This is a genomic window from Escherichia sp. MOD1-EC6021, assembly GCF_002965245.1.
Classification (GTDB): Bacteria; Pseudomonadota; Gammaproteobacteria; order Enterobacterales; family Enterobacteriaceae; genus Escherichia; species Escherichia coli_F.
Map to the genome: position 1 here is coordinate 229958 of NZ_PTRU01000002.1, position 56930 is coordinate 286887.

At 50.1% G+C, this 56930-nt stretch carries 60 protein-coding genes (2 of these 60 running past the window's edge); 26 read left to right on the forward strand and 34 right to left on the reverse strand.

What is annotated here, in order from left to right; translation table 11 throughout:
- The 3 genes in view from yeaY to BEB54_RS03365 are tightly spaced (at most 57 nt apart) and all read right to left on the reverse strand, a layout consistent with a single transcriptional unit that may run on beyond the window.
- On the reverse strand, window positions 1-158 hold the 5' portion of the coding sequence (gene yeaY / locus BEB54_RS03355) for a Slp family lipoprotein YeaY (protein WP_032303203.1). Its footprint begins 424 nt before the window's first position; 158 of the gene's 582 nt are visible here — the first part of the coding sequence; it begins with the start codon at window positions 156-158; its stop codon lies off the left edge, out of view.
- Window positions 159-197: 39 nt separating this feature from the next.
- Window positions 198-893, reverse strand: coding sequence for a tRNA (adenosine(37)-N6)-threonylcarbamoyltransferase complex dimerization subunit type 1 TsaB (tsaB, locus tag BEB54_RS03360; protein WP_001220973.1), 696 nt, complete (start codon window positions 891-893; stop codon window positions 198-200).
- Between the two features lie 57 nt (window positions 894-950).
- Window positions 951-2861, reverse strand: coding sequence for an ATP-dependent DNA helicase (locus BEB54_RS03365; RefSeq protein WP_105282131.1), 1911 nt, complete (start codon window positions 2859-2861; stop codon window positions 951-953).
- Between the two features lie 131 nt (window positions 2862-2992).
- Between BEB54_RS03365 and BEB54_RS03370 the strand changes: the two genes are divergently transcribed.
- Window positions 2993-3337: a RidA family protein gene (locus tag BEB54_RS03370; protein WP_001354727.1), complete on the forward strand. Its 345-nt coding sequence runs from the start codon at window positions 2993-2995 to the stop codon at window positions 3335-3337.
- A gap of 420 nt (window positions 3338-3757) precedes the next feature.
- Entirely contained in the window at window positions 3758-4057 is a 300-nt protein-coding gene (locus BEB54_RS03375) for a DUF1889 family protein (RefSeq protein ID WP_001111990.1), read from the forward strand.
- 119 nt (window positions 4058-4176) lie between these two features.
- On the opposite strand, the gene BEB54_RS03380 is transcribed toward BEB54_RS03375, so the two are convergent.
- Window positions 4177-4356, reverse strand: a complete 180-nt coding sequence (locus tag BEB54_RS03380; protein WP_000457334.1) for a YoaH family protein — start codon at window positions 4354-4356, stop codon at window positions 4177-4179.
- Window positions 4357-4429: 73 nt separating this feature from the next.
- Between BEB54_RS03380 and pabB the strand changes: the two genes are divergently transcribed.
- The 4 genes from pabB (at window position 4430) to BEB54_RS03400 (ending at window position 9650) form a co-directional block, all read left to right on the forward strand.
- The gene (gene pabB, locus BEB54_RS03385; RefSeq protein WP_105276938.1) at window positions 4430-5791 is read left to right on the forward strand and encodes an aminodeoxychorismate synthase component 1; all 1362 of its coding nucleotides are present in this window, start codon (window positions 4430-4432) and stop codon (window positions 5789-5791) included.
- Window positions 5792-5794: 3 nt separating this feature from the next.
- Window positions 5795-6373: a CoA pyrophosphatase gene (locus BEB54_RS03390; protein WP_000456733.1), complete on the forward strand. Its 579-nt coding sequence runs from the start codon at window positions 5795-5797 to the stop codon at window positions 6371-6373.
- 183 nt (window positions 6374-6556) lie between these two features.
- Window positions 6557-7921, forward strand: coding sequence for an L-serine ammonia-lyase (gene sdaA, locus BEB54_RS03395; RefSeq protein ID WP_000624298.1), 1365 nt, complete (start codon window positions 6557-6559; stop codon window positions 7919-7921).
- A 130-nt stretch (window positions 7922-8051) separates the two neighbouring features.
- Complete coding sequence (locus BEB54_RS03400) at window positions 8052-9650, forward strand: EAL domain-containing protein (protein WP_001353154.1); 1599 nt, start codon at window positions 8052-8054, stop codon at window positions 9648-9650.
- A 3-nt stretch (window positions 9651-9653) separates the two neighbouring features.
- On the opposite strand, the gene yoaE is transcribed toward BEB54_RS03400, so the two are convergent.
- Window positions 9654-11210, reverse strand: a complete 1557-nt coding sequence (gene yoaE, locus BEB54_RS03405; RefSeq protein WP_000394976.1) for a CNNM family cation transport protein YoaE — start codon at window positions 11208-11210, stop codon at window positions 9654-9656.
- Complete coding sequence (locus BEB54_RS29675) at window positions 11198-11356, reverse strand: protein YoaL (RefSeq protein ID WP_269218577.1); 159 nt, start codon at window positions 11354-11356, stop codon at window positions 11198-11200. Before BEB54_RS29675 ends, yoaE begins: the two co-directional genes overlap by 13 nt.
- A gap of 316 nt (window positions 11357-11672) precedes the next feature.
- Between BEB54_RS29675 and manX the strand changes: the two genes are divergently transcribed.
- The 5 genes from manX (at window position 11673) to mntP (ending at window position 15879) form a co-directional block, all read left to right on the forward strand.
- Window positions 11673-12644: a PTS mannose transporter subunit IIAB gene (gene manX / locus BEB54_RS03420; protein ID WP_000150550.1), complete on the forward strand. Its 972-nt coding sequence runs from the start codon at window positions 11673-11675 to the stop codon at window positions 12642-12644.
- A 62-nt stretch (window positions 12645-12706) separates the two neighbouring features.
- Window positions 12707-13507 carry a PTS mannose transporter subunit IIC gene (gene manY, locus BEB54_RS03425; RefSeq protein ID WP_000406926.1) on the forward strand — a complete coding sequence of 267 codons (801 nt, stop codon included), beginning with the start codon at window positions 12707-12709 and terminating at the stop codon, window positions 13505-13507.
- A 12-nt stretch (window positions 13508-13519) separates the two neighbouring features.
- A complete protein-coding gene (gene manZ / locus BEB54_RS03430) occupies window positions 13520-14371 on the forward strand; it encodes a PTS mannose transporter subunit IID (protein ID WP_000228655.1) in 852 nt (283 codons plus the stop codon).
- 54 nt (window positions 14372-14425) lie between these two features.
- On the forward strand, window positions 14426-14884 hold the full coding sequence (locus tag BEB54_RS03435) for a DUF986 family protein (protein WP_000156290.1): 459 nt from the start codon (window positions 14426-14428) through the stop codon (window positions 14882-14884).
- Window positions 14885-15312: 428 nt separating this feature from the next.
- Complete coding sequence (gene mntP, locus BEB54_RS03445) at window positions 15313-15879, forward strand: manganese efflux pump MntP (protein ID WP_001296134.1); 567 nt, start codon at window positions 15313-15315, stop codon at window positions 15877-15879.
- On the opposite strand, the gene rlmA is transcribed toward mntP, so the two are convergent.
- The 5 genes from rlmA to mgrB form a co-directional block, all read right to left on the reverse strand.
- On the reverse strand, window positions 15876-16685 hold the full coding sequence (gene rlmA, locus BEB54_RS03450) for a 23S rRNA (guanine(745)-N(1))-methyltransferase (RefSeq protein WP_105276937.1): 810 nt from the start codon (window positions 16683-16685) through the stop codon (window positions 15876-15878). The two genes, mntP and rlmA, sit on opposite strands and share 4 nt — an antisense overlap.
- A gap of 165 nt (window positions 16686-16850) precedes the next feature.
- A complete protein-coding gene (gene cspE / locus BEB54_RS03455) occupies window positions 16851-17060 on the reverse strand; it encodes a transcription antiterminator/RNA stability regulator CspE (protein ID WP_001062678.1) in 210 nt (69 codons plus the stop codon).
- 12 nt (window positions 17061-17072) lie between these two features.
- Window positions 17073-17216 carry a DUF2627 domain-containing protein gene (locus BEB54_RS03460; RefSeq protein ID WP_001295496.1) on the reverse strand — a complete coding sequence of 48 codons (144 nt, stop codon included), beginning with the start codon at window positions 17214-17216 and terminating at the stop codon, window positions 17073-17075.
- Window positions 17217-17885: 669 nt separating this feature from the next.
- Window positions 17886-18173, reverse strand: a complete 288-nt coding sequence (locus BEB54_RS03470) for a YebO family protein (RefSeq protein WP_001006867.1) — start codon at window positions 18171-18173, stop codon at window positions 17886-17888.
- 74 nt (window positions 18174-18247) lie between these two features.
- Window positions 18248-18391 (reverse strand): PhoP/PhoQ regulator MgrB, encoded by a 144-nt coding sequence (mgrB, locus tag BEB54_RS03475; protein WP_000714550.1) that lies wholly within the window; start codon window positions 18389-18391, stop codon window positions 18248-18250.
- A 158-nt stretch (window positions 18392-18549) separates the two neighbouring features.
- Between mgrB and BEB54_RS03480 the strand changes: the two genes are divergently transcribed.
- Window positions 18550-18789 carry a YobH family protein gene (locus tag BEB54_RS03480; RefSeq protein WP_001211011.1) on the forward strand — a complete coding sequence of 80 codons (240 nt, stop codon included), beginning with the start codon at window positions 18550-18552 and terminating at the stop codon, window positions 18787-18789.
- A 143-nt stretch (window positions 18790-18932) separates the two neighbouring features.
- On the opposite strand, the gene kdgR is transcribed toward BEB54_RS03480, so the two are convergent.
- Complete coding sequence (gene kdgR, locus BEB54_RS03485; protein ID WP_001262182.1) at window positions 18933-19724, reverse strand: DNA-binding transcriptional regulator KdgR; 792 nt, start codon at window positions 19722-19724, stop codon at window positions 18933-18935.
- A gap of 176 nt (window positions 19725-19900) precedes the next feature.
- Between kdgR and BEB54_RS03490 the strand changes: the two genes are divergently transcribed.
- Entirely contained in the window at window positions 19901-21274 is a 1374-nt protein-coding gene (locus BEB54_RS03490; RefSeq protein ID WP_001354729.1) for an MFS transporter, read from the forward strand.
- Window positions 21275-21319: 45 nt separating this feature from the next.
- On the opposite strand, the gene htpX is transcribed toward BEB54_RS03490, so the two are convergent.
- The 4 genes from htpX to msrC form a co-directional block, all read right to left on the reverse strand.
- Complete coding sequence (gene htpX, locus BEB54_RS03495; RefSeq protein ID WP_000984517.1) at window positions 21320-22201, reverse strand: protease HtpX; 882 nt, start codon at window positions 22199-22201, stop codon at window positions 21320-21322.
- Window positions 22202-22392: 191 nt separating this feature from the next.
- Window positions 22393-24441, reverse strand: a complete 2049-nt coding sequence (gene prc / locus BEB54_RS03500) for a carboxy terminal-processing peptidase (protein WP_105282132.1) — start codon at window positions 24439-24441, stop codon at window positions 22393-22395.
- 19 nt (window positions 24442-24460) lie between these two features.
- Entirely contained in the window at window positions 24461-25159 is a 699-nt protein-coding gene (gene proQ, locus BEB54_RS03505) for an RNA chaperone ProQ (protein WP_000431368.1), read from the reverse strand.
- Window positions 25160-25255: 96 nt separating this feature from the next.
- Entirely contained in the window at window positions 25256-25753 is a 498-nt protein-coding gene (gene msrC / locus BEB54_RS03510; RefSeq protein ID WP_001043890.1) for an L-methionine (R)-S-oxide reductase, read from the reverse strand.
- 129 nt (window positions 25754-25882) lie between these two features.
- Between msrC and yebS the strand changes: the two genes are divergently transcribed.
- From yebS to BEB54_RS03535, 5 genes are all read left to right on the forward strand, one after another.
- On the forward strand, window positions 25883-27166 hold the full coding sequence (gene yebS, locus BEB54_RS03515) for a membrane integrity lipid transport subunit YebS (RefSeq protein ID WP_105276936.1): 1284 nt from the start codon (window positions 25883-25885) through the stop codon (window positions 27164-27166).
- Window positions 27135-29768, forward strand: coding sequence for a lipid-binding membrane homeostasis protein YebT (yebT, locus tag BEB54_RS03520; protein WP_105276935.1), 2634 nt, complete (start codon window positions 27135-27137; stop codon window positions 29766-29768). Before yebS ends, yebT begins: the two co-directional genes overlap by 32 nt.
- Window positions 29769-29847: 79 nt before the next feature.
- On the forward strand, window positions 29848-31287 hold the full coding sequence (gene rsmF / locus BEB54_RS03525; RefSeq protein WP_105277026.1) for a 16S rRNA (cytosine(1407)-C(5))-methyltransferase RsmF: 1440 nt from the start codon (window positions 29848-29850) through the stop codon (window positions 31285-31287).
- Between the two features lie 117 nt (window positions 31288-31404).
- Window positions 31405-31641 carry a YebV family protein gene (locus BEB54_RS03530; protein ID WP_001295499.1) on the forward strand — a complete coding sequence of 79 codons (237 nt, stop codon included), beginning with the start codon at window positions 31405-31407 and terminating at the stop codon, window positions 31639-31641.
- Window positions 31642-31745: 104 nt separating this feature from the next.
- A complete protein-coding gene (locus BEB54_RS03535; protein ID WP_001296140.1) occupies window positions 31746-31937 on the forward strand; it encodes a YebW family protein in 192 nt (63 codons plus the stop codon).
- Here the strand turns inward: BEB54_RS03535 and pphA are convergent, their stop codons facing one another.
- From pphA to yobA, 4 genes are all read right to left on the reverse strand, one after another.
- Window positions 31938-32594 (reverse strand): protein-serine/threonine phosphatase, encoded by a 657-nt coding sequence (gene pphA, locus BEB54_RS03540; protein ID WP_105276934.1) that lies wholly within the window; start codon window positions 32592-32594, stop codon window positions 31938-31940.
- 394 nt (window positions 32595-32988) lie between these two features.
- The gene (locus tag BEB54_RS03545) at window positions 32989-33330 is read right to left on the reverse strand and encodes a YebY family protein (RefSeq protein ID WP_000976467.1); all 342 of its coding nucleotides are present in this window, start codon (window positions 33328-33330) and stop codon (window positions 32989-32991) included.
- Between the two features lie 12 nt (window positions 33331-33342).
- Entirely contained in the window at window positions 33343-34215 is an 873-nt protein-coding gene (gene copD / locus BEB54_RS03550; RefSeq protein WP_000879324.1) for a copper homeostasis membrane protein CopD, read from the reverse strand.
- A gap of 3 nt (window positions 34216-34218) precedes the next feature.
- Window positions 34219-34593 carry a CopC domain-containing protein YobA gene (yobA, locus tag BEB54_RS03555; RefSeq protein WP_000204701.1) on the reverse strand — a complete coding sequence of 125 codons (375 nt, stop codon included), beginning with the start codon at window positions 34591-34593 and terminating at the stop codon, window positions 34219-34221.
- 138 nt (window positions 34594-34731) lie between these two features.
- Between yobA and holE the strand changes: the two genes are divergently transcribed.
- The 3 genes from holE to exoX all read left to right on the forward strand — a co-directional run bounded on the left by holE (window position 34732) and on the right by exoX (window position 36406).
- Window positions 34732-34962: a DNA polymerase III subunit theta gene (gene holE, locus BEB54_RS03560; RefSeq protein ID WP_000916763.1), complete on the forward strand. Its 231-nt coding sequence runs from the start codon at window positions 34732-34734 to the stop codon at window positions 34960-34962.
- 101 nt (window positions 34963-35063) lie between these two features.
- Window positions 35064-35720, forward strand: coding sequence for a carbon-nitrogen hydrolase family protein YobB (gene yobB / locus BEB54_RS03565; RefSeq protein ID WP_000011660.1), 657 nt, complete (start codon window positions 35064-35066; stop codon window positions 35718-35720).
- Window positions 35721-35743: 23 nt separating this feature from the next.
- Window positions 35744-36406: an exodeoxyribonuclease X gene (gene exoX / locus BEB54_RS03570; RefSeq protein WP_000944256.1), complete on the forward strand. Its 663-nt coding sequence runs from the start codon at window positions 35744-35746 to the stop codon at window positions 36404-36406.
- On the opposite strand, the gene ptrB is transcribed toward exoX, so the two are convergent.
- From ptrB to yebG, 4 genes are all read right to left on the reverse strand, one after another.
- Window positions 36403-38463 carry an oligopeptidase B gene (gene ptrB / locus BEB54_RS03575; RefSeq protein ID WP_105276933.1) on the reverse strand — a complete coding sequence of 687 codons (2061 nt, stop codon included), beginning with the start codon at window positions 38461-38463 and terminating at the stop codon, window positions 36403-36405. The genes exoX and ptrB overlap by 4 nt on opposite strands.
- A 206-nt stretch (window positions 38464-38669) precedes the next feature.
- Window positions 38670-39329 (reverse strand): tellurite resistance TerB family protein, encoded by a 660-nt coding sequence (locus tag BEB54_RS03580; protein ID WP_105276932.1) that lies wholly within the window; start codon window positions 39327-39329, stop codon window positions 38670-38672.
- 326 nt (window positions 39330-39655) lie between these two features.
- Entirely contained in the window at window positions 39656-40012 is a 357-nt protein-coding gene (gene yebF, locus BEB54_RS03585; protein WP_001295500.1) for a protein YebF, read from the reverse strand.
- Between the two features lie 66 nt (window positions 40013-40078).
- Window positions 40079-40369, reverse strand: coding sequence for a DNA damage-inducible protein YebG (yebG, locus tag BEB54_RS03590; RefSeq protein WP_000257738.1), 291 nt, complete (start codon window positions 40367-40369; stop codon window positions 40079-40081).
- 133 nt (window positions 40370-40502) lie between these two features.
- Here yebG and purT point away from each other — a divergent pair, with 133 nt between their 5' ends.
- A complete protein-coding gene (gene purT, locus BEB54_RS03595) occupies window positions 40503-41681 on the forward strand; it encodes a formate-dependent phosphoribosylglycinamide formyltransferase (RefSeq protein WP_105276931.1) in 1179 nt (392 codons plus the stop codon).
- A 54-nt stretch (window positions 41682-41735) separates the two neighbouring features.
- Here the strand turns inward: purT and kdgA are convergent, their stop codons facing one another.
- The 3 genes from kdgA to zwf all read right to left on the reverse strand — a co-directional run bounded on the left by kdgA (window position 41736) and on the right by zwf (window position 45935).
- On the reverse strand, window positions 41736-42377 hold the full coding sequence (gene kdgA, locus BEB54_RS03600) for a bifunctional 4-hydroxy-2-oxoglutarate aldolase/2-dehydro-3-deoxy-phosphogluconate aldolase (RefSeq protein ID WP_000800512.1): 642 nt from the start codon (window positions 42375-42377) through the stop codon (window positions 41736-41738).
- A gap of 36 nt (window positions 42378-42413) precedes the next feature.
- Window positions 42414-44225 carry a phosphogluconate dehydratase gene (gene edd / locus BEB54_RS03605; RefSeq protein WP_001069461.1) on the reverse strand — a complete coding sequence of 604 codons (1812 nt, stop codon included), beginning with the start codon at window positions 44223-44225 and terminating at the stop codon, window positions 42414-42416.
- 234 nt (window positions 44226-44459) lie between these two features.
- Window positions 44460-45935 carry a glucose-6-phosphate dehydrogenase gene (zwf, locus tag BEB54_RS03610; RefSeq protein ID WP_000301730.1) on the reverse strand — a complete coding sequence of 492 codons (1476 nt, stop codon included), beginning with the start codon at window positions 45933-45935 and terminating at the stop codon, window positions 44460-44462.
- Between the two features lie 337 nt (window positions 45936-46272).
- On the opposite strand from zwf, the gene hexR reads away from it, so the two are divergent.
- On the forward strand, window positions 46273-47142 hold the full coding sequence (gene hexR, locus BEB54_RS03615; protein WP_001056701.1) for a DNA-binding transcriptional regulator HexR: 870 nt from the start codon (window positions 46273-46275) through the stop codon (window positions 47140-47142).
- Between the two features lie 127 nt (window positions 47143-47269).
- Window positions 47270-48712, forward strand: a complete 1443-nt coding sequence (gene pyk, locus BEB54_RS03620) for a pyruvate kinase (protein ID WP_000091148.1) — start codon at window positions 47270-47272, stop codon at window positions 48710-48712.
- 131 nt (window positions 48713-48843) lie between these two features.
- On the opposite strand, the gene lpxM is transcribed toward pyk, so the two are convergent.
- The 3 genes from lpxM to znuA all read right to left on the reverse strand — a co-directional run bounded on the left by lpxM (window position 48844) and on the right by znuA (window position 52204).
- Window positions 48844-49815, reverse strand: a complete 972-nt coding sequence (lpxM, locus tag BEB54_RS03625; RefSeq protein ID WP_105282133.1) for a lauroyl-Kdo(2)-lipid IV(A) myristoyltransferase — start codon at window positions 49813-49815, stop codon at window positions 48844-48846.
- 118 nt (window positions 49816-49933) lie between these two features.
- Window positions 49934-51256 (reverse strand): murein DD-endopeptidase MepM, encoded by a 1323-nt coding sequence (mepM, locus tag BEB54_RS03630; protein WP_032184424.1) that lies wholly within the window; start codon window positions 51254-51256, stop codon window positions 49934-49936.
- A gap of 15 nt (window positions 51257-51271) precedes the next feature.
- Window positions 51272-52204 carry a zinc ABC transporter substrate-binding protein ZnuA gene (gene znuA / locus BEB54_RS03635; RefSeq protein ID WP_105277025.1) on the reverse strand — a complete coding sequence of 311 codons (933 nt, stop codon included), beginning with the start codon at window positions 52202-52204 and terminating at the stop codon, window positions 51272-51274.
- Between the two features lie 78 nt (window positions 52205-52282).
- On the opposite strand from znuA, the gene znuC reads away from it, so the two are divergent.
- The gene (znuC, locus tag BEB54_RS03640; protein WP_000202996.1) at window positions 52283-53038 is read left to right on the forward strand and encodes a zinc ABC transporter ATP-binding protein ZnuC; all 756 of its coding nucleotides are present in this window, start codon (window positions 52283-52285) and stop codon (window positions 53036-53038) included.
- Window positions 53035-53820, forward strand: coding sequence for a zinc ABC transporter permease subunit ZnuB (gene znuB, locus BEB54_RS03645; protein ID WP_000571478.1), 786 nt, complete (start codon window positions 53035-53037; stop codon window positions 53818-53820). The genes znuC and znuB overlap by 4 nt, the downstream gene beginning before the upstream one ends.
- Before the next feature lie 146 nt (window positions 53821-53966).
- On the opposite strand, the gene ruvB is transcribed toward znuB, so the two are convergent.
- The 4 genes from ruvB to BEB54_RS03670 all read right to left on the reverse strand — a co-directional run.
- Window positions 53967-54977: a Holliday junction branch migration DNA helicase RuvB gene (gene ruvB, locus BEB54_RS03650; RefSeq protein WP_000568522.1), complete on the reverse strand. Its 1011-nt coding sequence runs from the start codon at window positions 54975-54977 to the stop codon at window positions 53967-53969.
- A gap of 8 nt (window positions 54978-54985) precedes the next feature.
- The gene (gene ruvA, locus BEB54_RS03655; protein WP_000580323.1) at window positions 54986-55597 is read right to left on the reverse strand and encodes a Holliday junction branch migration protein RuvA; all 612 of its coding nucleotides are present in this window, start codon (window positions 55595-55597) and stop codon (window positions 54986-54988) included.
- 167 nt (window positions 55598-55764) lie between these two features.
- Window positions 55765-56349, reverse strand: coding sequence for a hypothetical protein (locus tag BEB54_RS03660; RefSeq protein WP_105276930.1), 585 nt, complete (start codon window positions 56347-56349; stop codon window positions 55765-55767).
- Between the two features lie 37 nt (window positions 56350-56386).
- Window positions 56387-56930 carry the 3' portion of a hypothetical protein gene (locus BEB54_RS03670; protein WP_001235962.1) on the reverse strand. Its footprint extends 281 nt past the window's final position, so 544 of the gene's 825 nt are visible here — the last part of the coding sequence; its start codon lies off the right edge, out of view; the stop codon is at window positions 56387-56389.

Genomic DNA, 56930 nt, shown 5'->3' on the forward strand with positions numbered 1-56930 from the left:
CCAACGTACAGCTGCGGCGCACTCATTACCCGAACTAAATCTTGTTGCGGCGTGGGACTGTTGCCTTTAATGGCGTCCGGCACAGTGACACAACCGCTGAGCATTAGCGCAAACGTACCTGCCAGTATGCCTTTGATAACATTCTTTTGAACCGCCATGATGCGACTCCTTTTTTTCTCAGGGCATACTCTTAAGATTCATTCTTTGCCCGGAAGTTTCTTCCATGCGACGTTGTTACGTAAATAAACCGGTTCGGCATGTTCCACCGCCACCGTTTTACCCTCGGCAAACATCTGACAAGCAATCGGCAGCATATCTTCTGCAGCGGGCAGTAACACTTCGCCATCGCGCAGGGCCAAACCGCTCTCTTTACCGAGATCCGGCCAGGCTTGCCAGCCCGTCCCTACCGTCACCCATTCGCCGGAAAGCTGTTGCATCCGTTCATGAACGAGTTCAGGTTTGAGTACGGCTTCGGTTTCTTCACCGTGCCAGATACCATTTTCATCACGCTGATATTCGGCCCAGTAAACTTCGCCCATTCGCGCGTCAATGGCTGCCAGCACGCGGGTTGCGCCGTTTTTGCGCCACGCCCCTTGCGCCATCGTCATTAGCGTGGAGACGCCAATCATCGGTAATTCCGCGCCAAGCGCCAGCCCTTGCGCAATGCCAATACCAATGCGCACGCCGGTAAAGCTACCGGGGCCGCGCCCGTAAGCCAGAGCATTTATGTCCGTCAGGGAAGTTCCGCTGGTGGTCAGGATATCCTGCACCATCGGTAAGATTCGTTGAGTATGTTCACGAGGGCAAAGCTCAAAATGAGCGTTGACAGTGCCGTCGTTCCACAGGGCGACAGAGCAGGCCTCTGTCGCGGTATCGATAGCCAGAATTCGCATGGGTCTTCGTGCTTAGATCAATAAAAAGGCGCGCATCATACCATACTCCATCACAAATTACCTGGAGGATGGTATCGCAAGGAAACGAACCGCACGGGCAATGTCACGGGTGCGCGGCGCTGGCGGCAGACTGGCGAGAAACGTCGCGCCGTAAGGGCGCATCACCAGCCGATTGTCGCAAATCACCAAAACCCCTCGATCGTCGGCGTCGCGAATCAGTCGCCCTACTCCCTGCTTGAGAGTAATGACCGCATCCGGCAGTTGTACTTCATCGAACGGGTCACCACCGCGCAAACGGCAATCTTCCATGCGCGCTTTTAACAACGGGTCATCCGGGGAGGTAAACGGCAACTTGTCGATAATCACCAGTGACAATGTATCGCCACGCACGTCCACCCCCTCCCAGAAACTGCTGGTCGCCACAAGCAGCGCGTTACCGGCGCTGACAAACTGCTGTAGCAGTTGGCCTTTGCTGGTTTCCCCCTGCAACAACACGGGAAGCGTCATGGTAGCGCGGAACTGCTCGGCCAGATCGCGCATCATGGCGTGCGAGGTACAAAGCATAAAACAACGACCGTTGTTAGCTTCGATGATCGGTCGCAACATTGCCGCCAGTTGCCGTGCGGAGCCCGGTTGATTGGTTTGCGGCAGGTTGCGCGGCACACAGAGTAACGCCTGGTGGCTGTAATCAAACGGGCTGGGTAACAGCAACGACTCTGCCTGTTCAATGCCAAGCCGCGAGGTAAAATGATGCAGATCGTCATTCACCGACAGCGTTGCTGAGGTAAAGATCCAGCTACCTGGTTTTTGCGCCATTAATTCTTTGAATTTATCCGCCACGCTAAGCGGCGTGAGTGCCAGAGTAAAATGGCGCGAAGTGCATTCGTACCAGTAGCTGTAGCCCGGCTGATTGATCTCTTTTAGCCGTTTCAGCCGCGTACGATACAACGTGGCGCGCTCAAATGCCGCATCCAGCAAGACGGAACGCCCCAGCGACAGTTTCGCCACGTCATAACAAAGTTCCAGGGTGTCATCGAGCAGTAAAAATGCTCGCTGAATTTGCGGATTAGCTAACAGTTCGCGCAGGTTGCCACGATAACCTGGCTCACCTAATTGCAGGCGAAAATCCTGCGCGCTCTGGGCAAGGCGGTCGGCGCACTTTTGTAACTGCTGGGTGTCTTTTAATTCGGTGCGGTAGGCGATGGTGATGTCTTTTGCCAGGTCGAGCAGTTGTCGACTGGAGAGTGACTGACCAAAATACTGGCTGGCAATGTCAGGCAGTTGGTGGGCTTCGTCGAAGATCATCACGTCAGCTTCCGGGATCAGTTCGCCAAATCCACTCTCTTTCACCACCATATCCGCCAGAAAGAGATGATGGTTTACCACCACCACATCGGCGTCCATCGCTTTTTTGCGTGCTTTGACCACAAAGCAATCTTTATACATCGGGCAGTCGCTGCCAAGGCAGTTGTCGTTGGTGCTGGTGACCAGCGGCCACGCCTGTGAATCTTCCGCCACGCTGACGCAGGTGCTGATATCACCATCGACTGTTTGATTAGACCAGGAGCGCAGCAGGATCACATCGCTTAAAATTTGTACCGGTAGATCGCCACCCGCCAGCGCCTGCTGTTCGAGACGTTCGAGGCAGAGGTAGTTAGAGCGCCCTTTCAGCAACGCCACGTTGCCCGTATATTTCAACGCCTTTGAAACCGTTGGCAAATCGCGGCTGTAGAGCTGATCCTGCAACGCTTTTGAACCGGTCGAGATAATGACTTTCTTTTTCGCCCGCAGCGCAGGGGCCAGGTAAGCGTAGGTTTTGCCCGTACCGGTTCCGGCCTCCACCACCAGCGGCTGGCTTTTATCTATCGCCCCGGCGACGGCTACCGCCATCTGACGCTGTGGTTCTCGCGGCTTAAAGCCTGGTATCGCTTTCGCCAGCTGACCGTCTGGTGCAAAATCGTCCGTCACACTACCCCCTGTTGATTTGAACAGGGATTATGTCAGGATGAGGGCGCTTTCGCCAGTTGAAGTGGTGACGGCGACCTCACATTGTGGCAGTCTTTGCAGCACGAAAATGGAAGGATAATGAGGACAAAATGATGACTATCGTTCGTATCGATGCTGAAGCCCGCTGGTCTGATGTAGTAATCCACAACAACACGCTCTACTACACTGGTGTACCGGAAAACCTCGACGCCAATGCCTTTGAGCAAACCGCCAACACGCTGGCGCAGATTGACGCCGTGCTGGAAAAACAGGGCAGCAATAAATCGAGCATTCTGGATGCCACCATTTTCCTGGCTGATAAAAACGACTTCGCGGCGATGAATAAAGCGTGGGATGCCTGGGTTGTCGCGGGTCATGCGCCGGTGCGCTGCACGGTACAAGCGGGTTTGATGAACCCGAAGTATAAAGTTGAAATTAAGATTGTGGCTGCGGTGTAAGCTTTATCGAAGCAAAATAAGTCAGACGATAATTTATCGATAATACTGGTCGGTTTTACATAAATCGACCAGAGATTAAGATATTACTGTTGATGCTCCTGCTAATTCATTATTTATTTTTATAATTTCAATTTTAGCTATAAAACTAACTATATAAATAAACATAACAATGCCGTTGTGTTCGCCCTTCGATTAGCATCTCTGGTTTTCTTTCTTAGCTGAACATCTGGTTATAGCGTGAGAACTGACCGTTAATTTTCTCCCTCTTACTGGATAACACACCATGAGCTGCTACCTTTGAAACACCTGAATGTCAACAGGTTAACTCGTGCCATATCGTTATAATCCCTTTGATATTAGATGCAAATTAAGGTCATATATAGCCTTATCGATAACATGGTTAATTTTAAGGATAAGAATATGCCTGCTGTAATAGATAAAGCCCTGGATTTCATTGGTGCCATGGATGTATCAGCGCCAACACCAAGTTCGATGAATGAAAGCACGGCGAAGGGAATCTTTAAATATTTGAAAGAACTGGGAGTACCCGCGAGTGCCGCTGATATTACGGCGCGAGCTGACCAGGAAGGCTGGAACCCTGGGTTCACGGAAAAAATGGTTGGATGGGCAAAAAAAATGGAGTCTGGTGAACGCTCTGTGATTAAAAATCCTGAATACTTTTCAACATATATGCAGGAAGAACTAAAAGCACTGGTCTGAGTTAAATTTACATCAGCATAAATGGGGCAGGACGCTTTTAACCACATATAAAAAGCGTCCTTTTTCTCACAATCAAATAATCATCGGCTTCTATAACGAAATCAATACGGATTAGAGTCTTACTCGTCTTCATCCTCAAAACGCGCCACAATTCGTTCGCCAGAGTGGTTGGCACGCAGCTCTTCGGCCACCAACGCGATTGCCTGGCCGCTGCTCATCCCTTGTGCCATCAGTTCCTGGATCCGCTCGACGGCTTTTTGCTGCTGTTCATGGGTGAGTGAAGGTAAACCTGCAAACATTGTTAACTCCTGCTAAATTGTTGGCGCTAATTATTTCATGCTACCCGGCACTTAGCCAGTAGAGTCAGGACTGATGAAGACGTTATCTCCCGCTGTGATTACTTTACCCTGGCGTCAGGACGCCGCTGAATTTTATTTCTCCCGCTTAAGCCACCTGCCGTGGGCGATGCTTTTACACTCCGGCTATGCCGATCATCCATATAGCCGCTTTGATATTGTGGTCGCCGAGCCGATTTGTACTTTGACTACTTTCGCTAAAGAAACCGTTGTTAGTGAAAGCGAAAAACGCACAACGACCACTGATGACCCGCTACAGGTGCTCCAGCAGGTGCTGGATCGCGCAGACATTCGCCCAGCGCATAACGAAGATTTGCCATTTCAGGGCGGCGCGCTGGGGTTGTTTGGCTACGATCTGGGCCGCCGTTTTGAGTCACTGCCAGAAATTGCGCAGCAAGATATCGTTCTGCCGGATATGGCTGTGGGTATCTACGACTGGGCGCTCATTGTCGACCACCAGCGTCAAACAGTTTCTTTGCTGAGTCATAATGATGTCAATGCCCGTCGGGCCTGGCTGGAAAGCCAGCAATTCTCGCCGCAGGAAGATTTCACGCTCACTTCCGACTGGCAATCCAATATGACCCGCGAGCTGTACGGCGAAAAATTTCGCCAGGTACAGGAATATCTGCACAGCGGTGATTGCTATCAGGTGAATCTCGCCCAGCGTTTCCATGCGACCTATTCTGGCGATGAATGGCAGGCATTCCTTCAGCTTAATCAGGCCAACCGCGCGCCATTTAGCGCTTTTTTACGTCTTGAACAGGGCGCGATTTTAAGCCTTTCGCCAGAGCGGTTTATTCTTTGTGATAATAGTGAAATCCAGACCCGCCCGATTAAAGGCACGCTACCACGCCTGCCCGATCCTCAGGAAGATAGCAAACAAGCAGAAAAACTGGCGAACTCAGCGAAAGATCGTGCCGAAAATCTGATGATTGTCGATTTAATGCGTAATGATATCGGTCGTGTTGCCGTAGCAGGTTCGGTAAAAGTACCAGAGCTGTTCGTGGTGGAACCCTTCCCTGCCGTGCATCATCTGGTCAGCACCATAACGGCGCAACTACCAGAACAGTTACACACCAGCGATCTGCTGCGCGCAGCTTTTCCTGGTGGCTCAATAACTGGAGCACCGAAAGTACGGGCTATGGAAATTATCGACGAACTGGAACCGCAGCGACGCAATGCCTGGTGCGGCAGCATTGGCTATTTGAGCTTTTGCGGCAACATGGATACCAGCATTACTATCCGCACGCTGACTGCCATTAACGGACAAATATACTGCTCTGCGGGCGGTGGAATTGTCGCCGATAGCCAGGAAGAAGCGGAATATCAGGAAACTTTTGATAAAGTTAATAAGATATTACGCCAACTGGAGAAGTAAGACGTGGAATACCGTAGCCTGACGCTTGATGATTTTTTATCGCGTTTTCAACTTTTGCGCCCGCAAATTAACCGGGAAACCCTAAATCATCGTCAGGCTGCCGTGTTAATCCCCATCGTCCGCCGACCGCAACCGGGGTTGTTGCTGACTCAGCGTTCGATTCATCTGCGTAAACACGCCGGACAAGTGGCATTCCCTGGAGGTGCAGTCGATGACACGGACACATCAGTTATCGCCGCCGCGCTGCGCGAAGCTGAAGAAGAGGTCGCTATACCGCCTTCCGCCGTTGAAGTTATCGGCGTGCTGCCGCCCGTCGATAGCGTAACTGGCTACCAGGTAACCCCGGTGGTCGGCATTATCCCGCCCGATCTACCGTATCGCGCCAGTGAAGATGAAGTCTCCGCTGTGTTTGAAATGCCCCTCGCCCAGGCGCTGCATTTAGGCCGTTATCACCCGTTAGATATCTACCGCCGTGGCGATTCACATCGGGTATGGCTGTCCTGGTATGAACAGTATTTTGTATGGGGAATGACCGCAGGCATAATTCGTGAGCTGGCGCTGCAAATTGGTGTGAAACCCTGACTATACTTATCTTTACATCTACAAAACACTACTTGAGACAATCATCGCAATATTAGTTAAATCGCGGTTTTTGATTAGTTTAATTCATGTGAATAGTTAAGCCAGTCGCCGCGTTCCCTCTTACACTATGCGCTGTTATTCGTTCGTTACTGGAAGTCCAGTCACCTTGTCAGGAGTATTATCGTGATTAGTCTATTCGACATGTTTAAGGTGGGGATTGGTCCCTCATCTTCCCATACCGTAGGGCCTATGAAGGCGGGTAAACAGTTCGTCGATGATCTGGTCGAAAAAGGCTTACTGGATAGCGTTACTCGCGTTGCCGTGGACGTTTATGGTTCACTGTCGCTGACGGGTAAAGGCCACCACACCGATATCGCCATTATTATGGGTCTTGCAGGTAACGAACCTGCCACCGTGGATATCGACAGTATTCCCGGTTTTATTCGCGACGTAGAAGAGCGCGAACGTCTGCTGCTGGCACAGGGACGGCATGAAGTGGATTTCCCGCGCGACAACGGGATGCGTTTTCATAACGGCAACCTGCCGCTGCATGAAAACGGTATGCAAATCCACGCCTATAACGGCGATGAAGTCGTCTACAGCAAAACTTATTATTCCATCGGCGGCGGTTTTATCGTCGATGAAGAACACTTTGGTCAGGATGCCGCCAACGAAGTGAGCGTGCCGTATCCGTTCAAATCTGCCACCGAACTGCTCGCGTACTGTAATGAAACCGGCTATTCGCTGTCTGGTCTCGCTATGCAGAACGAACTGGCGCTGCACAGCAAGAAAGAGATCGACGAGTATTTCGCGCATGTCTGGCAAACCATGCAGGCATGTATCGATCGCGGGATGAACACCGAAGGCGTACTGCCAGGCCCGCTGCGCGTGCCGCGTCGTGCGTCGGCCTTGCGCCGGATGCTGGTTTCCAGCGATAAACTGTCTAACGATCCGATGAATGTCATTGACTGGGTAAACATGTTTGCGCTGGCAGTTAACGAAGAAAACGCCGCCGGTGGTCGTGTGGTAACTGCGCCAACCAACGGTGCTTGTGGCATTGTTCCGGCAGTGCTGGCTTATTATGACCACTTTATTGAATCGGTTAGCCCGGACATCTATACCCGTTACTTTATGGCTGCGGGCGCGATTGGTGCACTGTATAAAATGAACGCCTCTATTTCCGGTGCGGAAGTCGGTTGCCAGGGCGAAGTGGGTGTTGCCTGTTCAATGGCTGCTGCGGGCCTTGCCGAGCTGTTGGGCGGTAGCCCGGAACAGGTTTGTGTGGCAGCGGAAATTGGCATGGAGCACAACCTCGGTCTGACCTGTGACCCTGTTGCAGGGCAAGTTCAGGTGCCGTGCATTGAACGTAACGCCATTGCGTCAGTCAAGGCGATTAACGCCGCGCGGATGGCCCTGCGTCGCACCAGTGCGCCGCGCGTCTCGCTGGATAAAGTCATCGAAACGATGTACGAAACCGGTAAAGACATGAACGCCAAGTACCGCGAAACGTCTCGTGGTGGTCTGGCAATTAAAGTCCAGTGTGACTAATACTTTATCCTCGCCCATCTGCAACGGATGGGCGAATTTATCCCTGCTTTCTCGTCTGCTGTAATTTTCCCCACTACACTTCCACTGTTGCGTCAGGCGTTTGTCGCCATACGCTTACAGGGTGGCCCGCATGCAAAAAGCACAACGGATCATTAAAACCTATCGCCGTAATCGAATGATTGTTTGTACGATTTGCGCACTCGTTACGCTCGCTTCGACCCTGAGCGTGCGATTTATTTCACAGCGTAACTTAAATCAACAACGGGTAGTACAATTCGCCAATCACGCTGTAGAGGAATTAGATAAAGTACTGCTTCCCCTACAGGCAGGTAGCGAAGTCTTACTTCCGCTAATTGGTCTGCCCTGCTCTGTCGCCCATTTGCCATTACGTAAACAGGCGGCAAAACTCCAAACTGTGCGATCCATTGGCCTGGTGCAAGACGGCACACTTTATTGCTCCAGCATTTTTGGTTATCGCAATGTGCCCGTCGTGGACATTCTGGCTGAACTTCCTGCACCGCAACCACTTTTACGACTGACGACCGACCATGCCCTGATTAAAGGCAGTCCGGTTTTGATTCAATGGACGCCTGCAGCGGGCAGTAGCAATGCTGGGGTCATGGAGATGATCAACATCGACTTACTGGCGGCAATGCTGCTTGAGCCACAACTGCCGCAAATCAGTAGCGCCAGCCTGACGGTGGACGATCGGCATTTGCTCTATGGTAATGGGCTGGTAGATTCCCTTCCGCAACCTGAAGACAATGAAAACTATCATGTTTCTTCGCAACGCTTTCCTTTTACCATTAACGTTAATGGTCCGGGGGCTACGGCGCTGGCATGGCACTATCTTCCAACACAATTACCGCTGGCGGTGCTGCTAAGTTTACTTGTGGGCTATATCGCCTGGCTGGCGACCGCTTACCGGATGAGTTTTTCCCGTGAAATCAATCTGGGCCTGGCGCAACATGAGTTCGAATTGTTCTGCCAGCCTTTGCTTAATGCGCGCAGCCAGCAATGTATTGGTGTAGAGATTTTGCTGCGCTGGAACAATCCACGTCAGGGCTGGATTTCACCGGATGTGTTTATTCCTATCGCGGAAGAACATCATTTAATTGTGCCACTGACCCGCTATGTGATGGCAGAAACCATCCGTCAGCGGCATGTTTTCCCAATGAGTAGTCAGTTTCATGTTGGCATTAACGTCGCACCCAGCCATTTTCGCCGTGGTGTGCTGATAAAAGATCTCAATCAGTACTGGTTTAGCGCTCACCCGATTCAGCAACTGATCCTCGAAATCACCGAACGCGATGCCTTACTGGATGTTGATTATCGGATTGCCCGCGAGCTGCATCGTAAAAACGTCAAACTGGCGATTGATGACTTCGGCACCGGCAACAGTTCATTTTCCTGGCTTGAAACATTACGTCCTGACGTGCTGAAAATTGATAAGTCATTTACCGCAGCTATAGGTTCTGACGCGGTTAACTCGACGGTGACCGATATCATCATCGCACTGGGGCAAAGACTGAATATTGAACTGGTGGCGGAGGGTGTGGAAACACAAGAACAGGCGAAGTATTTGCGCCGTCATGGCGTGCATATTTTGCAAGGGTATTTGTACGCACAGCCGATGCCGCTACGTGATTTTCCCAAATGGCTGGCGGGCAGCCAACCGCCGCCCGCCCGGCATAATGGACATATCACGCCCGTTATGCCGTTACGTTAACGCTTACTCATCTTCATCGTGCGCCGGTTGCTCTTTAACAATGCGAACCAGATCAACACGATAATCATTGGCTTCAATGATGGTAATATGCAGTGGCCCTACATCAATCACATCGCCCACACGGGGAATGTGACCATTTGCCGAGATCACGAGGCCTGCGACCGTCGCGATATCATCGTCATCGGCAAGGTGCTCAACATCAAGCGCCTGCTGCAAGGCATGCAAATCTGTACCGCCTTTTACCAGCCAGCCGTCACCATCGGTAATGATTTCCGGCGTTTCGTCAGCGTCCGGGAATTCACCCGCAATGGCTTCCAGCACATCCAGCGGCGTGACCAGGCCTTGTACCACACCAAACTCGTTGGTCACGATAACAAAGCTCCCGCGAGCACGACGCAGCACGCCCAGTAGGTTGATCGGGTCAAGGGTTTCAGGGACGATAATCGCCGGAGACGCCGAAGCAATCGCCGCCACATCAACACCTTCTTCGAGCGCCACCAGCAGTTCTTTAGCACGTACGATACCGATGATTTCATCCAGTTCACCGCGACATACCGGGAACAGACTGTGCGGTGAGGAGAGCAGCTGCTCACGGATTTCATCCACCCCGAGATTAGCGTCAACCCAGCTTATTTCACCGCGCGGCGTCATGATCCCGCGCAGAGAACGCGACGCCAGCGTCAATACACCGTTAATCATGTAACGTTCTTCTTCGGCAAACGCACCTTCCGGTACCGGGATAGGCATCGGGTTATCGGCATCGTGCTGAACATTGGCCTGACGTTTCCCCCCCATCAAACGCAGGATGGCATCGGCAGTACGCGCACGCAGCGGCAAAGTCGACTGGTGACGAATAAAGTTGCGACGCGCAATCTGGTTAAACACTTCGATGATGATCGAGAAGCCAATCGCGGCATACAGGTAACCTTTCGGAATGTGGAAACCGAAACCTTCTGCCACCAGACTCAGACCAATCATTAACAGGAAGCTCAGACAGAGCACCACTACCGTTGGATGCTGATTAACAAATCGCGTCAGCGGTTTCGATGCCAGCAGCATAACCGCCATCGCAATCACCACCGCAGCCATCATCACCGGTAGATGGTTAACCATCCCTACAGCAGTAATCACCGCATCCAACGAGAAGACGGCGTCAAGGATGACGATCTGTGTGACGACCACCCAGAAACTGGCGTAGCCTTTACCGTGGCCGGAATCATGATCGCGGTTTTCCAGCCGTTCATGCAGTTCGGTTGTTGCTTTGAACAGCAAGAATATCCCCCCGAACAACATAATCAGGTCGCGTCCGGAGAAGGAGAAATCCATGACGGTAAAGAGCGGTTTGGTCAGCGTGACCATCCATGAAATCAGCGACAGCAGCCCCAGACGCATAATCAGCGCCAGTGATAATCCCAGCAAACGCGCTTTATCGCGTTGTTTTGGCGGCAGTTTGTCAGCAAGAATGGCGATGAAGACCAGGTTATCGATACCCAGCACAATTTCGAGAACAACAAGCGTGAGTAGCCCCGCCCAAATTGAGGGGTCCATTAAGAATTCCATGACAAGCTCCTGCTTAAGGAATAGCTATTCGGCGCCAGAAATAATGCAGGCGTAACGACAAAAGGCAAACGAAAGGTGCGGCATAAAGTGCCAGAAAAGCAGGCGTTAAAAGGCCTGATGCTGAAATGACGTCGGTGACGATCCATACTGCGGGCTACTGCCCTATACTCCATGGTTGTTAAACGGGAGTTAAACATATCAGAGACACATCTGATTTGGCAAAGATTTACCTTCCTTTGCAAACGAATGTGACAAGGATATTTTACCTTTCGAAATTTCTGCTAATCGAAAGTTAAATTACGGATCTTCATCACATAAAATAATTTTTTCGATATCTAAAATAAATCGCGAAACGCAGGGGTTTTTGGTTGTAGCCCTTATCTGAATCGATTCGATTGTGGACGACGATTCAAAAATACATCTGGCACGTTGAGGTGTTAACGATAATAAAGGAGGTAGCAAGTGACCATTGCTATTGTTATAGGCACACATGGTTGGGCTGCAGAGCAGTTGCTTAAAACGGCAGAAATGCTGTTAGGCGAGCAGGAAAACGTCGGCTGGATCGATTTCGTTCCAGGTGAAAATGCCGAAACGCTGATTGAAAAGTACAACGCTCAGTTGGCAAAACTCGACACCACTAAAGGCGTGCTGTTTCTCGTTGATACATGGGGAGGCAGCCCGTTCAATGCTGCCAGCCGCATTGTCGTCGACAAAGAGCATTATGAAGTCATTGCAGGCGTTAACATTCCAATGCTCGTGGAAACGTTAATGGCCCGTGATGATGACCCAAGCTTTGATGAACTGGTGGCTCTGGCAGTAGAAACAGGCCGTGAAGGCGTGAAAGCACTGAAAGCCAAACCGGTTGAAAAAGCCGCGCCAGCACCCGTTGCCGCAGCACCAAAAGCGGCTCCAACTCCGGCAAAACCAATGGGACCAAACGACTACATGGTTATTGGCCTTGCGCGTATCGACGACCGTCTGATTCACGGTCAGGTCGCCACCCGTTGGACCAAAGAAACCAATGTCTCCCGTATTATTGTTGTTAGTGATGAAGTGGCTGCGGATACCGTTCGTAAGACACTGCTCACCCAGGTTGCACCTCCGGGCGTAACAGCACACGTAGTTGATGTTGCCAAAATGATTCGCGTCTACAACAACCCGAAATATGCTGGCGAACGCGTAATGCTGTTATTTACCAACCCAACAGATGTTGAGCGTCTCGTTGAAGGCGGCGTGAAAATCACCTCTGTTAACGTCGGTGGTATGGCATTCCGTCAGGGTAAAACCCAGGTGAATAACGCGGTTTCGGTTGATGAAAAAGATATCGAGGCGTTCAAGAAACTGAATGCGCGCGGTATTGAGCTGGAAGTCCGTAAGGTTTCCACCGATCCGAAACTGAAAATGATGGATCTGATCAGCAAAATCGATAAGTAACGTATTGTGTTGATTATCACTCAGTTTTCACACTTAAGTCTTACGTAAACAGGAGAAGTACAATGGAGATTACCACTCTTCAAATTGTGCTGGTATTTATCGTAGCCTGTATCGCAGGTATGGGATCAATCCTCGATGAATTTCAGTTTCACCGTCCGCTAATCGCGTGTACCCTGGTGGGTATCGTTCTTGGCGATATGAAAACCGGTATTATTATCGGTGGTACGCTGGAAATGATCGCGCTGGGCTGGATGAACATCGGTGCTGCCGTTGCGCCTGACGCCGCTCTGGCTTCTATCATTTCTACCATTCTGGTTATCGCAGGTCATCAGAGCATTGGTGCGGGTATCGCACTGGCAATCCCTCTGGCTGCTGCAGGTCAGGTACTGACCATCATCGTTCGTACTATTACCGTTGCTTTCCAGCACGCTGCGGATAAGGCTGCTGATAACGGCAACCTGACAGCGATTTCCTGGATCCACGTTTCTTCTCTGTTCCTGCAAGCAATGCGTGTGGCTATTCCGGCCGTCATCGTTGCGCTGTCTGTTGGTACCAGCGAAGTCCAGAACATGCTGAATGCGATTCCGGAAGTGGTGACCAATGGTCTGAATATCGCCGGTGGCATGATCGTGGTGGTTGGTTATGCGATGGTTATCAACATGATGCGTGCTGGCTACCTGATGCCGTTCTTCTACCTCGGCTTCGTAACCGCAGCATTCACCAACTTTAACCTGGTTGCTCTGGGTGTGATTGGTACTGTTATGGCAGTGCTCTACATCCAACTTAGCCCGAAATACAACCGCGTAGCCGGTGCGCCTGCTCAGGCCGCTGGTAACAACGATCTCGATAACGAACTGGACTAACAGGTGAGCGAAATGGTTGATACAACTCAAACTACCACCGAGAAAAAACTCACTCAAAGTGATATTCGTGGCGTCTTCCTGCGTTCTAACCTCTTCCAGGGTTCATGGAACTTCGAACGTATGCAGGCACTGGGTTTCTGCTTCTCTATGGTACCGGCAATTCGTCGCCTCTACCCTGAGAACAACGAAGCTCGTAAACAAGCTATTCGCCGTCACCTGGAGTTCTTTAACACCCAGCCGTTCGTGGCTGCGCCGATTCTCGGCGTAACCCTGGCGCTGGAAGAACAGCGTGCTAATGGCGCAGAGATCGATGACGGTGCTATCAACGGTATCAAAGTCGGTTTGATGGGGCCGCTGGCTGGTGTAGGCGACCCGATCTTCTGGGGAACCGTACGTCCGGTATTTGCAGCACTGGGTGCCGGTATCGCAATGAGCGGCAGCCTGTTAGGTCCGCTGCTGTTCTTCATCTTGTTTAACCTGGTGCGTCTGGCAACCCGTTACTACGGCGTAGCGTATGGTTACTCCAAAGGTATCGATATCGTTAAAGATATGGGTGGCGGCTTCCTGCAAAAACTGACGGAAGGGGCGTCTATTCTCGGCCTGTTTGTCATGGGGGCATTGGTTAACAAGTGGACACATGTCAACATCCCGCTGGTTGTCTCTCGCATTACTGACCAGACGGGCAAAGAACACGTTACCACTGTCCAGACTATTCTTGACCAGTTAATGCCGGGCCTGGTACCACTGCTGCTGACCTTTGCTTGTATGTGGCTGCTGCGCAAAAAAGTTAATCCGCTGTGGATCATCGTTGGCTTCTTCGTCATCGGTATCGCTGGTTACGCTTGCGGCCTGCTGGGACTGTAAGATTGTTGTACACTACCGGGGCCTTTTGGCCCCGTTTTTTTATCTGGAGGATTAATGACAATCACGGACCTGGTACTGATTCTTTTCATCGCCGCACTCCTGACCTTCGCGATCTACGATCAGTTCATCATGCCCCGCCGCAACGGCCCCACCCTGCTGGCAATTCCTTTGCTCCGACGTGGCCGCATCGACAGCGTTATCTTCGTAGGACTGATTGTCATTCTTATCTATAACAACGTCACGAATCATGGCGCGCAAATAACGACATGGTTATTAAGTGCACTGGCTCTAATGGGGTTTTATATTTTCTGGATCCGCGTTCCGAAGATCATCTTTAAACAAAAAGGTTTTTTCTTCGCCAATGTCTGGATTGAATATAGTCGAATTAAAGCGATGAACTTGTCTGAAGATGGCGTGTTAGTGATGCAATTAGAACAGCGCCGGCTGTTAATCCGCGTTCGAAATATCGACGACCTGGAGAAAATTTATAAACTTCTTGTTTCCACTCAATAAGTTATGAATTTAGCCAAAGCTATGCTTGCTGTATTTTAAATAATCAGACATAGCTTAGGCTATATTATCCCATCCCTTATTTGTTATTTATTTTAACGTTTCATTGATATATAAATCTAAATGAAAATCGTTATCAATTAACTGCTGAAATAATATATCCCAACAGTTGTTTTATATTCTAAAAATATGTTAATGTTGCGCCCTCATTTGGGGAGTAGCCGATTTCCAGATTCCGGAAATGTACGTGTCAACATACTCGTTGCAAAACGTGGCACGTACGGACTGAACACTTTCAGTCAGGCGAGACCATATGCACATCAATCGCTATGCCTGCATGAACGCGAAAATCATCGCGGTTTGTTGTTCATGTATGCATGTTTGCTGGGGGCGATGATGTGTTTTATGGATACCCCGGTCAGGACGTTGTCATGAATATCACTGCTACTGTTCTTCTTGCGTTTGGTATGTCGATGGATGCATTTGCTGCATCAATCGGTAAAGGTGCCACCCTCCATAAACCGAAATTTTCTGAAGCTTTGCGAACTGGCCTTATTTTTGGTGCCGTCGAAACCCTGACGCCGCTGATCGGCTGGGGAATGGGCATGTTAGCCAGCCGGTTTGTCCTTGAATGGAACCACTGGATTGCGTTTGTGCTGCTGATATTCCTCGGCGGGCGAATGATTATTGAGGGTTTTCGTGGCGCAGATGATGAAGATGAAGAACCGCGCCGTCGACACGGTTTCTGGCTACTGGTAACCACCGCGATTGCCACCAGCCTGGATGCCATGGCTGTGGGTGTTGGTCTCGCCTTCCTGCAGGTCAACATTATCGCGACCGCATTGGCCATTGGTTGTGCAACCTTGATTATGTCGACATTAGGGATGATGGTTGGTCGCTTTATCGGCTCAATTATTGGGAAAAAAGCGGAAATTCTCGGTGGGCTGGTACTGATCGGCATCGGCGTCCAGATCCTCTGGACGCACTTCCACGGTTAATAAGAACGCTGCCAGAGGTGAATATTAAAGTCCGTCTGGCAGTCGAACACTTCTTTTGCTGCCAGTGTTTGCCAGACTTCTGACTTCGCACGCCAGGCAAACGGCGTCATCTGCAATAATGCGACGGCTTCGTCACCGCGAAGACGCATCGGATAACACAACTCATCACTCTGCTGTAATGTAAAACCTTCCAGTTGTTCTGCATGTGGTGCATGAAGATGTACTTCATTGTAAATCAGCCCCTTCAGCTCCATCAAATGTCGCGGTCCCGGCGTGGCAGTAATGACCCAACCGCCAGGCTTCACTACTCGCGCTATTTCTTCTGCTTTACACGGCGCGTAAATACGTATTATGGCGTCCATACTGGTATCGGAAAACGGCAAACGGTGGCTGGAAGCAACACAAAAAGTGACCTGCGGATAGCGTTTCGCCGCCGCTTTTATCGCAACCTTCGAGACATCCAGACCAAACGTGGTGATTTCGGGCAACGCATCGGCAAATGCGTGTGTGTAATACCCTTCACCACAGCCGATATCCAGCACCGCCGTGGCCGTTTCATCAAGCTGTTCCCGCAGTTGGGCAACAATTGCATCACGCAGCGGCTGATAATGTCCGGCATCTAAGAATGCGCGTCGTGCTTGCATCATTTCCGCGCTGTCGCCCGGATCACGAGATCGTTTATGCTGAACAGGCAACAGGTTGACATACCCTTCTTTCGCCATATCAAACTGATGTCGCTGGGGACAGATATAGCTGTTTTTTTCACGCGAGAGAGGCTGATGGCAAAGTGGACAGGAAAACGACATGACAACTCCGGCAGGATACTAAAGTCCGCAAGTGTAACGCGAATCACGCGGCGGGCAAATATCCGAATGCCAGGAGCGAAGATAAAGCAAAGTAAAAAGCCTCGCATTCGACGAGGCTTTATAGCGAGATTGAAGTGTCTTCACACTTCAGATCAGTGGATTCGATCAGATAGCTGTTACGTTAACAGCTGCCGGACCTTTCTGGCCGTCCTGAATTTCGAACTCAACGTTCTGACCTTCAGCCAGAGTTTTGAAGCCATTACCCTGGATAGCGGAGAAGTGTACGAACACGTCTTTGCTGCCATCAGCCGGAGTGATGAAGCCAAAACCTTTAGACTCGTTGAACCACTTAACCTGACCTTTAATCTTTGCCATTTGAAAAATTCCTTAGATTGTTTTCTTCGCCCGCAGGCATAACATAGATAAAACTGACACATTACTGCATGAGGCACCAATATAAGGCTCGGCAGAGAAGCGGTATTCAACGTCAACGTGTTTACTCAGGACTTCTTTACTGAAAATGCCACACATAAACAGAACTGTACCTCGTTTAACCCGAAATCTGTTATCACATACAACGTTAATTATGGCAAGCCATTTTTAAACATGTCTCGATCAGACGCACAAATCTCGATACGTCTTCCACTTTTTTTGCACACTTATGCAACGGAATACGCGCCGATATATCATTGTGCTTAACCTTGCCAGTTCAGGCAGATACTTAAACTGACGTATTTTCTAACATAGTTCAATAAGTTCAGTTGTTCCAGGCCAATGGGAGAAGTTATTACATAGTGCGTGCAATATCACATTTTCTGCTATGCAATGAATAAAAAGTTATATCACTTTTTCTCATAAAACAGTCAGTTAACGGCTATCAATCACCCCAAAGAGAAGTCAATCGCCAAAGGTATTGTAAATTTAAAATAAGAAAAATTGATGAATGCGCAAAAAAATCAAGAGAGAAACGTTTCGCTAATAAATAATAACACGCTTAATCACAAATCCGATGTAAACTTCCTAATAAATTAATGGGCTAAATATCTTTTTCTGATATCCCGTTACGCAAATAAATAATATGATAATTATTTGAAGTCAGACCAGAGTTTTAATTTGAAGCAGTTGCACCATGACAGTGCGTATAATCAGGATGAATTGAGTAACCCTTCAACGACGGGGTTACTCAAGATTGAGGAAGGATTACCGTTCGGCGACCAGACGAATAATATCTTCGTCTTCAACCGATTTTTGACTCTCAACGGTCTTTTTATCTTCTTTCTCAGGTTCGTTTGCTTCGCACAAACGACGTAACAGTGCATTTTGACGTTTTTGCTGATCCAGCAACGCCTCAAGCAGTTCAATCTGTTCGTTAGTTCGTGAACTGGCACGATTGATAAAAAACCACAAGATGAGCCCGATAAGAAGAACCACCACCGATACAACCAAAGACGCAATGTTCATCACGCCTGAATTTACAACTTCGTTCATTTCACCACCTCTGAGTAGAGGCGCTATTCTACCACTGCTGGAGAGGAAGAAAATCTAGTGCTGAAAAAATGATATCACCACGGGATAAACTGGTTAATGGCACAAATTCCGCTGAAAAATTGTACATCCTGATCGCACATCATGTTGAATACCTGCGCCCAAAGCAGCAAGCAAGCCAACACCACGACAACCAGAACGACCCATCGAAACTTTTTCACTCCAATCTCCGTTTCACCTACCTTATGTCATTAAACTAGCATGTGTTAGTTAAACAGCGCCTAACTATGTCGATATTCGTGCTTTTTCAGAATGAGTCGCTTGCTTCAGCGCATATTGCCGCTACGATTAAGCGAACATAAAAAGAGAAGAGGTTGTAATGCGATTCATCATTCGCACAGTTATGCTGATAGCACTGGTATGGATAGGATTATTACTCAGCGGATATGGCGTTTTGATTGGAAGCAAAGAGAATGCCGCGGGATTAGGTTTGCAATGTACCTATCTGACCGCCAGAGGCACCAGCACGGTACAATACCTGCACACTAAAAGTGGTTTTCTGGGGATAACAGATTGCCCGTTGTTACGTAAAAGCAATATTGTGGTCGATAATGGTTAAGGGTAATAAATAACCAGATTCTCACTCATAAGTAAAATATTCTTATCGCAAGTGCGTTTAATATAACGCCACCTTCAACTTTATTTTTCTCATGCTAAATAAAGAACCTGTCTGTTTGATATTCAGACAGGTTCTTACTCTCATCAGAACGGATAGTCGTGATAACCCATTTGGGCAGAAATTTTGCGCGCCGCGGTGTGCAACATTGCGACATATTCCTGTAAACGCTCTTCAGAGAAACGCAACGTCGGGAAGGAGATGCTCAGACCGGCAATGACCACGCCAAAGCGATCAAATACCGGAACCGCAATGCAACGCAGTCCTTCTTCCTGCTCTTCGTTATCTTCGCCATACCCCTGCTCGCGCACCTGGTCCAGAACGGGTAATAACGCTTCTGTACTGGTGATGGTCCGTTCGGTACTGCGTTTATACTCCACGCCCTCAAGAATTTGCTTCACTTCATCGCGATCGCGCCATGCCAGCAGTACCTTACCAATCGCGGTGCTGTACAGCGGATTACGACGCCCAATCCGTGAATACATGCGCAAATTGTACATAGAGTCAATTTTGTGGATGTAAACAATACTGTCTTCGTCCAGTGCGCCAAGGTGGATAGTTTCTTTCGTCAGGCGGGAAATCTCACGCATCTGGATATCTGCGCTACGAATTAAATCGACGTTTTGTAAAGCGCGAGCGCCCAGTTCAAACAATTTCAGGGTCAGCGAATATTTCTCCGACTCCCCTTCCTGCGCCACATAACCCAGGGTTTTCATGGTCTGTAAAAAGCGATAAACGGTGCTTTTTGACATCATGACGCGCTGCGACAGCTCGGTTATCCCTATTTCGCGCTCTTCACCCAGCGCCTGCAAAATGCCAAAAACTTTCAGCACGGAAGATACAGAATCAGGCTGTTTATCCAGATCTGCGTTAGCCATTTATCACCTCGTTGCGAGTGTTTTATAAAAATCAGAACTGTTTTTTATTATAATTTCGCACCTGGGTGGTCGCAATCCATCTTTTGCCGGTTAGTTACAATTCTGCGACATCCACCGTGAATATCAGTGCTAGAATCTTACCCCTGTTGATTATTCACCAAAGATATAAAATTCCTATGCCAAAAGTTCAGGCCGACGGCCTGCCGTTGCCCCAGCGATACGGTGCGATATTAACCATTGTGATTGGTATTTCGATGGCTGTGCTTGACGGCGCAATCGCCAACGTCGCCTTGCCAACAATCGCCACAGACCTTCATGCCACACCGGCCAGTTCCATCTGGGTAGTGAACGCCTATCAAATCGCCATTGTCATCTCCCTGCTCTCGTTTTCGTTTCTGGGCGATATGTTTGGCTATCGACGTATTTATAAATGCGGTCTGGTCGTTTTTCTGTTGTCTTCACTGTTCTGTGCCCTTTCTGATTCGCTACAAATGCTCACCCTTGCGCGTGTCATACAAGGTTTCGGCGGTGCAGCGTTGATGAGCGTTAATACCGCACTTATCCGCCTGATCTATCCACAACGTTTTCTGGGTAGAGGGATGGGCATAAACTCGTTTATTGTTGCCGTCTCTTCTGCTGCCGGGCCGACAATTGCTGCAGCAATCCTCTCCATCGCATCCTGGAAATGGTTATTTTTAATCAACGTACCGTTGGGTATTATCGCCCTGCTTCTGGCGATGCGTTTTCTGCCACCCAATGGCTCTCGTGCCAGCAAACCCCGTTTCGACCTGCCCAGCGCCGTGATGAACGCGTTAACCTTCGGCCTGCTTATTACTGCATTGAGTGGTTTCGCTCAGGGGCAATCGCTGACGTTGATTGGCGCGGAACTGGTGGTAATGGTTGTCGTTGGTATTTTCTTTATTCGCCGCCAGCTTTCTCTTCCCGTACCGCTGCTACCGGTGGATTTACTGCGTATCCCGCTGTTTTCACTTTCTATTTGCACATCTGTTTGCTCTTTCTGCGCACAAATGCTGGCAATGGTTTCCCTGCCCTTTTACCTGCAAACCGTGCTCGGGCGTAGTGAAGTCGAAACAGGTTTACTTCTGACACCGTGGCCGTTAGCAACAATGGTGATGGCTCCGCTGGCAGGCTATTTAATTGAACGCGTACATGCAGGATTGCTGGGTGCTTTAGGGTTGTTCATCATGGCTGCGGGGCTTTTTTCCCTGGTTCTGCTGCCCGCGTCACCTGCGGATATCAATATTATCTGGCCGATGATCTTATGTGGCGCTGGATTTGGCTTATTCCAGTCACCCAATAACCACACCATTATTACCTCCGCTCCGCGCGAACGTAGCGGTGGGGCCAGTGGCATGTTAGGGACGGCTCGTCTATTGGGTCAGAGTAGTGGCGCGGCGCTGGTGGCGCTGATGCTAAATCAGTTTGGTGATAATGGTACACACGTCTCGCTGATGGCTGCGGCTATTCTGGCAGTGATTGCTGCCTGTGTCAGTGGCTTACGTATTACCCAGCCACGATCCAGGGCATAAAAAAAGCGCGTCGATCAGGACGCGCTTTTTAGTATTTACTTCATATTACTTCAGGTATTCACCCGTACGCAGAGCTTCAATACGTTTATCCAGCGGCGGGTGAGTCATGAACAACTCACTGAGCGATTTCGACTTCCCGTTAATACAGAAAGCCATCATGCTGGTTGCTTCTTGTGGTTCATAGCTGGTTTTCAGGCGTTGCAGCGCGGCAATCATTTTCTCACGACCAACCAGTTTTGCTGAACCCGCATCGGCGTGGAATTCACGGTGACGCGAGAACCACATGGTGATAATGCTCGCCAGAATACCAAACACCAGTTCCAGCACCGTCGCGACGGCAAAGTAGATCAGTGGGTTGCCGTTGCTCTCTTCACCTTCGTCACGGTTACCGCCCATGAAGCCAGCAGCCAGCTGCGCCAGAATACGTGAAATAAAGATAACGAAGGTGTTCACCACGCCCTGAATCAGCGTCATGGTGACCATATCACCATTGGCGATGTGACTGATTTCGTGAGCAATTACCGCCTCAGCTTCATCCGGGCTCATGTTCTGCAGCAAACCGGTGCTGACAGCAACCAGAGAGGCATCACGGCGCGCACCGGTTGCAAAAGCGTTGATGTCCGGCGCATGGTAGATAGCCACTTGCGGCATAGCGATCCCCGCCTGACGAGCCTGGGTTGCTACAGTATTGACCAGCCAACGTTCCCTTTCGTTACGCGGTTGCTCGATCACTTCCCCGCCAACAGATCGTAATGCCATCCATTTGGACATCAGAAGCGAAACGAAGGAACCACCAAAACCGAACAGCAAGGCCATGATCATCAGCCCCTGAACGCTGCTCGACTGTATCCCTGTCAGGCTCAGTACCAGCCCGAAAACGACCATTACGGCCAGGTTCGTTAGCAGGAAGAGCGCGATTCGCATCATAATTTTCTTTTTACCTCAGTTTAACAAAACGCAATATGCGATACCCACATCGTATGGGTTACGCGACTATTTTCAAGTCTGGATAGTGCGTAAGTCACCAGAAAGACACAACTTTACATTTTGTAGCATCTGATTTACGGCATCTTGCCGCTGTTAAAAAATCAGGCACAATTTCTTGTGCCTGATTGATGTTACTTGACGGGAGCGGGTTGTTCCGCGGGTCTGGCTTTTTCAAGCTTCGCCAAATCGAGTGCGATATTCACCGTCTCATCCAGATAAGGATCCGGTTCCTGGTAATCTTTCGGTAGATCATCCAGCTTCTTCAACTCCGGTTTACCTTCGCGTTTAAAGCGTTCGTTCAAACGCGCCAGACGCGTCGCATCATCTTCATTATTCTCTTTCTCACGCACCGCGTAATTCAGAGAAACGATATTGCGCTTGTCCTTCATGGCGTTGAAGCGCGCGATATCCTTCATGATGTTCTGGAACTCAGGATCTTTCGCGATACGCGCATTATGCGCCTTCAGTAACTCCGGTTCAAAGGCCGTTAAATCGCCTGATTTCACATAGGTTGCAGCATCAATGCTATCCCACGGCAGCGCGTTATCTTCAAATTTCTCTCCCGTTTCCGTTTCTTCATTACCTGTCGGCATGATGATGTCTGGCGTTACGCCCTTACGTTGCGTACTGCCGCCGTTAACGCGATAGAATTTCTGGATCGTGTATTGAACAGAACCCAAAGCTGGCCATTCAGGACGTAACATCTGATCGTAAATACGGTTCAATGAACGGTACTGCTGGACAGTGCCTTTACCAAATGTCGGTTCACCCACAACCAGCGCACGACCGTAATCCTGCATTGCCGCAGCAAAGATTTCTGAAGCCGAAGCACTAAAGCGGTCAACCAGCACCACCAGCGGGCCTTTATAGAAGACCTGACCGTCGGTATCGCTGTCTTCACGAACTTTACCGTTGTTATCACGAACCTGAACAATCGGACCTGCAGGAATAAACAGGCCTGAAAGCGATACTGCCTCGGTCAACGCCCCACCGCCATTGCTACGCAGGTCGATGATCACACTGCTGACATTCTGTTTTTCCAGTTTCTGCAGTTGTACTTTGACATCATCTGTCAAACCCACATAGAAGCCAGGAATATCCAGCACGCCAACTTTCTCTTTACCGACGGTCTTCACCGACATTTTAACCGCGCGGTCTTCGAGGCGAATACGTTCACGGGTCAACGTTACAGTACGGGTCTTGGTCCCTTTACCAGCAGGTAAAATTTCCAGACGAACTTTACTGCCCTTCGGCCCTTTAATTAAGGCAACCACGTCATCAAGACGCCAGCCAATCACGTCAACCATCGGCTTGCCTATTTGACCAACACCGACAATTTTGTCACCAACGCTGATAGCTTTACTCTTCGCTGCCGGACCACCTGCCACCATCGAATTGATAACGGTGTAGTCATCATCCATTTGCAGCACTGCGCCAATACCTTCCAGCGACAAACTCATTTCAGTGTTGAACTGTTCGGTATTACGCGGGGAAAGATAGTTGGTATGCGGGTCGATTTCACGTGCAAACGCCGTCATTGCCAGCGAGAAAACATCTTCGCTGTTGGTTTGCGCCAGACGACGAATGGCAAATTTGTAGCGGCGAGTCAGGGTTTCACGAATTTCTTTATCCGTTTTTCCTGTCAGCTTAAGACTTAACTCGTCGAATTTGACTTTACTGTCCCACAGCGCGTTCAACTCAGCCTCGTTTTTCGGCCATGGAGCTTTGCTGCGGTCAAGGTTATAAGTGTCGTTGCCGGTAAAATCCATCGGCTTTTCCAGTACCGACAAAGCGTACTGGTAACGTTCAAAACGGCGCTTTTGCGCCAGATTGTAGAGATCGTAGAAAACGTCGAGTTTGCCTGAACGCAGTTCATCACCCAACTCGGTTTTCTTTTTTGCGAACTGTTCAACATCGCTTGCCAGCAGCACGTTGTGGCTGTAATCGAGCAGATTCAGGTAGCGGTCAAAGATTTTAGCCGAAAATGCTTGATCGAGGTCGAACTGGCGATAATGAGAACGGGTGAAGCGCGACGTTACGCGCTCACTCACCGTCGCATGCTGCGTCTCTTCCTTTAACACCGGAATTTGATCAGCACGCGTGATATCTTCTACAGCGAAGGTCTGGCCTGCTATTGCAAGCAGGCCAGCTAACGCGGTAAGCCTAAAAAACATGTTCATGCCTGGCCCGGCCTCCGTTTCAGAACACCAGGTGTTCTGCGCGCACAATCAAAGACATACCCGAATTCAGTTGGACGCGGACGCCGTCTTTGGTGATTTCTAATACGGTGGCATCCATCGCGTTTTGACCCGCTTTCACCTTCAGGGCTTGTCCGACAGTCAGAGCTGAAATGTCAGAAACTGGGGTGTGCTGTTCTTCGCGAGGTGCTTTTGCTGTTTTTGGCGCCTTCTCTACCGGCTTTTGCGCACGTGGTTTACGCTCAGCGCCTTCTTTGCGGCGTGGCGTGGTCGGACGTGGCTTGCGTTCACGGCGCGGTGCGTCTTCTTTCTCACCAGCAGCTGCGGCAGCTTCGCGTTTTTTCGCTTGCTGCTCAGCACGCTGTGCTTGAACACGTGCTTTCGCTTCTTCAAGCTGCTTGCGAGCATGCTCTACATGTTGCTCGTCCAGCTCACCGCATGGGTTGCCGTCAAGATCGACACGCGTTGCGCCGGGTTTAACACCGTAAAGGTAACGCCAGCTCGAGGTATAGAGACGTAAAGCGGATCGCAATTGCGTTTTGCTCAGGTTCATTTCCCCGGCAACACGATCGACCAAATCCTGAAAAATACCGATTTTCAGCGGACGCGCTTCACCTTCCGCACTGAAACAGTGGGGAAAACGTTCGGCCAGAAACGCGATTACTTCTTTACTGCTATTCAACTTAGGTTGATTTTCCATGAAATTTCCTGATTACAACGGACGTAGCCAACAAGCGCAGGCATGAACAGGCGTCATTATAATGACGCCATCAGTAAATGCTACGTTATCCGTTGATTATCCTGCGACGCTCGCAAAGAATTTTTTGTAATCCGTCATTGCAAGCACCTTTTCAAGCTGTGCCACAAGCTGACGTAAGCCCTGCTCGTCCTCGTCTGTAAAGCGACCGAAGACGGTACTGTCGATATCGAGAACACCAATAATCTGATTTTTCACCACCAGCGGCAGGACAATTTCAGAATTACTTGCTGCATCACAGGCAATATGTCCGTCAAAAGCGTGAACATCCTCGATTCGCTGCACTTCATTACGGGCAACTGCAGTGCCACACACACCGCGCCCGACGGGGATGCGTACACAAGCAATTTTGCCCTGAAACGGTCCGAGAACCAACGTCTCGTCCTCAAGCAAATAAAAACCTGCCCAGTTTACGTCAGTGAGACGCTCATATAACAACGCACTGGTGTTAGCAAGCGTTGCCAGAAAACTGGTTTCTCCTGCCATCAGCGCGTTAAAGTCGCGATTTAAATCCGCGTAAAATTCTGTTTTGTTCATTATATAATCACTTGGTTGTCTTACCTGGAACTGCCACCCTATTAAAATAAGCATTAAATGCGTTAATGCTCAAGATCATTCCCATCATGGGTTAAGATTAATGTTAATTCTTATTACATTTGGCACGTCATGGCTCTTAACACACCACAAATTACGCCGACAAAAAAGATAACAGTGAGGGCAATTTGCGAGGAACTGCCGCGTGGTGATTACCAACGTTGCCCGCAATGTGACATGCTGTTTAGCCTACCCGAGATAAACTCTCATCAAAGTGCCTATTGTCCGCGCTGTCAGGCAAAAATTCGTGACGGGCGCGACTGGTCGCTAACGCGCCTGGCAGCAATGGCATTCACCATGCTGTTGCTGATGCCGTTTGCCTGGGGCGAACCGCTGTTGCATATCTGGCTGTTAGGTATTCGTATTGACGCCAATGTCATGCAAGGCATCTGGCAAATGACCAAACAGGGCGATGCAATAACGGGGGCGATGGTCTTTTTTTGCGTTATTGGTGCCCCCCTTATTCTGGTGACCTCCATAGCTTATTTATGGTTTGGTAACCGACTGGGAATGAATCTACGCCCGGTACTGCTGATGCTTGAGCGATTGAAAGAGTGGGTGATGCTGGACATCTATCTGGTCGGTATTGGCGTTGCTTCTATAAAGGTGCAGGATTATGCGCACATTCAGGCGGGTATTGGTCTGTTCTCTTTTGTTGCATTAGTGATATTGACCACGGTGACGTTGTCACATCTTAATGTAGAGGAACTGTGGGCGCGATTTTATCCACAGCGCCCCGCTACGCGTAGGGACGAGAAACTTCGTGTCTGCCTGGGATGCCATTTTACCGGCTATCCCGATCAGCGTGGTCGCTGCCCGCGTTGCCATATCCCGCTACGCCTGCGTCGCCGTCATAGTCTGCAAAAGTGCTGGGCGGCGCTGTTAGCATCAATCGTGTTGTTGTTACCTGCCAACCTGTTACCTATTTCTATCATTTATCTGAATGGTGGGCGGCGGGAAGATACGATTCTTTCCGGGATTATGTCGCTGGCAAGTAGCAACATTGCGGTCGCCGGCATCGTGTTTATCGCCAGTATTCTGGTGCCATTTACCAAAGTGATCGTCATGTTCACTTTACTGTTGAGCATTCATTTTAAATGCCAGCAAGGTTTACGCACACGGATTCTGTTACTGCGGATGGTGACCTGGATCGGTCGCTGGTCGATGCTCGACCTGTTTGTCATATCTTTAACCATGTCGCTAATTAATCGCGATCAGATACTCGCTTTTACTATGGGACCGGCTGCGTTTTATTTCGGCGCAGCGGTAATTTTGACTATTCTTGCTGTGGAATGGCTGGACAGCCGCTTACTTTGGGATGCACATGAGTCAGGAAACGCCCGCTTCGACGACTGAAGCGCAGATTAAAAATAAACGCCGTATCTCACCTTTCTGGCTGCTGCCGTTCATCGCGCTTATGATTGCCGGTTGGCTGATTTGGGACAGTTATCAGGATCGGGGTAATACCGTCACCATCGACTTTATGTCGGCGGACGGTATCGTCCCGGGCCGCACACCTGTTCGTTATCAGGGCGTTGAGGTCGGAACAGTGCAGGATATCAGCCTGAGCGACGATCTTCGTAAGATTGAAGTCAAAGTCAGCATCAAGTCCGATATGAAAGATGCGCTGCGCGAGGAGACACAGTTCTGGCTGGTGACGCCAAAAGCCTCGTTGGCAGGTGTCTCCGGGCTGGACGCCCTCGTCGGTGGTAACTATATCGGCATGATGCCGGGTAAAGGTAAAGAGCAGGATCACTTTGTCGCACTCGATACCCAACCGAAATATCGGCTGGATAATGGCGATCTGATGATCCACCTGCAAGCCCCCGATCTCGGTTCACTGAACAGTGGTTCACTGGTCTATTTCCGCAAGATCCCGGTGGGTAAAGTCTACGACTATGCCATCAATCCCAATAAGCAAGGCGTGGTGATTGATGTCCTGATCGAGCGGCGTTTTACCGATCTGGTGAAAAAAGGTAGCCGTTTCTGGAACGTTTCCGGCGTTGATGCCAACGTCAGTATCAGTGGCGCGAAGGTGAAACTGGAAAGTCTGGCGGCACTGGTTAACGGTGCGATTGCCTTCGATTCACCTGAAGAGTCGAAACCTGCCGAGGCGGAAGATACCTTTGGTCTTTATGAAGATCTCGCCCACAGCCAGCGTGGCGTAATAATAAAACTGGAACTGCCGAGCGGTGCTGGATTAACCGCCGACTCGACGCCGTTAATGTATCAGGGGCTGGAAGTCGGACAGCTGACTAAACTGGATTTAAATCCTGGCGGTAAAGTCACTGGGGAAATGACCGTTGATCCCAGCGTCGTCACGCTGTTACGGGAAAATACCCGCATCGAATTACGTAATCCAAAATTATCCCTTAGCGATGCTAATCTCAGTGCCTTGCTGACCGGCAAAACCTTCGAGTTGGTGCCGGGCGACGGTGAGCCACGTAAAGAGTTTATTGTTGTTCCTGGCGAAAAAGCCCTGCTCCATGAGCCAGATGTTCTGACGCTGACCCTGACTGCGCCGGAAAGTTACGGTATTGATGCTGGTCAGCCGCTCATTCTTCACGGCGTGCAGGTAGGCCTGGTTATCGATCGTAAACTCACCAGCAAAGGCGTCACCTTTACCGTCGCCATCGAGCCTCAGCATCGCGACCTGGTAAAAGGCGATAGCAAATTTGTCGTCAACAGTCGTGTCGACGTGAAAGTGGGGCTGGACGGCGTCGAGTTTCTCGGAGCCAGCGCCTCAGAATGGATTAACGGCGGGATACGTATTCTGCCAGGCGATAAAGGCGAGATGAAAGCCAGCTATCCACTGTATGCCAATCTGGAAAAAGCGCTGGAGAACAGCCTTAGCGATTTACCCACCACAACCGTGAGTTTGAGTGCAGAGACGCTGCCGGATGTGCAGGCAGGATCGGTAGTGCTGTACCGTAAATTTGAAGTTGGTGAAGTTATTACTGTGCGTCCGCGAGCTAACGCGTTTGATATCGATCTGCATATTAAGCCGGAGTATCGCAACCTTCTGACCAGCAACAGCGTGTTCTGGGCAGAAGGTGGGGCGAAAGTTCAGCTAAATGGTAGTGGTCTGACTGTACAGGCATCCCCGCTCTCCAGAGCATTAAAGGGAGCTATTAGCTTCGATAACCTCAGCGGTGCCAGCGCCAGTCAGCGTAAAGGCGACAAGCGTATTCTGTATGCTTCCGAAACAGCGGCCCGTGCGGTTGGCGGGCAAATTACGCTTCACGCTTTCGATGCCGGAAAACTGGCGGTCGGGATGCCAATTCGCTATCTCGGTATTGATATCGGGCAAATCCAGACGCTGGATCTGATCACCGCGCGCAATGAAGTACAGGCAAAGGCGGTACTCTATCCGGAATATGTCCAGACCTTTGCACGCGGTGGTACACGCTTCTCAGTGGTCACACCGCAAATTTCGGCAGCTGGCGTTGAGCATCTTGATACTATCCTCCAGCCGTATATCAACGTCGAACCAGGCCGGGGCAATCCTCGCCGCGACTTTGAATTACAAGAGGCCACCATAACTGATTCGCGTTACCTGGATGGCTTAAGCATTATTGTTGAAGCGCCGGAAGCCGGTTCGTTAGGCATCGGTACGCCTGTGCTGTTCCGTGGTCTGGAAGTCGGTACGGTTACCGGAATGACGCTGGGGACATTGTCAGATCGCGTGATGATTGCGATGCGCATCAGTAAACGCTATCAACACCTGGTGCGTAACAATTCCGTCTTCTGGTTGGCATCGGGGTACAGTCTGGACTTTGGTCTGACGGGCGGCGTCGTGAAAACCGGCACCTTTAACCAGTTTATCCGTGGCGGCATCGCCTTCGCTACGCCTCCGGGTACGCCGCTGGCACCGAAAGCCCAGGAAGGCAAGCACTTCCTGTTGCAGGAAAGTGAACCGAAAGAGTGGCGTGAATGGGGAACAGCGCTTCCCAAATAATGCCCACTGCTCCGGCGTGCCTGCGCCGGAGCGTTTATGCTAAACTGCGCGCCTGTTTTTTTGCCAGTGGTACATGCTCGTGGCCCAACACACCGTTTATTTCCCGGACGCCTTTCTGACACAAATGCGCGAAGCAATGCCTTCGACGCTCTCATTTGATGATTTTCTTGCCGCCTGTCAGCGCCCGTTGCGCCGCAGTATTCGCGTTAATACGCTGAAAATCTCCGTTGCTGATTTCCTGCAATTAACCGCCCCTTATGGCTGGACGCTTACGCCAATTCCGTGGTGTGAAGAAGGTTTCTGGATTGAACGCGACGATGAAGATGCCTTGCCATTGGGTAGTACCGCCGAGCATTTAAGTGGCCTGTTTTATATTCAGGAAGCCAGTTCAATGTTGCCCGTCGCCGCCTTGTTTGCTGACGGTAATGCACCACAGCGGGTGATGGATGTCGCTGCCGCGCCCGGCTCCAAAACGACGCAAATTGCCGCGCGGATGAATAACGAAGGGGCGATCCTTGCCAATGAGTTTTCCGCCAGTCGGGTAAAAGTGTTACATGCCAATATCAGCCGCTGTGGCATCCGTAATGTTGCGCTCACGCATTTTGATGGCCGTGTATTTGGTGCGGCATTACCAGAAATGTTCGATGCCATTTTGCTGGACGCTCCCTGCTCCGGCGAAGGCGTGGTGCGTAAAGATCCCGATGCGCTAAAAAACTGGTCACCAGAAAGCAATCAGGAAATCGCAGCTACCCAACGGGAACTGATCGACAGCGCCTTTCATGCATTACGCCCTGGCGGTACGCTGATTTACTCGACCTGTACCTTAAACCAGGAAGAAAATGAAGCCGTCTGCCGGTGGCTGAAAGAGACTTACCCCGACGCAGTAGAGTTTATACCGCTTGGCGATCTATTCCCTGGTGCAAATAAGGCGCTGACCGAAGAAGGCTTTTTGCATGTTTTCCCACAAATTTACGACTGCGAAGGCTTCTTCGTTGCTCGTCTGCGTAAAACTCAGGCGATCCCCGTCTTACCCGCCCCAAAATACAAAGTGGGCAATTTCCCGTTTAGCCCGGTGAAAGATCGCGAAGCCGGTCAAATTCGTCAGGCGGCTGCAAGTGTTGGCTTAAACTGGGATGGAAACCTGCGACTCTGGCAACGCGACAAAGAACTGTGGTTGTTCCCGGTGGGCATTGAAGCCTTGATCGGTAAAGTCCGATTTTCTCGGTTGGGGATTAAACTTGCCGAAACACATAACAAAGGTTATCGCTGGCAGCATGAAGCGGTTATTGCCCTTGCCTCCCCCGACAATGTGAACGCTTTTGAACTGACACCGCAGGAAGCGGAAGAGTGGTATCGCGGGCGCGATGTTTACCCGCAAGCCGCGCCAGTCGCGGATGATGTATTGGTTACTTTCCAGCATCAGCCGATTGGTTTAGCCAAACGGATTGGTTCGCGACTGAAAAACAGCTACCCGCGTGAACTGGTGCGGGACGGGAAACTTTTTACAGGTAACGCCTGACAGCGCACAAAAAAAGCGCACTTTTTGACTGGCACATTCGGCTGCCTCAACTAGGCTGAAAAATGGTGCGATCGGACTGGTCGTACCACAACCGGCAGCTAAATGGAGAGCACGAAGATGAAAACCAGTGTGCGCATAGGCGCTTTTGAAATCGACGACGGCGAATTACACGGCGAATCGCCGGGTGATCGAACGTTAACCATTCCTTGTAAATCAGACCCCGATTTATGTATGCAACTGGATGCCTGGGATGCTGAAACCAGTATCCCTGCCCTACTAAATGGCGAACACTCTGTCCTTTACCGTACCCGTTACGATCAACAATCTGATGCCTGGATTATGCGTCTTGCCTGATCCAAAAAGAACCCGTCGGCATGGCGGGTTATTTGTCCTGGTTATTCCCCCGTTGTAAAATCTCTCCTAAACTTAACGGTACGGCACCACACTTCGGGGATGAAATGTTCGCGCTGGTACTTTTTGTTTGCTACCTGGATGGCGGTTGTGAAGATATTGTTGTGGATGTCTACAACACGGAACAACAGTGTCTTTATTCTATGAGCGATCAACGGATCCGCCATGGCGGTTGTTTTCCGATTGAGGATTTTATAGATGGTTTCTGGCGACCTGCACAGGAGTACGGTGATTTTTAATTATTGCAATTGCACAAGAGTCAGTTCTCCCCCAAAGACAGCACCGGTATCAATATAATGCAGGTTGCCAATATCCACGCGATGGCGCAACGGTGTATGACCAAACCAGAAATGATCAGCACCTGTAATTCCCTGCCCTTTTTGGCCTTCACGTAATCGTGAGCGGCTCCACAAGACCTGATGCAAATCGACGTCCTTTTGCCATTCATAAACATCATCCGGATAATCGGCATGGGCAATAACATGTTTGCCGGTGCGACTGTGTACTTCAAGAATAAAGGGCAAATACTGACATTTTTCCAGCGCCGTTTTCGCTTGTTTCTGTTGATTATCTGCCAGCGCAATAAACCAGTCGCCGCCATTCATCAACCACAAAGACATCTGCTGGGATGCCAGCGCATCCATCGCCATCTGTTCATGATTGCCTCTTACCGCACGAACCCAATGTTGTTCCAGTAACTGCAGGCAACGTAAACTTTGCGGCCCACGATCGATAACGTCTCCCACTGAGATAAGTAAATCTCGCCACGGTTCAAAACGACAATGCCATAATTTGCGGCGCAACTGCTCAAGACAACCGTGTATATCGCCTGAAAGCCAGATATGTCGCCATTGATGACCCGCAATTCTCTGATAAACGGGCGCAGGCTGTTTCATCAATATTTTCCTCCCGCGCTAAAGATCACATAATCTTAACAAGAATGTTAAAAAACGCTGGACTCAGACAGTAGAGTGTGTGTTATGGTTGACTATAAAGTCAGCGAAGGGAATGCTTCTGGCTTTTAACAGATAAAAAGAGACCGAACACGATTCCTGTATTCGGTCCAGGGAAATGGCTCTTGGGAGAGAGCCGTGCGCTAAAAGTTGGCATTAATGCAGGCTTAGTTGCCTTGCCCTTTAAGAATAGATGACGACGCCAGGTTTTCCAGTTTGCGTGCAAAATGGTCAATAAAAAGCGTGGTAGTCATCAGCTTAAATGTTAAAAACCGCCTGTTCTGGTGAAAGAACTGAGGCGGTTTTTTATTGGAAATCAAAAGGCTATTTTAGGTAATTAACAGAGTTTTTCAGCTCGCTCTATAAACGGTGCCAGACTCATTTTTTCACCTGGATTGTTAGGATCATCAATCTGAATCACCGAAATGGGCTGGGCATTGGTCTTCCCGCTGGCGACTTCCTTTTGTGCGATATCGTTCAAAGGATACTGCACGAGGGTACTCGGATTAATAACATACAACGCATGGCCCGGTCGGCATGTCAGCATCACCTCTTCGCGGTTAAATGCCCATTTGTCTTTACCCACTTCAAAACGACTGACGGTAATCACCTGCGGTGCCGCCAGCGCCGCTGCAGAACTGGTGAGTAACAGAAACGCCAGAATACTTTTTTTCATCATTTTCGTAATCCATCAAAAAGGTTCGAGAGTCGCAAGCAGGCTGATGATCACCAGCACTACCGCACCTATCGCCCATTCGAGTTTAGTCATCCACACAAACCAGGGAGCCGCACGATCTTCATCCTGCCTCATGCGCGGTACAAGAACATAACGATTAGCCAGCGCGATGACCACCATAATCATCACCAGTATGGCTTTGAGCAATAAGAGTTGGCCCCAGTAAGTCGTAAGCGTGGGGGGAAATCTGGTAATCAACAATGCATTAAGCACGCCGCTTGCCAGTACGCCGATCACCGCAAAATGCCCGCACCAGGAAAAACGCATCAGCGCCTGAATAGCCTGGTGTCGCCAACGGCCTTTGATGAGTTGCATACACCAGAGCACCGGAAGTAATCCTCCAAACCACGCCGCCGCACAGATCAGGTGAATCGCGTGATTAGTCTGATGGATTTTCGCCGTTACCCCTTCATTCAGCGTCGCATGCCCGACTCCCGCCAGCAGAATAAATTGCGCGGTAGTGAGCATAAACAGCAAACGTGGCATATTCCGCGGTTGCATAAGGGCGACGATCAACGTTACGAGGGCGAGAACAATTTGCCATAACCAGACACCACCAAACTGCGTTTGCAAAACAGCCTGCCAAATGTTTGGCGAAAATACATCTGACCATCCCGTTCCCATCAACCCGCCCTGAACGGCGAGCATTGCAGTGGCACTGATCAAACTCCAGACGGCAGCGTGCTGTTGTAAACGCAGAAAACGCTTCGTCAGCAAGCGACGAATCGTTAAGGGGGCCAGCCAGGCACCGTACATTGCGAAGCCAAAAACCAGCATCAGCGAGGTGAAATGGATAAATCGCAGCGCGATCCAGGTAAACGCCAGCATGATTTATTTCACGCTAAAGGTGTAGTGTCCTTTCGTTTTATGCCCGTCCACCGAAACAACATGCCAGTCAACGGTGTAGGTTCCGGGTTTCAGCGAATCGGCCAGTGGAACAATCAGTTGCTTTTGGTCCTGCTCATTCCGCTTCGCCGGTAATGTTTTAATATTTTCGTTTTTTGGCCCCGTGATTTTTGCACCACTGAATCCTGTTTCAACGCCTTCCGAGAAGTTTAAAGTGATTGCCTGCGGGGCAGCTGTCACTTGCGCGTTTGCCGCAGGATACTGATGCGTTAAATGCGCATGTGCCCAGACGGAAGGTGTCACCAACGTAGTGGTCAGGATTGCCAGCGCGTAGCGAAGGGAGCGTGCAGTTGAAGTCATATTATCTATTCCTTTTTGTAATAACTTTTTTACAGAGCATAACCTTGTCTAATGTCTGAGTCGAGGATCATCAATTCCGGCTTGCCATCCAGGCTCACTCTTAGTAACTTTTGCCCGCGAATGATGAGGAGATTAAGAATGCTGAAGAATCTGGCTAAACTGGATCAAACAGAAATGGATAAAGTGAATGTCGATTTGGCGGCAGCCGGGGTGGCATTTAAAGAACGCTACAATATGCCGGTGATCGCTGAAGCGGTTGAACGTGAACAGCCTGAACATTTGCGCAGCTGGTTTCGCGAGCGGCTTATCGCCCACCGTTTGGCTTCGGTCAATCTGTCACGTTTACCTTACGAGCCCAAACTTAAATAAAACTTATACAGAGTTACACTTTCTTACATAACGCCTGCTAAATTATGAGTATTTTCTAAACCGCACCCATAATTTGCAGTCATTTTGAAAAGGAAGTCATTATGTCGTTCTGGAAAGTTGCAGCAGCGCAATATGAGCCTCGTAAAACCTCACTGACCGAACAGGTAGCTCATCATCTGGAGTTTGTGAGGGCCGCCGCCAGGCAACAATGTCAGCTGTTAGTTTTTCCATCGCTTTCTTTACTGGGGTGTGATTATTCGCGACGTGCCCTTCCTGCCCCACCCGACCTCTCGCTGTTAGACCCGCTTTGTTATGCTGCAACGACCTGGCGAATGACCATCATTGCCGGCCTTCCCGTTGAATATAACGATCGCTTTATTCGTGGAATTGCGGTGTTCGCACCGTGGCGAAAAACGCCAGGGATCTACCATCAGAGTCATGGTGCATGTCTGGGCCGTCGTTCCAGAACCATCACGGTGGTCGATGAACAACCGCAAGGTATGGATATGGACCCGACCTGTTCACTGTTTACGACGGGGCAATGTCTGGGGGAACCCGACCTGCTGGCATCGACCCGCCGCTTACAATTTTTTTCACATCAGTACTCGATTGCCGTGCTGATGGCGAATGCCCGTGGTAACAGTGCACTATGGGATGAACATGGTCGCCTCATCGTCCGCGCCGATCGAGGTTCATTATTGTTAGTTGGTCAACGTTCATCGCAGGGTTGGCAAGGCGATATCATTCCATTACGCTAGGCTTTTTCGGCCTGGAGCATGCCATGTTGCGCATTATCGATACAGAAACCTGCGGTTTGCAGGGAGGGATCGTTGAGATAGCCTCTGTTGATGTCATTGACGGAAAAATCGTCAACCCCATGAGCCACCTGGTGCGCCCCGATCGTCCTATTAGTCCACAGGCGATGGCGATTCATCGCATCACCGAAGCCATGGTCGCCGATAAACCGTGGATTGAAGATGTGATCCCGCACTATTACGGTAGTGAATGGTATGTCGCGCACAACGCCAGCTTTGACCGCCGCGTACTGCCTGAGATGCCCGGTGAGTGGATTTGCACTATGAAACTGGCCCGTCGTCTGTGGCCAGGGATCAAGTACAGCAATATGGCGTTATATAAAACACGGAAGCTCAATGTACAGACGCCGCCGGGCCTGCATCATCACCGCGCGTTGTATGACTGTTATATCACCGCTGCGTTGCTTATCGATATTATGAACACCTCCGGCTGGACGGCAGAACAGATGGCCGATATCACCGGACGTCCGTCGTTGATGACGACCTTCACCTTTGGCAAATACCGTGGCAAAGCGGTTTCCGACGTTGCCGAACGCGATCCGGGCTATCTGCGCTGGTTATTTAATAACCTGGACAGCATGAGCCCGGAGCTGCGTTTAACACTGAAGCATTATCTGGAAAATACTTAATCTACTGGCTTAGCGGGTAATGTTCCCTGTGCCAGCGCGACCAGAAAAGCATATTCCATCGCTACGCCTTCATACGATTTAAAGCGACCAGATTTACCGCCATGGCCTGAGTCCATGTCGGTACAGAGCAATAAAAGATGGTTATCGGTTTTCAGCTCGCGCAATTTAGCGACCCATTTTGCCGGTTCCCAATATTGCACCTGAGAATCGTGTAAACCGGTCGTTACCAGTAAATGCGGATAAGCCTGTGCAGTGACGTTGTCATAGGGGCTGTAGCTTTTCATGTACTCGTAATATTGCGGATCCTGCGGATTCCCCCACTCTTCGAATTCGCCGGTGGTAAGAGGAATTGATTCATCAAGCATTGTTGTTACAACATCAACAAACGGTACCTGGGCGATAACGCCGTGGAACAACTCCGGGCGTTGATTAATTGCAACGCCCATCAACATGCCTCCCGCACTCCCGCCCATCGCATAACAGAGCGAAGGAGAGCCATAGCCCAGTTTTAACAATGCATCGCAGGCATCAAGATAATCATTAAACGTATTTTTCTTCTTCAGAAATTTTCCGTCTTCGTACCATTGTTGCCCCAGCTCACCACCGCCGCGAACATGGACAATGGCGTAGACAAATCCACGATCCAACAAACTCAAGCGGCTAAAACTGAAATCGGCATCAATACTTGCGCCGTAAGAACCGTAGCCATACACCAGTAGCGGGTTGTGTCCTTTGCGAAAATGTTTGCGATGATAAACCAGCGAAACCGGGACTTCGACGCCATCACGGGCGACTATCCACAGGTGTTCACTGCGGTAATTCGCCGCATCAAAACCGGGAACTTCCGTTTGTTTTAATACACGACGCTCACCGGTATCCATATCCAGTTCAAACAAAGTATCTGGTGTGGTCATGGAAGAATAACCATAACGCAATCGCGCGGTTTCAGGTTCTGGATTGTAGGCAATCCAGGTCACATAGGCCGGATCATCAAAGGCAATGCCAATGACTTCCCGGGTCTTGCGGTTGATTTGGCGCAAACTGGTTAACCCGCGCTGACGCTCTTCAACCACCAGCCAGTCGGTAAACAGCGTAAACCCTTCCAGCATAATGTTATCGCGTGGCGGAATTAACTCTTCCCACCGTTGCTCATCACGCATACGGGTACGGTATAAGCCAAAGTTTTTGCCGTGGCGGTTGGAACGCAGATAAAACCGATGCTGGTAGTGATCAAGGCTGTATTCGTGATCTTTGCGTCGCGGCAGAAAAACAAACGGCTCGGCATCGGCCATTTCCGCGTCCAGCAGGCGAACTTCACTGGTGGTGGCGCTGGCCAGATGAATGACTACATAGTGCTTCGAGGTCGTTTTATGCAGGCTGACGTAATAGGTATCGTCTTTTTCTTCGTAGATCAGTTTATCCTGCGATGCTGGCGTACCGATGGCGTGACGCCAGACCTGATAAGGAAGCAGCGTCACCGGATGCTTGCGAACATAGTAGAAAGTCCAGGAATCATTTGCCCAGACAAAGCTGGGTTCAACGTTATCCAGCAGTTCCGGATACCAGTTACCTGTTTCCAGATTACGAAAACGAATGCCGTACTGGCGTCGGGAAAGAAAATCTTCTGCCAGTGCCATAATGGTGTTATCGGGCGTAATCGCCATTCCGCCCATCGAATAAAACTCACTGTGCGCCGCGCGCTTGTTGGCATCGAGCAATGTTTCCCACTCATCCCACTCTTCGCTGAACGCCGATTGACGCTGGTAGATAGCATATTCACAGCCTGGTTCATAAATATGCCGGTAGCGGTAGCCATTTTTGATGTAGGGAGCAGAAACTTCTCTTTGCGGAATGCGGTCGATGATTTCCTTTAAGATGCGATCCTGTAAGGCTTGTTGCGAGGCCATCACCCGATGACCGTAACTATTTTCTTGCTGCAGGTAGTCCAGGACTTCCGGCTGAGAACGCGTATCGTCCCGCAGCCAGTAGTAATTATCGATGCGCGTATCGCCATGAAGCGTCATGGCGTGGGGAATGCGAGCGGCTTTTGGTAGCATGTTATTGTTCTTTCTGGTTGAAACATCTTATAAGGGTGGCAAAACTCACCGGGGATGCAAGCGAAACAGGGTAGTCATTGCTTAGATGATGACAGGTAATGGCGCGGATATCGAATGTTATGCAGACAGAGAAAATCAGCCTGCTTAAATGGCTGTGCGGTTCTGGATAGCCCGAAATAGTCAACTTCAGGCTATCCAGAGCGGAATTATTCCGCCAAAGTGCGTTTTTGCTGTTCGAGATCTCGTTCAATGCCGTCACGAACGTCCTGGGGGATTTTCAGCGCGTCACCCAGTGCATTCAGGTAACTGCGTTCCATAAAATGGTCAATATCAATAGCCGCGCAGCTCAGGAAATAGATTTCCAGCGCCTCTTCTTCATTGCGGACCCCGGTAGCCAGGCGTTGTGGATCCAGCGGTTGTTCTATTGCCTGCTCAATGAGTACACGCCCCTGCTCTTCCACGCCGGCTTCACGCAATTGCTGGTCGATTGCCGCACGTTCTCTGGCATCAATATGACCATCACTTTTAGCGGCAAAGACCAGCGCAAGGATCAAACGTGCCGTACGCTCATCCAGCGGCGTACTTTGCGCGCCAAACTGCGGTTCGTCCTGATGCGCCGCGCGAATTTTATCTTTGTATTTATTCCACAGCACCGTACCCGCTACCGCTCCGCCGCCAAGCAGCAACGCGTTGGTGCCATATTTCGTAAGAAGTTTACGTGCTGATTTATTTGCGACCAGCAGCCCAGCCAGTCCGCCTAATGCGCCAGGCACTAAAAGTTTGCCCAATCCCTGATCCGCAGACGAGGAGGTAGAAGAACTGCTTTGCCCAAGCAGGGATTGCAGTTGATTTAACCAGTTAGCCATATTTGCTCCTCAATAACCATTTTTAGTGCCTGTAGCATAGCGGATGAGGATGTCAAAAAATGTATATCGAGACAAAAGATGCGCAAATAAGCGGGTCGGCAGGCCGTTATTCAAAGAAATTCGCGCCAGGTAAGGTGTTCACTGTATATCAGGTGATAAGGGTATTTTAGGTGAACGTAATTTGACGTTTTGAGTGGCATTGTTTGATGCTGATTGCCCTATGCGACGCTGTTGCGTCTTCCCAGGCCTACGATTGAGGTGCCTTGTAGGGCGGACCAGGCACTCGCGCCGCATCCGCCGACGGTCAATCGAATTATCAGAGGCCATTAACGCCGCTGATATTCCGCCATTCCCGCTTTGCAGTCCACGCTGACCTGGTAATGAATATCGGCACTTTTACCACGCACGGTTAGCGGTACTGACCATTTATCATCTTTACCCTGAATGTCCTGCAAACTGACCCATGCCACAGGATCGGCCTGACCGACAATTTTTTGATCATCTGCCCAGCGCGCCACGCGATTTTGTTGATAATCACGTTTTACGCTCGCGGCAATTCCGGCAGCATCCAGACCTTCACACTTTGGGAAAGTGACCGACTTGCTGGTTTCATTATTGGCAGCGAAAACTGATGCGCAGGCAGAAACCAACAACAGCCCTAAAAACGCCCCTCTTTTTTTCATGTTTTTCTCCATAGCACAATGATTCAGGAGAAAGCATGGTACAAATTGTCAGGAGCGCAAGTTGCTTTAGGCCGCGTGTGAGGCATCTTCCTCTTCGGATTCAGCACCGACGACCTGTGGGGACGGTAATTTGCCGGTTTTCAGAATGGTGCTCAGCACATCTTTTTGTTCTGCCAGCCATAGCGAAAGGGCTTCACGTTGCTCGTCTTCCATTTGCACTGGAGAATTTGTCAGCCAGGTGTCAAGCAGATCCGCCGTATCAAGCATTTTGTCATAAGCATCGGCTTCCTTTTTGCTGGTAAACGACATTTTCTCTTCGCCCTCACGAATGACTACGTATTTAACTTCAACCGCCATTTGCAGCCTCTCATAATAACTGTGATTTTATACAGTATATTTCTTCTCGATTGGGAAATCAACATCAACAATAAAGACACGCGCAAACGTTTTCGTTTATACTGCGCGCGGAATTAATCAGGGGATATTCGTTATGACGTTATTAGGCACTGCGCTGCGTCCGGCAGCAACTCGCGTGATGTTATTAGGCTCCGGTGAACTGGGTAAAGAAGCGGCAATCGAGTGTCAGCGTCTCGGCGTAGAGGTGATTGCCGTCGATCGCTATGCCGACGCACCAGCCATGCATGTCGCGCATCGCTCCCATGTCATTAATATGCTTGATGGTGATGCATTACGCCGTGTGGTTGAACTGGAAAAACCACATTATATCGTGCCGGAGATCGAAGCTATTGCCACCGATATGCTGATCCAGCTTGAAAAGGAAGGACGGAATGTTGTCCCCTGCGCTCGCGCAACGAAATTAACGATGAATCGCGAGGGTATCCGTCGCCTGGCGGCAGAAGAACTGCAGCTACCCACTTCAACTTATCGTTTTGCCGATAGTGAAAGTCTTTTCCGCGAAGCAGTTGCCGCTATTGGCTATCCCTGCATAGTTAAACCGGTAATGAGCTCTTCCGGCAAAGGGCAGACGTTTATTCGTTCCGCCGAGCAGCTTACACATGCGTGGGAATACGCTCAGCAAGGTGGACGCGCCGGAGCGGGCCGCGTGATTGTTGAAGGCGTCGTTAAGTTTGACTTCGAAATTACCCTGCTAACCGTCAGCGCAGTGGATGGCGTCCATTTCTGTGCACCGGTAGGTCATCGCCAGGAAGATGGCGACTATCGTGAATCCTGGCAACCGCAGCAAATGAGTCAGCTGGCTCTGAAACGTGCGCAGGAGATTGCCCGCAAAGTAGTACTGGCACTGGGCGGTTATGGTCTGTTTGGTGTCGAGCTGTTTGTCTGTGGTGATGAGGTGATTTTCAGTGAGGTCTCCCCTCGCCCGCATGACACCGGGATGGTGACGTTAATTTCTCAGGATCTCTCGGAATTTGCCCTGCATGTGCGTGCTTTCCTCGGACTTCCGGTTGGCGGGATCCGCCAGTATGGCCCTGCAGCTTCTGCCGTTATCCTGCCACAACTGACCAGTCAGAATGTCACGTTTAATAATGTGCAGAATGCCGTAGGCGCAGGTTTGCAGATTCGTTTATTTGGTAAGCCGGAAATTGATGGCAGCCGTCGTCTGGGTGTAGCGCTGGCGACCGCTGAGAGTGTTGATGAAGCGATTGAGCGCGCAAAGCACGCCGCAGCACAGGTAAAAGTACAAGCTTAACCCCGGCGAAAAACGCTACAAAAATGCCCGATTCACGATCGGGCATTTTGACTTTTATAGCTTAGCGCCTTCTACAGCTTCACGCGCCAGCTTAGTAATGCGGTCGTAATCGCCCGCTTCCAGCGCATCTGCCGGAACCAGCCAGGAACCACCGATGCAGAGCACGCTTTTCAGCGCCAGGTAGTCACGGTAGTTAGCCGGAGAAATACCACCTGTCGGGCAGAAACGGACCTGGGAGAACGGACCCGCGATCGCCTGCAGGGCTTTCACGCCGCCGTTAGCTTCAGCCGGGAAGAATTTGAACTCTTTCAAACCGTAGTCCATACCCAGCATCAGTTCGGAAACAGTGCTGATCCCCGGAATCAGAGGAATAGTCCCTTCGGTAGCAGCTTTCAGCAGCGGCTCGGTCAGACCCGGGCTAATTGCGAACTGTGCACCCGCTTCGGTGACTTCTGCAAGCTGCTGTGGATTCAGCACCGTACCGGCACCCACAATCGCTTCAGGCACTTCTTTGGCGATAGCACGGATAGCGTCAACTGCACACTCGGTACGCAGAGTCACTTCCAGAACGCGCACCCCACCAGCAACCAACGCTTTTGCCATCGGCACCGCGTGTTCCAGTTTTTTTACCACGATAACCGGTACAACCGGGCCGGTGGTGAGGATTGATTCTGCACTTGTTTTCCAGTTTTTCATCAGAGTTTTCTCTCGCCTGATTACAAATTTGTCGTCTTAAAAAGTGATACAGGTTGCGCCCTGTTCGGCACCGGACAGTTTTTCGCGCAAGGCGCTGAATAATTCACGTCCTGTTCCCACGCGTGACGCGCTCAGGTCAGGAATGTGTGGTTCGCGAGCAGCCAGTTCCGCTTCGTCTACCAGCAGCGTCAGTTCGCCTGTCTGTCCATTCACACGAATGATGTCCCCGTCGCGCACTTTTGCCAGCAGCCCGCCATCGTAGGCTTCTGGTGTTACGTGGATAGCTGACGGCACTTTACCTGAAGCGCCGGAGAGTCGTCCATCGGTAACTAACGCAATTTTGAAACACCGGTCCAATAATACACCAAGTGGCGGCATGAGTTTATGTAATTCTGGCATTCCGTTCGCTTTTGGCCCCTGATGACGGACAACAACGACACAATCGCGGTCCAGCAAACCCGCTTCAAAGGCTGGCATAACGTCATGCTGGCTTTCAAAAACAACCGCAGGCGCTTCAATCACCTGGTTCTCTACCGGCACGGCAGAGGTTTTCATAACCGCGCGGCCCAGGTTACCGCTTAACACTTTTGTCCCACCATGATGAGAGAAAGGTTGTTCGAAGGAAGCGATCACATTGTTGTCGAGTGATTTTTCTGCCCCTTCCCGCCAGTCCAGTTCACCATTATTCAGCCATGGTTCAAGGGTATAACGAGACAGACCAAAGCCTGCCACCGTATTGACATCTTCATGCAGCAGGCCTGCTTTGAGCAGTTCACGTACCAGAACCGGTACGCCACCTGCCGCCTGGAAGTGGTTAATATCGGCCGGACCGTTCGGGTAGAGACGTGCCATCAGCGGTACAACATCAGAAAGGTCAGAGAAGTCATCCCAGTTAATCTGAATACCGGCTGCGCGCGCCATCGCCACCAGGTGCATGGTGTGGTTAGTGGAACCACCGGTCGCCAGCAGTGCAACGATACCGTTCACCACCACTTTCTCATCTATCATCTTACCGATCGGCATCCATTCATTACCATTACCGGTCATGCGTGTAACCTGGCGCGCAGCTGCAGCGGTCAAAGCATCGCGCAGCGGGGAGTCCGGATGAACAAAAGAAGAGCCCGGCAACTGCATCCCCATAAACTCCACCACCATCTGATTCGTATTGGCGGTACCGTAGAAAGTACATGTCCCTGGAGCATGATAAGACGCAGCTTCTGACTCCAGCAGCGCCATGCGGTCCACTTTACCTTCAGCATAAAGCTGGCGAATCCGCACTTTTTCTTTATTTGGCAAACCGCTTGCCATCGGACCTGACGGCACAAACACCGCAGGCAAATGCCCAAACGACAGGGCTGCCATCGTCAGCCCGGGGACAATCTTGTCGCACACACCGAGGAACAGCGCACCATCAAACATGTTATGGGACAGCCCCACCGCCGCAGACATCGCAATCACTTCGCGGCTTAACAGCGACAATTCCATTCCATCCTGCCCCTGGGTGACACCATCACACATCGCCGGAACACCGCCCGCAACCTGACCAACCGCATTCGCTTCATGCAGGGCTTTACGAATGATTTCTGGATAGTGTTCATAAGGCTGGTGTGCGGAGAGCATGTCGTTATAGGAAGTGATGATGGCGATATTGTTACGCAACATGCTTTTCAAAGAGGCTTTGTCTTCTGGCTGGCAGGCAGCGAAACCGTGTGCCAGGTTACCACATGCCAACTGCGAACGATGAACGGTCGAAGTTTTCGCTTGTTCTATCCGGGCGAGGTAAGCAGAGCGAGTCTCGCGCGAACGTTCAATGATTCGATTTGTTACGCGTAACAATTGTGGATTCATAAAGGCTCCTGAAATTGAGTTGTCAGAGCAGGATGATTCACAACGCGTTTCATTCAGAGGATTTATGACTGAAACGCCTGTAACCGGAGCTCATAGGGCAAAAACGTTTCAGTCAGTGTAATAAAAAAAGCCTCGTGGGTGAATCCACACGAGGCCTGAAAGTGTAAAAATTGTTCTACAATCTGTGCAAGATCATGTTACCGGTAAAATAACCATAAAGGATGAGTGCAGATATTACTCAAACTCATTCCAGGAACGACCGTCACGGGTAATCATCGCCACCGAGGCAACCGGTCCCCAGGTTCCGGCCTGATACGGTTTCGGCGCATCATTGTCCATCGCCCACGCCTCAGTAATGGAGTCCACCCATTTCCAGGCTTCTTCTACTTCATCACGACGTACAAACAGTGCCTGAATACCGCGCATGGTTTCCAGCAGCAGACGTTCATAGGCATCTGCTAAATGCGTCTGATTAAAGGTTTCTGAATAGCTCAAGTCCAGCTTGGTGATTTGCAGGTTATGTTTGTGGTCAAGGCCAGGAACTTTATTCAGTACCTGGATATCCACGCCTTCATCAGGTTGCAGACGGATAGTCAGTTTATTCTGCGGCAGATCCTGCCACGACTCTTTAAACAGATTCAGTTCAGGTGTTTTGAAATAGACCACGACTTCAGAACATTTGGTCGGTAGACGTTTACCAGTACGCAGGTAGAATGGCACACCGGCCCAGCGCCAGTTATCAATGTCGACGCGGATCGCCACGAAGGTTTCTGTATTGCTGCTCTTGTTCGCGCCCTCTTCTTCCAGATAGCCCGGCACTTTTTTGCCCTGGGCGAAGCCCGCAGTATATTGCCCGCGTACGGTTTTTTCGCGCACGTTGGAGCGGTCAATGCGGCGCAGAGACTTCAGTACTTTCACTTTTTCATCGCGGATGCTGTCTGCACTCAGGTCAGACGGCGGAGACATCGCAATCATGCAGAGAATTTGTAGCAGGTGATTCTGGATCATGTCGCGCATCTGACCGGCTTTATCAAAATAGCCCCAGCGACCTTCGATCCCCACTTCTTCTGCCACGGTAATCTCAACATGGTCAATGGTGCGATTATCCCAGTTGTTCACAAATAGAGAGTTAGCAAAACGCAGCGCCAACAGGTTCAGCACCGTTTCTTTACCAAGGTAATGGTCGATACGGTATACCTGGCACTCCTCAAAATATTCACCAACTTGATCGTTGATTTCCCGCGAGGTCGCCAGCGACGTCCCCAGCGGTTTCTCCATAACTACGCGTGCCGGTTTAGCATTCAGTTTTGCCTCGCCAAGCCCTTTGCAGATTGCACCAAAAGTGCTGGGCGGCATGGCAAAGTAGTTAATGGTGATACGATTTTTTTGATCCAGCATCGCGCCGAGACGGCTGAATGCAGCTGTGTCATTGACATCGAGATTACAAAAATCCAGACGTGCACTCAGGGTGTCCCATAAACCTTCATCAATGGTTTCTTTCATGAAAGTTTCGAGTGCCTCGCGGACAACTTTGGTATATGCCGCTTTATCCCAGTCAGCACGCCCTACGCCGATAATCCGGGTGTCCGGGTTGAGCTGACCGGCTTTTTCCAGTTGATACAGGGAAGGCAGCAATTTACGACGCGCAAGGTCGCCTTTCGCGCCGAAAATGACCAGGTCACAGGCCTGGGCTGTTTGCGTTACCGCCATGTCATTCTCCTTAAGTTAACTAACCCGGTACTTAAGCCAGGGTATACTTGTAATTTTCTTACGGTGCACTGTACTGCTTTTACGAGCTTGCGAAAACTGTAAACGCTTATCCACCCGTGCGATTACGGTAAAAGCGCGCAAAGTGGGGCAAAACTGATAAAAAAATCATCGTTTTCCATTGGGTAAAAATCTGACACTGATCATGTTATGAAAAAAAATAACAACTTTTTTATCTGCTTTTGTCATTAACACAGCACACAGGCGTAATATCTGACAAAACTGCATTTCGATTTCTTTCAGTGCGGAAATCGTCATTACCCGTGAGTCTCTTTACATCATGAATATGCTGGAAAAAATCCAGTCTCAGCTGGAACATTTGAGCAAATCAGAGCGCAAAGTTGCCGAGGTCATTCTGGCTTCGCCCGATAACGCGATCCATTCGAGTATTGCTGCTCTGGCGCTGGAGGCCAATGTTAGTGAACCGACGGTGAATCGTTTCTGTCGCAGTATGGACACGCGCGGTTTTCCTGATTTTAAACTGCATCTGGCACAAAGTCTGGCGAATGGCACCCCCTATGTTAATCGCAACGTCAATGAAGATGACAGCGTTGAATCATACACGGGGAAAATATTTGAGTCCGCAATGGCAACGCTCGATCATGTCCGTCATTCACTGGATAAATCTGCCGTTAACCGCGCCGTCGACTTGCTCACTCAGGCAAAAAAAATCGCTTTCTTTGGATTAGGCTCTTCTGCCGCCGTTGCCCACGATGCGATGAATAAGTTCTTTCGTTTTAATGTTCCGGTGGTGTACTCCGATGATATCGTGCTGCAACGCATGAGTTGTATGAATTGTAGCGACGGAGACGTGGTGGTGCTGATTTCTCACACTGGAAGAACAAAAAATCTGGTCGAGTTGGCGCAGTTGGCACGGGAAAACGACGCCATGGTGATTGCCCTCACCTCTGCGGGTACCCCGCTCGCCCGGGAAGCAACGCTGGCAATTACCCTCGATGTACCGGAAGATACTGACATTTATATGCCCATGGTTTCTCGACTTGCACAGCTGACCGTGATAGATGTGCTGGCAACAGGTTTTACTTTGCGACGTGGTGCAAAATTCAGAGATAACTTGAAGCGGGTCAAGGAAGCGCTGAAGGAATCGCGTTTTGATAAGCAGTTACTTAATTTAAGTGACGATCGCTAAAAACGACTGTCACTGTTCTAATCTTATACGACATCCGAATGAGATTACTTTATCGCCATAACGGCGTTATTTCATTCGGATTTCATGTTCAAGCAACACCTGGTTGTTTCAGTCAACGGAGTATTACATGTCCAGAAGGCTTCGCAGAACAAAAATCGTTACCACGTTAGGCCCAGCAACAGATCGCGATAATAACCTTGAGAAAGTTATCGCTGCGGGTGCAAACGTTGTACGGATGAACTTTTCTCACGGCTCTCCTGAAGATCACAAAATGCGCGCGGATAAAGTTCGTGAGATTGCCGCAAAACTGGGGCGTCATGTGGCTATTCTGGGTGACCTCCAGGGGCCCAAAATCCGTGTATCCACCTTTAAAGAAGGCAAAGTTTTCCTCAATATTGGGGATAAATTCCTGCTCGACGCCAACCTGGGTAAAGGTGAAGGCGATAAAGAAAAAGTCGGTATCGACTACAAAGGCCTGCCTGCTGACGTCGTGCCCGGTGACATCCTGCTGCTGGACGATGGTCGCGTCCAGTTAAAAGTACTGGAAGTTCAAGGCATGAAAGTATTCACCGAAGTGACCGTCGGCGGTCCGCTCTCCAACAATAAAGGTATCAACAAACTCGGCGGTGGTTTGTCGGCTGAAGCGCTGACCGAAAAAGACAAAGCAGACATTAAGACTGCGGCGTTGATTGGCGTAGATTACCTGGCTGTTTCCTTCCCGCGCTGCGGCGAAGATCTGAACTATGCACGCCGCCTGGCTCGCGACGCAGGTTGTGATGCGAAAATTGTTGCCAAGGTTGAACGTGCGGAAGCCGTTTGCAGCCAGGATGCAATGGATGACATCATCCTCGCCTCTGACGTGGTAATGGTTGCTCGCGGCGACCTCGGTGTGGAAATTGGCGATCCAGAATTGGTCGGCATTCAGAAAGCGTTGATCCGTCGTGCACGTCAACTAAACCGCGCGGTAATCACTGCGACCCAGATGATGGAGTCAATGATTACTAACCCGATGCCGACGCGTGCAGAAGTCATGGACGTAGCAAACGCCGTTCTGGATGGTACTGACGCTGTGATGCTGTCTGCAGAAACTGCTGCTGGTCAGTATCCTTCAGAAACCGTTGCAGCCATGGCGCGTGTTTGCCTGGGTGCGGAAAAAATCCCGAGCATCAACGTTTCTAAACACCGTCTGGACGTTCAGTTCGACAATGTGGAAGAAGCTATCGCCATGTCAGCAATGTACGCGGCTAACCACCTGAAAGGCGTTACGGCGATCATCACTATGACCGAATCGGGTCGTACCGCTCTGATGACCTCCCGTATCAGCTCCGGTCTGCCGATTTTCGCTATGTCGCGCCATGAACGTACGCTGAATCTGACTGCTCTCTATCGTGGCGTTACGCCGGTGCACTTTGATAGCGCTAATGACGGCGTAGCAGCTGCCAGCGAAGCGGTTAATCTGCTGCGTGATAAAGGTTACTTGATGTCTGGTGACCTGGTGATTGTCACCCAAGGCGACGTGATGAGTACCGTGGGTTCTACTAATACCACGCGTATTTTAACGGTAGAGTAAGTACGTTGCCGGATGCGGCGAAAACGCCTCATCCGGCCTACAGTTCAATGATAGTTCAACAGATTTCGAATCTTCTGAAGCAAACTTGAACTTATCACACGGCGGAAGCCTCTCCTCGCGAGAGGCTTTTTTTATTTGATGGGATAAAGATCTTTGCGCTTATACGGTTGGATTTCGCCCGGTTTGCGAGTTTTCAGCAATTTTAATATCCAGGTGTATTGTTCTGGTCGCGGACCAACAAAAATCTCGACTTCTTCATTCATCCGCCGCGCAATCGTATGGTCATCCGCCTCTAACAGATCATCCATCGGTGGGCGCACCTGAATCGTCAGACGATGCGTCTTGCCATCATAAATCGGAAACAGCGGTACAACGCGCGCACGACACACTTTCATCAAACGACCAATCGCGGGCAACGTCGCTTTATAGGTGGCAAAGAAATCAACAAATTCGCTGTGCTCTGGACCATGATCCTGATCGGGTAAATAATATCCCCAGTAGCCCTGACGTATCGACTGGATGAATGGTTTAATACCATCATTTCTCGCATGCAGACGACCGCCAAAGCGACGACGCACCGTGTTCCAGACATAATCAAAAACCGGGTTGCCCTGATTATGGAACATCGCTGCCATTTTCTGCCCTTGCGAGGCCATCAGCATGGCCGGGATATCGACGGCCCAGCCGTGCGGCACCAGAAAGATCACTTTCTCGTTATTACGCCGCATCTCTTCGATGATCTTCAGCCCTTGCCAGTCAACGCGCGGCTGAATTTTCTCCGGCCCGCGTATTGCCAACTCAGCCATCATTGCCATCGCTTGCGGCGCAGTGGCAAACATCTCATCAACAATCGCTTCGCGTTCAGCTTCACTACGTTCTGGAAAGCAGAGCGACAGATTGATTAACGCACGACGGCGTGAGCTTTTTCCCAGTCGTCCGGCAAAACGTCCCAGCCGTGCCAGAATGGGATCGCGGAACTTTGGCGGTGTTAAAGCGATACCCGCCATCGCTGCTACGCCCAGCCATGCTCCCCAGTAGCGAGGATGGCGAAAGGATTTATCAAACTCAGGAATGTATTCGCTATTATTTTTTTTCGTTTCCATGCTTTTCCAGTTTCGGATAAGGCAAAAATCAATCTGGTGATAGTGTAGCGGCGCAACTTGCCTCGCACCAAATAAAAAAGCCGGTACTGACTGCGTACCGGCTGCGAATGGATGTTAATTAATCAAACCGTAGCTGCGGCACAATCTCTTTGGCCTGCGCCAGGAATTCGCGACGATCGGATCCAGTCAGTCCTTCGGTACGCGGCAGTTTTGCCGTCAACGGGTTTACGGCCTGCTGGTTGATCCAGACTTCATAGTGCAAATGCGGCCCGGTTGAACGCCCAGTATTACCGGAAAGCGCGATACGGTCGCCACGTTTCACTTTCTGTCCTGGTTTCACCAGAATCTTACGCAAGTGCATATAACGCGTGGTGTAGCTACGACCATGACGAATAGCCACATAATAACCTGCTGCGCCACTGCGTTTGGCAACCACCACTTCACCGTCACCCACTGAAAGCACTGGCGTACCCTGTGGCATGGCGAAATCAACACCTCTGTGTGGCGCAACACGACCAGTCACCGGATTAGTACGACGCGGGTTAAAGTTAGACGAGATACGGAACTGTTTCGCCGTCGGGAATCGCAAGAATCCTTTCGCCAGACCAGTACCGTTACGATCGTAGAATTTGCCATCTTCAGCGCGGATTGCGTAATAATCTTTACCTTCTGAACGCAAACGTACGCCCAGCAGTTGGCTTTGCTCACGTTTGCCATCAAGCATTTCTCGTGACATTAACACCGCAAATTCATCGCCTTTTTTCAGTTTGCGGAAATCCATTTGCCACTGCATGGCTTTAATCACTGCGCTCACTTCGGCGCTGGTTAAACCGGCGTTTCTGGCGCTGGCAACAAAGCTTCCCCCGACGGTACCTTTCAGCAGATTGTTGACCCACTCTCCTTGCTGCATTTCGCTGGTCATTTTAAAACCGTTAGCGGCAGTACGGTCATAGGTTCGGGTTTCCCGACGAGATACTTCCCAGGTAAGGCGCTGCAATTCGCCGTCCGCGGTTAATGTCCAGGAAAGTTGTTGACCGATTTTCAGGTTACGCAATTCTTTGTCAGCAGCAGCCAGTTGGGTGATATCCCCCATATCAATACCATACTGATTGAGAATGCTGCTTAGCGTATCGCCAGTGGAAACAACATATTCATGCACGCCCGCTTCACCGGCGATTTTGTCATCCAGTTCATCCTGGGGAATGGCTTCATCTTCTTGTGCAGCTTGATCAATCGGCTCACTGGCTTCAGGTAAGAGCGAACGAATTTCGTTCTGTTCCAGCTCAATGGTTTTGACAATTGGCGTGGTATCGCGGTGATAAACATAGGGCCGCCAGACAGCGACGGCCAGAGTAAGAACGGTGAGCGACCCCAACATAACGCGGTGTGGTCGCGGTAAATTATTAAACGCCAGGGCGACAGAGCGGGCTATCTGTTGCACGTAATCACTTCCTCATTAATCTCCTTTCAGGCAGCTCGCATACTGGTTGGCTAATTGATTCAGGAATTCTGAATAGCTTGTTTTACCCAGTTTGATATTCGTCCCCAGGGGATCCAACGTTCCCATACGAACGGATGTCCCTCGTGCGACGCTCTCAACGACCGCTGGCCTGAACTGTGGCTCAGCAAAAACGCAGGTTGCTTTTTGCTCAATCAACTGTGTTCTTATTTCATGTAAACGCTGCGCGCCAGGTTGAATCTCAGGGTTAACGGTAAAATGACCAAGCGGTGTCAGTCCGAACTGTTTTTCGAAATAGCCGTAAGCATCGTGAAAAACGAAATAACCTTTCCCCTTGAGCGGCGCGAGCTCGTTACCAACCTGCTTTTCGGTTGAGGCTAATTGTGCCTCAAAATCCTTCAGGTTGGCGTCAAGTTTGGCTCGACTTTGCGGCATAAGTTCCACTAATTTTCCATGGATTGCAACCGCTGTAGCCCGCGCTATCTCTGGGGAGAGCCAAAGATGCATGTTGAAATCGCCGTGATGGTGATCTTCGTCACTTTTTTCCGCGTGGTCGTGATCATCATCATCGCCGTGAATACTTTTCATCAGCAGCGGTTTCACATTCTCTAGCTGCGCAATCGTTACCTGTTTCGCTTCAGGTAATTTACTTACCGGTTTTTGCATGAACGCTTCCATCTCCGGGCCAACCCAAACGACTAAGTCCGCGTTCTGTAAGCGTTTTATATCTGATGGACGCAGTGAATAATCATGTTCTGAAGCGCCGTCAGGTAGTAAAACCTCCGTTTCTGTTACCCCATCAGCAATGGCAGAAGCAATGAACCCAACGGGTTTAAGCGAAGCGACAACGGCAGCATCTGCGGCCTGTGTTGCACCACCCCAGAGAGCGGCGGATAATGCTGCGAAAAGAAGCGTTTTTTTATGTAACATAATGCGACCAATCATCGTAATGAATATGAGAAGTGTGATATTATAACATTTCATGACTACTGCAAGACTAAAATTAACATGACAAGTCTGGTTTCCCTGGAAAATGTCTCGGTTTCTTTCGGCCAACGCCGCGTCCTCTCTGATGTGTCGCTGGAACTTAAACCTGGAAAAATTTTAACTTTACTTGGGCCAAATGGCGCAGGTAAGTCGACACTGGTACGGGTAGTGCTCGGACTGGTAACACCCGATGAAGGGGTTATCAAGCGCAACGGAAAACTGCGCATCGGCTACGTACCGCAGAAGCTGTATCTCGACACCACATTGCCACTGACCGTAAATCGATTTTTACGCTTACGCCCTGGCACACATAAAGAAGATATATTGCCTGCACTGAAACGTGTCCAGGCCGGGCATCTGATTAACGCACCGATGCAAAAGCTCTCGGGTGGCGAAACACAGCGTGTATTGTTAGCGCGAGCATTGTTAAATCGACCGCAATTATTAGTGCTGGATGAACCCACTCAGGGCGTGGATGTGAATGGTCAGGTGGCGTTATATGACCTTATTGACCAGTTGCGTCGCGAACTGGATTGTGGCGTTTTAATGGTGTCTCACGATCTGCATTTGGTAATGGCAAAAACCGATGAAGTGCTTTGCCTGAATCACCACATTTGTTGTTCCGGCACACCGGAAGTTGTTTCCCTGCATCCGGAGTTTATTTCTATGTTTGGTCCTCGTGGTGCTGAACAACTGGGTATCTATCGCCATCATCATAATCATCGTCACGATTTACAGGGACGAATTGTTTTGCGTCGGGGAAATGATCGCTCATGATTGAATTATTATTTCCTGGTTGGTTAGCCGGGATCATGCTCGCCTGTGCCGCGGGTCCGCTGGGTTCATTTGTAGTCTGGCGTCGTATGTCTTATTTCGGTGATACACTGGCTCATGCCTCATTACTTGGCGTCGCGTTTGGTTTATTGCTGGACGTGAATCCATTCTATGCGGTAATTGCCGTTACGCTGCTGCTGGCGGGCGGTCTGGTATGGCTGGAGAAGCGCCCACAGCTGGCGATCGACACGTTATTAGGGATTATGGCGCACAGTGCCCTGTCGCTGGGCCTGGTGGTCGTTAGTCTGATGTCTAACATTCGTGTTGATTTGATGGCTTACCTGTTCGGTGATTTGCTGGCAGTGACGCCAGAAGATCTCATCTCTATTGCGATTGGCGTGGTCATCGTAGTGGCGATTCTGTTCTGGCAATGGCGCAATTTGCTGTCAATGACGATTAGCCCGGATCTGGCGTTTGTTGATGGTGTGAAATTACAGCGCGTGAAATTGTTGTTGATGCTGGTGACAGCATTGACGATTGGTGTAGCGATGAAATTTGTCGGCGCGTTGATTATTACTTCGCTGCTGATTATTCCTGCAGCTACAGCGCGTCGCTTTGCCCGCACGCCGGAACAGATGGCCGGTGTCGCTGTTTTGGTGGGAATGGTGGCAGTAACTGGCGGTTTAACCTTTTCCGCATTTTACGATACGCCGGCGGGTCCGTCGGTAGTGCTATGTGCGGCACTGTTATTTATTATCAGTATGATGAAAAAGCAGGCCAGCTAATCTGTCGCTGAACACATTTGTCGGATGCGGCGCGAGCGCCTTATCCGACCTACGGTTCGCTACTTTTGGTAGGCCTGATAAGACGCGAACAGCGTCGCATCAGGCTTATCGCCAATGTCGGAAGCGGCTTGAATGCCTTATTCAACTTAAGGCATTTCTGGTGGCGTGATGCCGAAGTGGTTCCACGCCCGCACTGTCGCCATACGCCCGCGCGGTGTACGCTGCAAAAAGCCTTGCTGAATCAAATAAGGTTCCAGTACATCCTCAATGGTTTCACGTTCTTCGCCAATGGCTGCCGCCAGGTTATCCAGACCTACCGGCCCACCAAAGAACTTATCGATTACCGCCAGCAACAATTTGCGGTCCATATAATCGAAACCTTCAGCATCAACATTCAGCATATCCAGTGCCTGGGCGGCGATATCCGCCGAGATGGTGCCATCGTGCTTCACTTCGGCAAAATCGCGAACACGACGCAGCAGACGGTTGGCAATACGTGGCGTACCACGCGCCCGGCGAGCAACTTCCAACGCGCCATCGTCACTCATCTCAAGCCCCATAAAACGGGCACTACGACTGACGATATATTGCAGATCCGGCACCTGATAAAACTCCAGACGTTGCACAATACCAAAACGATCACGCAGCGGTGATGTCAGCGAACCTGCGCGCGTGGTTGCACCAATCAGAGTAAACGGCGGCAAGTCAATTTTAATGGAGCGTGCCGCCGGACCTTCACCAATCATAATATCCAGTTGGTAGTCTTCCATTGCCGGATACAACACCTCTTCCACCACTGGTGAAAGACGGTGGATCTCATCAATAAACAGCACGTCATGCGGTTCAAGGTTAGTGAGCATCGCTGCCAGATCGCCCGCCTTTTCCAGCACTGGACCGGAAGTCGTGCGTAAATTCACGCCCATTTCATTGGCGACAATGTTGGCAAGCGTAGTTTTACCTAAACCCGGAGGACCAAAAATCAACAGATGATCGAGGGCATCGCCGCGCAGTTTCGCTGCTTTGATGAAAATCTCCATCTGTGAACGAACCTGCGGCTGACCAACATACTCTTCCAGTAATTTGGGGCGAATGGCGCGATCTGCCACATCTTCCGGCAAAGTGGTACCGGCAGAAATCAGACGGTCTGCTTCAATCATCCTTTACCTCATAACGCGGCGCGTAGGGCTTCGCGAATTAATGTTTCACTGCTGGCGTCAGGGCGAGCGATTTTGCTCACCATCCGGCTTGCTTCTTGTGGTTTATAGCCCAGCGCCACCAGCGCGGCAACCGCTTCCTGTTCAGCATCGTCGGTCGCCGGGCTGGCAGGTGACGTGAGTACCAGGTCGGCAGCTGGCGTAAAGAGATCGCCATGTAAACCTTTAAATCGGTCTTTCATTTCGACAATCAAGCGTTCGGCGGTTTTTTTGCCAATACCCGGCAGTTTCACCAGAGCCCCCACCTCTTCACGCTCAACGGCATTAACGAACTGCTGCGCTGACATTCCGGAGAGGATTGCCAATGCCAGTTTAGGCCCAACGCCGTTGGTTTTGATCAACTCTTTGAACAACGTGCGCTCTTGTTTATTGTTAAAACCGTACAGCAGTTGCGCGTCTTCACGCACCACAAAGTGGGTGAAAACGATCGCTTCCTGACCCGCTTCAGGGAGTTCATAAAAACAGGTCATCGGCATATGCACTTCATAGCCTACGCCGCCCACTTCAATTAATACCAGCGGGGGTTGTTTTTCAATGATGATGCCTCTGAGTCTGCCTATCACATGACGCTCCTGCGTAATGAATCAAAGATAATGCTGTATGATAAAAAAATGCTGGATAGATATCCAGCGAGGGATGATATTAAATCATTTCAGAACTGATAATCCTTTGGCTCACGGTATCTGAAATTTTCTATGAATCACCTTACATCGCACTCTTTCTTTGACTTCTAATGGCCAATTTTTCCACGTTCCTTGCTGGCGTGCTTCCATTCGCGGCATTTTTTTAGTTGGTGAAGGAGTAAGACCGCAAATATAAATGCGCTTATTGCCCATATAGCTATCAGAATCGGCAAAGGGCTGATATTGAAAAACACGTTTTCACAGGGTTTCCCGATGGCGGGGCGATCTTTTACAACCTTCACGCACATGGTGATTCCTGGTTTTATACGCTTGTCCTCAACATGCAAATTCCAGGTCTTACCGTCAATCTGCCAGGTCAGGTCATAGGCATACAGCCCCGTGCAATCAATCCTTCCTCCCCGCAGTAAATTGCAGGAGTGCGAGGCGCTACGCTCAAAATTACTGGTATAACGAACCGAAGAAACTTTTGCGAGCGTAGTCAAGCTATTGCGGTGGTACTCATACTCCAGAACGGCAGCATAACTGGTATAAATCGCTAAAAAGAAGTAAAAGAGCGCAATTGGCTTCCTGAAACGTGGGTAGTGAGCTTCCATGAGATAGATGCTTAATATCAACGTCCCGGCAAGAGCAAATGAGATTAAAAGCTGATTGAATACGCTTGATAAATTCATCCGCGCCTCTGTATCTGGCAAGCAGGTAGAGGACTAATCATTCAGCGAGTCCCTGAACGCTGAATTTTTGCGGGATCATTCCACTATCAATACGCCACTGATATGACTCCGTATGCGCTAACTCGTCACCATTAAGATCAATCGAGACCTGGTTTGAGTAAATATCATACTCATCAATTATGTCAGCGCCTGAGTATTCATACAGAGCATAATATCCTGCCATCAAATCCCCCTTCGACACCCTTTCATAACTTTTTAGCACATAGCCATATCGCCAGTTAATCAAATCAAAAAGAATGCTTTCGGCGTCCTCTCTTGCAAAAATATCATCCCCCACTCTGATGATAAAACTTCCGGCATTAATTTTATAATGATGTTTTCCCGGCAGAAATTCAAAAGCCTGAGTGAGTGAAAATGATTCTTTATAATGATCACCCGCAGGAATAACTTGCCAGCCATCGACCCCATCATAAATTCCACACATCCCATCAAGGACAATGTTGCTTGTTGTGATGTCAAAGGCTTTATTGCAAGGCATCAAACCACCTTCAAAGATATAAGCAGGTTGATTATTGCTATTG

Bases quoted from the DNA above. Each gene is read 5' to 3' on its own strand.
- BEB54_RS03470 (WP_001006867.1), bottom strand. From the start codon at position 18,173: ATGAACGAAGTTGTAAATTCAGGCGTGATGAACATTGCGTCTTTGGTT.
- ptrB (WP_105276933.1), bottom strand. From the start codon at position 38,463: ATGCTACCAAAAGCCGCTCGCATTCCCCACGCCATGACGCTTCATGGC.
- BEB54_RS03375 (WP_001111990.1), top strand. From the start codon at position 3,758: ATGCCTGCTGTAATAGATAAAGCCCTGGATTTCATTGGTGCCATGGAT.
- holE (WP_000916763.1), top strand. From the start codon at position 34,732: ATGCTGAAGAATCTGGCTAAACTGGATCAAACAGAAATGGATAAAGTG.
- yobB (WP_000011660.1), top strand. From the start codon at position 35,064: ATGTCGTTCTGGAAAGTTGCAGCAGCGCAATATGAGCCTCGTAAAACC.
- zwf (WP_000301730.1), bottom strand. From the start codon at position 45,935: ATGGCGGTAACGCAAACAGCCCAGGCCTGTGACCTGGTCATTTTCGGC.
- BEB54_RS03380 (WP_000457334.1), bottom strand. From the start codon at position 4,356: ATGTTTGCAGGTTTACCTTCACTCACCCATGAACAGCAGCAAAAAGCC.
- yebS (WP_105276936.1), top strand. From the start codon at position 25,883: ATGGCTCTTAACACACCACAAATTACGCCGACAAAAAAGATAACAGTG.
- BEB54_RS03480 (WP_001211011.1), top strand. From the start codon at position 18,550: ATGCGATTCATCATTCGCACAGTTATGCTGATAGCACTGGTATGGATA.
- yoaE (WP_000394976.1), bottom strand. From the start codon at position 11,210: ATGGAATTCTTAATGGACCCCTCAATTTGGGCGGGGCTACTCACGCTT.
- purT (WP_105276931.1), top strand. From the start codon at position 40,503: ATGACGTTATTAGGCACTGCGCTGCGTCCGGCAGCAACTCGCGTGATG.
- BEB54_RS03535 (WP_001296140.1), top strand. From the start codon at position 31,746: ATGTTCGCGCTGGTACTTTTTGTTTGCTACCTGGATGGCGGTTGTGAA.
- BEB54_RS03660 (WP_105276930.1), bottom strand. From the start codon at position 56,349: ATGAATTTATCAAGCGTATTCAATCAGCTTTTAATCTCATTTGCTCTT.
- pabB (WP_105276938.1), top strand. From the start codon at position 4,430: ATGAAGACGTTATCTCCCGCTGTGATTACTTTACCCTGGCGTCAGGAC.
- yebT (WP_105276935.1), top strand. From the start codon at position 27,135: ATGAGTCAGGAAACGCCCGCTTCGACGACTGAAGCGCAGATTAAAAAT.
- znuC (WP_000202996.1), top strand. From the start codon at position 52,283: ATGACAAGTCTGGTTTCCCTGGAAAATGTCTCGGTTTCTTTCGGCCAA.
- yebF (WP_001295500.1), bottom strand. From the start codon at position 40,012: ATGAAAAAAAGAGGGGCGTTTTTAGGGCTGTTGTTGGTTTCTGCCTGC.
- manZ (WP_000228655.1), top strand. From the start codon at position 13,520: ATGGTTGATACAACTCAAACTACCACCGAGAAAAAACTCACTCAAAGT.
- znuA (WP_105277025.1), bottom strand. From the start codon at position 52,204: ATGTTACATAAAAAAACGCTTCTTTTCGCAGCATTATCCGCCGCTCTC.
- manY (WP_000406926.1), top strand. From the start codon at position 12,707: ATGGAGATTACCACTCTTCAAATTGTGCTGGTATTTATCGTAGCCTGT.
- pyk (WP_000091148.1), top strand. From the start codon at position 47,270: ATGTCCAGAAGGCTTCGCAGAACAAAAATCGTTACCACGTTAGGCCCA.
- BEB54_RS03580 (WP_105276932.1), bottom strand. From the start codon at position 39,329: ATGGCTAACTGGTTAAATCAACTGCAATCCCTGCTTGGGCAAAGCAGT.
- BEB54_RS03435 (WP_000156290.1), top strand. From the start codon at position 14,426: ATGACAATCACGGACCTGGTACTGATTCTTTTCATCGCCGCACTCCTG.
- BEB54_RS03400 (WP_001353154.1), top strand. From the start codon at position 8,052: ATGCAAAAAGCACAACGGATCATTAAAACCTATCGCCGTAATCGAATG.
- BEB54_RS03530 (WP_001295499.1), top strand. From the start codon at position 31,405: ATGAAAACCAGTGTGCGCATAGGCGCTTTTGAAATCGACGACGGCGAA.
- BEB54_RS29675 (WP_269218577.1), bottom strand. From the start codon at position 11,356: ATGGATCGTCACCGACGTCATTTCAGCATCAGGCCTTTTAACGCCTGC.
- znuB (WP_000571478.1), top strand. From the start codon at position 53,035: ATGATTGAATTATTATTTCCTGGTTGGTTAGCCGGGATCATGCTCGCC.
- yobA (WP_000204701.1), bottom strand. From the start codon at position 34,593: ATGACTTCAACTGCACGCTCCCTTCGCTACGCGCTGGCAATCCTGACC.
- kdgR (WP_001262182.1), bottom strand. From the start codon at position 19,724: ATGGCTAACGCAGATCTGGATAAACAGCCTGATTCTGTATCTTCCGTG.
- edd (WP_001069461.1), bottom strand. From the start codon at position 44,225: ATGAATCCACAATTGTTACGCGTAACAAATCGAATCATTGAACGTTCG.
- proQ (WP_000431368.1), bottom strand. From the start codon at position 25,159: ATGGAAAATCAACCTAAGTTGAATAGCAGTAAAGAAGTAATCGCGTTT.
- kdgA (WP_000800512.1), bottom strand. From the start codon at position 42,377: ATGAAAAACTGGAAAACAAGTGCAGAATCAATCCTCACCACCGGCCCG.
- copD (WP_000879324.1), bottom strand. From the start codon at position 34,215: ATGCTGGCGTTTACCTGGATCGCGCTGCGATTTATCCATTTCACCTCG.
- ruvB (WP_000568522.1), bottom strand. From the start codon at position 54,977: ATGATTGAAGCAGACCGTCTGATTTCTGCCGGTACCACTTTGCCGGAA.
- rlmA (WP_105276937.1), bottom strand. From the start codon at position 16,685: ATGTCGTTTTCCTGTCCACTTTGCCATCAGCCTCTCTCGCGTGAAAAA.
- yebG (WP_000257738.1), bottom strand. From the start codon at position 40,369: ATGGCGGTTGAAGTTAAATACGTAGTCATTCGTGAGGGCGAAGAGAAA.
- BEB54_RS03490 (WP_001354729.1), top strand. From the start codon at position 19,901: ATGCCAAAAGTTCAGGCCGACGGCCTGCCGTTGCCCCAGCGATACGGT.
- BEB54_RS03370 (WP_001354727.1), top strand. From the start codon at position 2,993: ATGACTATCGTTCGTATCGATGCTGAAGCCCGCTGGTCTGATGTAGTA.
- tsaB (WP_001220973.1), bottom strand. From the start codon at position 893: ATGCGAATTCTGGCTATCGATACCGCGACAGAGGCCTGCTCTGTCGCC.
- msrC (WP_001043890.1), bottom strand. From the start codon at position 25,753: ATGAACAAAACAGAATTTTACGCGGATTTAAATCGCGACTTTAACGCG.
- prc (WP_105282132.1), bottom strand. From the start codon at position 24,441: ATGAACATGTTTTTTAGGCTTACCGCGTTAGCTGGCCTGCTTGCAATA.
- hexR (WP_001056701.1), top strand. From the start codon at position 46,273: ATGAATATGCTGGAAAAAATCCAGTCTCAGCTGGAACATTTGAGCAAA.
- htpX (WP_000984517.1), bottom strand. From the start codon at position 22,201: ATGATGCGAATCGCGCTCTTCCTGCTAACGAACCTGGCCGTAATGGTC.
- exoX (WP_000944256.1), top strand. From the start codon at position 35,744: ATGTTGCGCATTATCGATACAGAAACCTGCGGTTTGCAGGGAGGGATC.
- BEB54_RS03460 (WP_001295496.1), bottom strand. From the start codon at position 17,216: ATGTGTGGCATTTTCAGTAAAGAAGTCCTGAGTAAACACGTTGACGTT.
- lpxM (WP_105282133.1), bottom strand. From the start codon at position 49,815: ATGGAAACGAAAAAAAATAATAGCGAATACATTCCTGAGTTTGATAAA.
- BEB54_RS03545 (WP_000976467.1), bottom strand. From the start codon at position 33,330: ATGATGAAAAAAAGTATTCTGGCGTTTCTGTTACTCACCAGTTCTGCA.
- cspE (WP_001062678.1), bottom strand. From the start codon at position 17,060: ATGGCAAAGATTAAAGGTCAGGTTAAGTGGTTCAACGAGTCTAAAGGT.
- pphA (WP_105276934.1), bottom strand. From the start codon at position 32,594: ATGAAACAGCCTGCGCCCGTTTATCAGAGAATTGCGGGTCATCAATGG.
- mntP (WP_001296134.1), top strand. From the start codon at position 15,313: ATGAATATCACTGCTACTGTTCTTCTTGCGTTTGGTATGTCGATGGAT.